Consider the following 57310-nt stretch of genomic DNA (forward strand, 5'->3'; position numbering starts at 1 on the left):
CAGCAAGGACCTGCGCGCCGTCGAGCATGTGCAGCGCCTGGTGGAGATCGGCGTCGATTCGCTCAAGATCGAGGGCCGCACCAAGAGCCTGTACTACGTCGCGCGCACCGCCCAGGTGTACCGCCGCGCCATCGACGACGCGGTGGCCGGCCGCCCGTTCAACCCGCATTTGATTACGGAGCTCGAGGGCCTGGCCAACCGGGGCTACACCGGCGGCCTCTTGGAGCGCCGCCCGGCCAACGATTACCAGAACTACGAAACCGGCAACAGCGTGCTGCAGCGCGCGCACTTCGTCGGCGAGGTGCGCAGCTGGGAGGGCGGCATGGCCGAGGTGGAAACCAAGAACCGCTTTGCCGTCGGCGACCTGCTGGAGATCATCCACCCCAGCGGCAACCGCCAGGTCAAGCTCGAACACATGTTCAACCTCGAAGGCGAGCCCGTGCAGGTTGCCCAGGGCAGCCCGGTGCGCGTGCGCATCCCGCTGGAAGGCCCAGCCGAGGGTGCCTTGATTTCCAGATTGCTATAAAAATAATAGCTGCTAGCGCTTACCAGATAAGCGCTAGCAGCTGTTTTTATCCTCAAATCAGCGCGCCAACGCCGGGTACACGGCCCCTGGGGCCAGGCGAGGCGTTACCGGGTGGCCATGCGCCACTGCCATCGACGACGCCACCGACGCCGTCGCCAGATTCCCCGCCACCTTGAAGCGCTGCACCAGGCTGCGCAGGTGCTCGGACTGCTGGTGCATACTTTGCGCCGCCGCCGCGCTTTGCTCCACCAGGGCGGCGTTTTGCAGCGTCATCTGGTCGAGCGCGCCCACCGCCTGGTTGATCTGCGCCACGCTGTCGCGCTGCTCGGCGACGCTGGCGTTGATCTCGCTCATCACGGCGCTGGCACCCTGGATGGACTGCACCACCTCGGTCATGGTGCTGCCCGCGCTTTGCACCAGGCGCGCACCGTCGGCCACGCGATCGACCGAATCCTGGATCAGCTGCTTGATTTCCTTGGCCGCCTGGGCGCTGCGCTGGGCCAGCTGGCGCACCTCGGCGGCAACCACGGCAAAGCCCCGGCCCTGCTCGCCCGCGCGCGCGGCTTCCACGGCGGCGTTGAGCGCCAGGATGTTGGTTTGGAAGGCGATGCTGTCGATGACGCCGGTGATGTCGGCAATCTTCTGGCTGCGCTGGTGGATGTCGCCCATGGTCGTCACCACCTGCTGCACCACCGCCCCACCCTGCTCGGCCACGCGCGAGGCCTGCTGCGCCAGACCCGCCGCCTGCTGCGCGCCGCCGGCGGTGGTCTGCAAGGTTTGCGTCAGCTGCTGCATGGCACCGGCGGCCTGCTGCAGGTGGCTGCTGGTTTGCTCGGTGCGCTGCGACAAATCCTGGTTGCCGCTGGCAATCTCGGCGCTCGCCAGGGCAATGGCGTCGCCGCTCTCGCGCACCTCGTGGATCATGCCGCCGAGCGAGCCGCTCATGCTGCGCATGGACTGCAGCAGGTGGCCGAATTCATCCATGCGCGCGATGGGCACCTGCACGTCCAGGTCGCCCGCCGCAATCTGCCCGGCCACGCCGTTGGCCTGCACCAGCGAGCGGCGAATGCTGTTGATGACGAAATACGCGCCCACGGTGATGCTCACGAGCAGCAACAGCATCTTGAGTGCCGCCGAACGCACCACGCCCTGGCGCGAGGCGCCCATCTCGGCACGCATGTCCGACAACGCCTGCGCCTCCTGTTGCACCAGCTGCTGCAAGCCCTGCAAATAGGCCGCCGTAGCCTGGCGCAACGGGCCGCGCAGCAGTGCGCGGCTGGCCTCTTGCGAGCCCGCCGTTTTAAGCCCCAGCGCCTCCTGGCGATGGCCCTGCATGGTCTGGCGCAACTGCAGCACCTGCGCCAGGCGCTGGCGCGCAGCATCATTGGGCGCGCTGGTTTCGAGCTGCTGCACCAAGGCGGCGATGGCGGTCGTCGTCTGGGTAATCTCGGCGTTGAACTCGGCATCGTCCTGCGCATCGTGCCCCAGCACCAGCGCCTGGGTGCGTGCGGCATTCACCTGCGCCAGCGCATTCCACTGGCCTGCATGTTCGAGCCGCTGCGACAGCACCCGATCGCGTTCGCTAAAAAGCTTTTGCTGGCTGGCAGAGTTGAGCCCCGCCAGAATCAAAATGGTGACAGCACCCACGATGATGGTGGCCACACCCAGCCACAGTTTTTGCGTCACACTCAAATTTTTCATGCCCAGCTCCGGCCAAAATTAAAAAAGCACGCTCGTGCTGGTAACAATTAGACACCCTCACCCCCCCTTTCCCACCTAGGGTAAGTACCGTTTATTTGCAGACTGCGTGCTCTATTGCCACAGGATTGGCGCCGGTTCTCGGGCTCGGAGACAATAGCAACCCCATTTTTCAAAGGCCCCAGCGGGCCTTTTGTTTTTGCTGCCATGACGATTGACATCACCGTCCTGCCCGAGCTGCAGGCCTACATCGACCCCCTGACCCCGGAAGAAGACGAGGCGCTCGAACGCAGCCTGCTGACCGAGGGCTGCCGCGACGCGCTGGTGCTGTGGGGCACCATCCTGGTCGATGGCCACAACCGCTACCGCCTGTGCCAAAAACATGGCCTGCCGTTTCGCACGGTGCAAAACGAGCGCTTTCAAAACATGGAAGACGTGCACCTGTGGATGATCGACCAGCACCTGGGGCGGCGCAGCATTTCTGACTTCCAGCGCGGCGTGCTGGCGCTGCGCAAGCGCGAGATCATCGCCAGCCGGCGCAGCACGGCTGCTGCTGCCGTGATGGCCGCCAAGGCTGAAGCTGCGCCAGAAGACACGCAAGCGCCCTGGGAGGGCGAAACCGACCCCGCCGTAGCCCAGGCCCTGGCGAACGTGCCCAAGGTGCCCGACGAGGCCCTGGACACGCGCGAGGCCCTGGCCCGCGCCGCGCGCCTGACGGCGGCGCAGGTGAAGATGATCGAGACCATCCACCAAAACGCTGCGCCCGAGGTGGTGGCAGCGGTGAAGTCGGGCGAGCTCTCGCTCGGCGCGGCCGCCGTCGTCGCCAGCTTGCCGGTGGCCGAGCAACAAACCGCCGCCGCTGCCGGCGCGCAAGAGCTCAAGCAGGCCGCACGCCGCGTACGCGAAGCGAAGAAAAAGCCCAAGGCCACTGCTGCCGAGAGCGACGCCACCGAGGCCGCACCAGCCGACAGTGCCGCGCTGCAGGCGCGCATTACCGAGCTCGAAGCCGAGAACGAGCGCCTGCGCCAGCAGGTCAAGGCGCTGCAGGAGCTGCTGGCCGAATAAGCCCAGGGCCGTTCAGCTGCCCAGCGGGCGCAGCAGCTCGGCCAGATCGTTTTCGGTGAAAAGCGGCTGCCCACGCCCAGTGGCGCCAGCGAGCAGGCCCGCCGCCAGGGCGGCCTTGCGCTCCTGCAGCGCCAGGATGCGCTCCTCAATCGTGCCGCTGGCCACGAGCTTGTAGACCATGACCTGGTTTTCCTGGCCGATACGGTGCGCGCGCCCGGTGGCCTGGGCCTCCACTGCCGGGTTCCACCAGGGGTCGTAGTGGATCACGGTGTCGGCCTGGGGCAGGTTCAGCCCGGTGCCGCCGGCCTTGAGGCTGATGAGGAACAGCGGCACCTCGCCACTGGTAAAGCGTGCGATCGCGGCCTCGCGTTTTTGCGTCTGGCCGGTGAGTTTGGTCCACGCCAGGCCAGCGGCCTGCAGGCGTTCCTCGATCAACGTCAACATGCTGGTGAACTGCGAGAACAGCAGCACGCGCCGGCCCTCGGCCAGCATCTCGGTGAGCAGCTCCATCAACAGTTCCAGCTTGGCCGAATGCCGCGCCTTGGCAGCGGCGCTGGTTTTTACCAAACGCGGGTCGCAGCAGACCTGGCGCAGCTTCAAAAGCGCATCGAGCACCTGGATCTGCGAGCGCGCCAGGCCCTTGTCGGCCAGGGCATCGCGCACGCTTTTTTCTGTCGCCAGGCGAATGGTTTCGTACAAATCGGCCTGCACGCCGTCGAGCTCCACGCTGGTCACGCTCTCGATGCAAGGCGGCAGCTCCGTCGCCACCAGCACCTTGGTGCGCCGCAGCATGAAGGGCGTGACGCGCTGGCGCAGGCGCAGCAGGGCTTCGCTGTCGCCCTGCTTTTCGATCGGCTGGCGAAACAGCTCGCCAAAGCGCCGCTGGCTGCCCAGGAATCCAGGCATGAGGAAATGGAACAAGCTCCAGAGCTCACCCAGGTGGTTTTCCAGCGGCGTGCCCGACAGGGCCAGGCGCTGGCGTGCGTCGATTTGCGCCACCACCTGCGCCGCCTGGGTGCTGGCGTTCTTGATGTGCTGCGCCTCGTCGAGCACCAGCACATGCCAACGCTGCGCGAGCCAGCGCTCGCGGTCGCGCTGCAGCAGGGAATACGGGGCGATCAGCAGGTCGCAGTCCTGTACGAAGTCGCCACTGTGGCGCTCCAGGCCATGCCAGATGCGGGTGCGCAGGCTGGGGGCAAAGCGCTCGGCCTCGCGCCGCCAGTTGCCCAGCAGGCTGACCGGCGCAATCACCAGGCAGGGCCGATCGAGCCGCCCGGCCTCTTGCTCGCACAACAGGTGCGCCAGGGTCTGCAGCGTCTTGCCCAGGCCCATGTCGTCGGCCAGCACGCCACCCAACTGGTGCTGGCGCAGAAACTGCAACCAGGCCATGCCCTGGCGCTGGTAGGGGCGCAGCTCGGCCTGCAGCCCGGTCGGCGGCGCCACCTCGGGCAGCTGGCCGGCAGCGGCGAGCTGCCCGACCAGGGCGCGCAGCTGCTCGGCGCCCTGCCACTGCGCGCCCTCGCCCAGAGCGGCGGCAGTGCGCAGCGCCTCCAGGCGCGACAGGCGCAGGTGGCCGGCCTGCAGCGCCTGCAGTTCGCGCTCGCCCACCAGCTCCAGCAAGGCACGCAACCAGGGCTTGAGCGGTGCCGAGGGCAGGCGCAGCCAGCGGCCATCGGCCTGCTCGCGCCATAGCCAGTCGGGCAGCTGCGGGCCGTCGGGCCCGGGCTCGACCTGCGCCAGCCAGTCGGGCAGCCAGGGCAGGATGTCCTGGCGCTCGCCGTTGAGGTAGATGCCCAGCGACAGATCGAACCAGGCTGGCTGCGCATCGGGCGTCAGCGCGGCCCATTCGCCGTCTTGCACCTGCATCTGCACTTCAATGTCGTCCACCTGCTGCACCCATTGCGCCAACAAAGGATCGAGCTCCAGCACAAAGCCGGCGGCGCGCAGCGGCTGCCAGTCCTGCAGCGCCCAATCGAGCCAGCAGCGGGTATCGGGCCGCCCAAACCCACCCTGCCCTTGTGCCTGCAGGCCCAGCAGCTGCAGCTGCGCGCAGGCAGCGGCCTCGGCCGACAGGTCGCGCGTGAGCAGCACGGGCGGGCCATCACCGCCAGGCCGGGGCATCACCACCTGCGCGCCGGGCTGGCTCCACCAGCCACGCAAGCCGGCATAGTCAAAGCGCAGCACCGCCACGACCAACCCATGCCGGCGCCGCTCTTCGGCTGGCGCCAGGGCCAGCTGCAGCACCGCCCGGGGCGGTACCTGGGGCCAGGGCTCGGGGGCCTGCACCTGCGGCGGCAGCGACAACGGCGCCATGCGCTGCAGCAGCCGTCCCTGGGAATCGTGGAAACTGTTGGCTGGCATGGGGGGGGCCGCCAGCAGCAGCGCCAGTTGCCCGGCGTTGAGCCCATCGGGCAAGGCCAGGGTGCCGCAGCAGCCCTGCACGCCATCGACGAACAATGCCGGCGGGCCGGCATGGATGAAAAACGGTTGCGCCCAACCCAATGCACCGGTGCGGGGCGCAGGAGCGGCATCGGCAGCGGAGTGCAAGCGCGGCTGCAAGCGCCACAGGGCCGGTGCCTTGCCCGCCACCGCTGGCTGCTCCTGCCACCGCCAGTCAAGGCTGCGCCCCTCCTCCCAGTACAGGGGGGCACCTACCATCTGACCGACGTCGTCGCACAGGAACAGGCGCCCCGTGCTGGCGGCGGTCTGCAGCAGCAGGCGCCCAATGGCGCCTTGCAACATGCAGTCGGCGCTGCTGCCGTGGCCGGCATGGCCCCCGGCGAGCGCCTCGATCGCTCGCACGCAATCGCGGTCCGGCCCCGCTTGGCGCAAGGATTCGAGCGTATACACCGTGCTGTAGCCCGGGCTGCGCGACTTGTTCCAGCCGCCGCGCTGCCCCCAGCGGGCAACACGCCAGTGCAGCGCCAGCTGCTCGGTACCACCGCGCACGCGCTGGTGGCGCAACAGGTAGAGGGGGTATTCCTCGCCGGCCTGCAGGCTGTGCACGGCGGCCTCGGCCGCCGGCGCCAATTCGTCGAGGCGATCGAGCCAGTGCGCCACCTCCTGCGCCGCGTGCAGTCCCGGGTCCGGGGCACGCTGCGGCACGGCCCCGCCCTGCAGCGCATTCACCCCCTGTTGCGCCGCTGCCTGCAACACCAGGGCAACGCCGTGCTTGCAATCGGCGCCGACGGGGCAGGTGCAGTCGCTGGCAAATTGGGCCACACCACCGCGCCCGTCGAGCTGCACCGTTAACTGCACCTCATAGGGCTCGAATTGCGTGCCCTGAACCTCACCCTCGATGCTCCAGCGCCGCTCCGACACCAGCTCCAGGCTGCAAGCGAGCACCTTGCGCCCGCGAAACAGGAGCAGGCCACGGTCGTAGGCGGCGGCAGGCACATGGCGGCGCAGGGAGTCGGGGATGAAAAAGAACATGGGATCGGCTGGCAGAGAAAACGCGCAAAACCGGCTATTGTGGCCTGCCCCAGGCCGGTGGCACGCGCCAGGGCCGGCCTGCCAACGATAAAAAAACCCGCCCGGGCCGAGGCCGGGGCGGGGTGGTGCAGAAGCCTGGGCGCGAACGCTTACACGGCCTTGGCCACTTCGGCGTATTCCTCGATCTGGTCGAAGTTCATGTAGCGGTACACGCTGGCCTTGTCAGCGTCGATCACGCCCATTTCCTGGAGGTACTCCTCCTTGGTGGGGAGCTTGCCCAGGCGCGAGGCGATGGCGGTGAGCTCGGCGCTGCCCAGGAACACGTTGGTGTTCTTGCCCAGGCGGTTGGGGAAGTTGCGGGTGGAGGTGGAAATCACCGTCGCACCTTCATGCACCTGCGCCTGGTTGCCCATGCACAGCGAGCAGCCGGGCATTTCGGTGCGTGCGCCAGCCGTGCCAAAAGCGGCGTAGTGGCCTTCCTTGAGCAGCTCGTTCTGGTCCATCTTGGTCGGCGGGGCAATCCACAGCTTGGTGGGGATGTCACGCTGGCCGCCCAGCAGCTTGGCAGCAGCACGGAAGTGGCCGATGTTGGTCATGCACGAGCCGATGAAGGCTTCGTCGATCTTGGTGCCGGCGACTTCGGACAGGAACTTGGCGTCGTCCGGGTCGTTGGGGCAGCAGACGATGGGTTCCTTGATGTCGGCCAGGTCGATCTCGATCACGGCGGCGTACTCGGCGTCCTTGTCGGCTTCGAGCAGGTCGGGCTTGGCCAGCCAGGCTTCGACCTTCTCGATGCGGCGCGCCAGGGTCTTGGCGTCCTGGTAGCCGTCGGCGATCATGTTCTTCATCAGCACGATGTTGGAGCGCAGGTATTCCTTGATCGGCTCGGGGTTGAGCTTGATGGTGCAACCTGCGGCGCTGCGCTCGGCGGAGGCGTCCGACAGTTCAAACGCCTGCTCCACTTTCAGGTCCGGCAGGCCTTCGATTTCCAGCACCTTGCCGGAGAAGACGTTGATCTTGCCGGCCTTGGCCACGGTCAGGAGCCCTTGCTTGATGGCGTACAGCGGAATGGCGTGCACCAGGTCGCGCAGCGTGACACCCGGCTGCAGCTCGCCCTTAAAGCGCACCAGCACGGATTCGGGCATATCGAGCGGCATCACGCCCGTGGCGGCGCCAAAGGCCACCAGGCCCGAGCCTGCGGGGAAGCTGATGCCGATGGGGAAGCGCGTGTGCGAGTCGCCGCCCGTGCCCACGGTGTCGGGCAGCAGCAGGCGGTTGAGCCAGGAGTGGATCACGCCGTCGCCCGGGCGCAGGGCCACGCCGCCCCGGTTGGCGATGAAGTTCGGCAGCTCGCGGTGCATCTTGGCATCCACCGGCTTGGGGTAGGCCGCCGTGTGGCAGAAGGACTGCATCACCATGTCGGCGGAGAAGCCCAGGCAGGCGAGGTCTTTGAGCTCGTCGCGGGTCATGGGGCCGGTGGTGTCCTGGCTGCCCACGGTGGTCATCTTGGGCTCGCAGTAGGTACCGGGGCGGATGCCCTGGCCTTCAGGTAGGCCGCAGGCACGGCCGACCATTTTTTGCGCCAGGGTAAAGCCCTTGCCGCTGTCCTTCGGCGCCACAGGCAGGCGGAAGGCGGTGGAGGCGGCCAGGCCCAGGGCCTCGCGCGCCTTGGCCGTCAGGCTGCGGCCGATGATGAGGTTGATACGGCCACCGGCGCGCACTTCGTCGAGCAGCACCTGGCTCTTGAGCGCAAACTCGGCCACGGTCTCGCCGTTCTTGACGATCTTGCCCTCGTAGGGCAGCACGTCGATGACGTCGCCCATTTCCAGCTTGGAGACGTCCACTTCGATCGGCAGCGAGCCCGAGTCTTCCTGCGTGTTGAAGAAGATGGGGGCAATCTTGCCGCCCAGGGTGACGCCGCCAAAGCGCTTGTTGGGCACGAAGGGAATGTCTTCGCCCGTGGCCCAGATGACGCTGTTGGTGGCCGACTTGCGGCTCGAACCCGTGCCCACCACGTCGCCCACGTAGGCAACGATGTGGCCTTTTTTCTTTAGGTCGTCGATGAACTGCATCGGGCCGCGCTTGCCGTCTTCCTCGGGCTTGAAGGCCGCGTCGGGGCGCGTGTTCTTGAGCATCGCCAGGTAGTGCATGGGGATGTCGGGGCGGCTCCAGGCGTCGGGCGCGGGCGAGAGGTCGTCGGTGTTGGTTTCGCCGGGCACCTTGAAGACGGTGACGGTGATTTTCTTCTCGACTTCGGGGCGGCTGGTGAACCACTCGGCGTCGGCCCAGCTTTGCACCACTTCCTTGGCCTTGGCATTGCCGGCCTTGGCCTTGTCGGCGACGTCGTTGAAGTAGTCGAACATGAGCAGGGTCTTCTTCAGCCCTGCAGCGGCCACGCCCGCCACTTCGGCGTCGTCGAGCAGCTCGATCAGCGGGTGCACGTTGTAGCCGCCCACCATGGTGCCCAGCAGCTCGGTGGCCTTGGCCTTGGAGATCAGGCCGACCGCGATGTCGCCATGCGCCACGGCAGCGAGGAAGCTGGCCTTGACCTTGGCCGCGTCGTCCACGCCCGGGGGCACGCGGTGGGTCAGCAGGTCGAGCAGGAATTCGGCTTCACCGGCGGGCGGGTTCTTGATCAGCTCGATCAGCTCGGCGACCTGCTTGGCGTCCAGCGCCAGCGGCGGAATGCCCAGGGCGGCGCGCTCGGCAACGTGGGCGCGGTAGGCTTTCAACATGTTTTCTCCAGTCGTTTTCAAAAGTGGGGCAAGCGAAACTTATTGCTCTGCCGGCGCGGGCGCCGGTTTGTCCAGCAGGCTGGGCGGGGGATTGATCTTCATGGCCTGGGCCACGGCGACCTGTGCCGGGCTCATGCATTCGTCGGCCAGGCGCTGGCCGAGTTTTTGGTTCATGAGCATGGATTTATTGGCAATCTGCAGCCAGACGGCGCCGCGCTGCGTGTCTTCGAGGCGGATGGCGCCGGTGGCGGACGACACCGGGGTCATGTGGTACGCAAAGCCCTTGCCGGTGACGTTGAAGCGCCCGGGCGCCTTGGGGTCGGCAGCGACGTTGACCGAAGCGCCAAGCTCACAGGCGATGGCGCCGGTGTGCACCTGCTCGGCAATCGCCATTTGCTCGGGCGCGAGCTCAGCGCTCTTGGCGTCGGCCTCGGTGGCGGCCATGGAGGCGGCCACCGCCGCTGCCGTGGCCGCAGCGCCGGCGCGCTGCGCGGTCTTGTGCTTGGAGGCAGCGGGGGCCTTGGCCTGATGGCTGCTGACGGCGGTTTTTTTCGCCGCTACGGGCGCTGCAGCCTTGGCATTTTTGGCCGCTTTAGCCGTTGGGGTGGCTTTAGCGCCAGCCTTGCTGTTTTTGGCAGGCTGATCGGGGGCGGCCAGGGTCAGCAAAGGGGTCAACAGGAGCGCACAGGCGAGAAGCTTCTTCATGACGGACTCGACGGAGAAAAACAAGGGCCCGCATCATAAAACCAGGGCTTTACCCCTGCGGGCAATGCTTGAGCGGTTTGCTGGGCACGCTCTAGCACCTGCCAGTAATAACGGTAGCTGGCGCGGTCGTGCAGCACGCCGGCGTGGTTGATGGGCGCCCAATCGGCAGCGGCTGCGGCCAGCAGGATGTACGCGGCTTCTTCGACGGCACTGGCCTCGGGCGCAAAGGCGGCGAGGATGGGGCGAATCTGCCCCGGGTGGATGCTCCACATGCGGGTGTAGCCCAGCTCCTGCGCAGCGCGGCGCGCGGCCGTTTCCAGCGCCTGGGGGTTGGAAAATTCCGTGACCACGCAGTGCGAGGGCACTTTGCCGTGGGCATGGCAGGCGCTGGCCACCTCCAGCTTGGCGCGCAGCACCAGGGGGTGGCTGAACTGGCCCTGCACGCCCATGGCGGCGGCGGGGATCGCCCCGCCGTGGGCCGAGACGAAATCCATCAGGCCAAAGCTCAGGCTTTGCACGCGCGGGTGCGCGGCAATGTCAAAGGCGCGGTGCACGGCGGCGGGCGATTCGATGAGCGCGTGCAGCGGCAGCTGCGGGGCACCGGCGGCGTCCACGGCCCGCACGGCGCGTTCGATATCGGCTGGCGACTCGACCTTGGGCAGCATGAGGTGGCACAGGCGCTGGCCGGCGCGGCCCACGATGGTGGCCACGTCCGCGCCAAAGGCGGGGTGGTCCACCGGGTGCACGCGCACCGCCACGCGGGCGCCGGGCGCGGCCTCGGCCAGCACCAGAGCGGCCACCAGGGCGGCGTGCGCGGCCTCGGCGCCGACGGGGGCGCCGTCTTCACAGTCCAGGGTGACGTCGAACACGCAGCGCCCCAACTCGGCCTGCATCTGCGCCTGCAGCTGCAGGCTTTTGCGCATACGCTCGGGCGCTCCGCTGTAGTGGTCGCACACCGGCAAAGAGACGGCGCCGGCCTGGGCGCCAAGCAGAATCTCTTTGGGGTGGGGGGCAGCGGTCATGGGTGCAGGGGCCAAAAAGCGAAGGGAGCAAAAGGGACGAAGGGGACAGCAGGCTCAAAAAAATCGTGTGGCGGCCCCGGGGGCGCAGGCGGCCACAGGATGTCTCTGATTAAAAAGAGAGCTGCTTGCGCAGGCCTGACAAGGGTTTGCGGCACATTTCATGCCGCAACCCTTATTCATCAAGCGCGAGCAGCTATCATTTTTACAGCAGGTGCTTCACGCCGTCCTGCTCGCCCTGCAGCTCGGCCAGGGTCTTGTTGATGCATTCCTGGCTGAAGGCGTCGATCGGCAGGTCCTTGACGATGGTGTACTTGCCGCCTTCGCAGGTGACGGGGTAGCCGAACATCACGTCCTTGGGGATGCCGTATTCGCCGTTGGACGGGATGCCCATGGTGACCCACTTGCCGTTGGTGCCCAGGGCCCAGTCGCGCATGTGGTCGATGGCGGCGTTGGCAGCCGAGGCCGCCGACGACAGGCCGCGTGCAGCGATGATGGCCGCGCCGCGCTTGCCCACGGTGGGCAAGAAGGTGTTGGCGTTCCAGTCGTGGTCGTTGATGGTGTCCTTGACGGACTTGCCGCCCACGGTGGCAAAGCGGTAGTCGGCGTACATGGTGGGCGAGTGGTTGCCCCACACGGCCAGCTTCTCGATGTCGCCCACGGCGCAGCCGATCTTGGTGGCGATTTGCGAAGCAGCGCGGTTGTGGTCCAGGCGCAGCATGGCGGTGAAGTTCTCGCGCGGCAGGTCGGGCGCGCTCTTCATGGCGATGTAGGCGTTGGTGTTGGCGGGGTTGCCCACCACCAGCACGCGCACATTGCGCGAGGCCACGGCGTTCAGGGCCTTGCCCTGGGCGGTGAAAATCTGGGCGTTGGCGGCCAGCAGGTCAGCGCGCTCCATGCCGGGGCCGCGCGGGCGGGCGCCGACGAGCAGGGCGTAATCGGTGTCCTTGAAGGCGGTCATGGGGTCGGCGTGGGCCTCGATGCCAGCCAGCAGCGGGAAGGCGCAGTCTTCGAGTTCCATGATCACGCCCTTGAGCGCGTTCTGGGCTTTTTCGTCCGGAATTTCGAGCAGTTGCAGGATGACGGGCTGGTCCTTGCCCAGCATTTCGCCGGAGGCGATGCGGAACAGGAGGGCATAACCGATTTGGCCAGCAGCGCCGGTAACGGCTACGCGGACGGGCTTTTTGCTCATGGTGAGACTCCGATCAGGGGTAAAAAAACGGTGTGGTGCAAGGCCCCGCACCCACGTCTGTCACCAGCAGCGCGCGCCCTGCAAAACAGGGGCCGAGTGTACTGCCGAATCAGTGCCTCAGTCAATTTGTCTTATGTCTTATATAAGATATGATTAGACATTCAGCGGACTGTCGTGCACCATGGCGCGCACCCCGCTTTTGCCACCATGACCCAGACCCCGCCCGCCCTCACGGAAGCCGCCGCTGCACCCAGCGGCGCGGGCCAAATCACCCCCGCGTTCAGCCCGCTGTACCAGCAAATCAAGGATCTGATCCTGCAAAGCCTGCAGGCCGGCGAATGGAAGCCGGGCGAGGCCATCCCGAGCGAGATGGAGCTGGCGGCGCGCTTTCGCGTCAGCCAGGGCACGGTGCGCAAGGCCATCGACGAGCTTGCCGCCGACAACCTGGTGGTGCGCCGCCAGGGCAAGGGCACGTTTGTGGCCACGCACGCCGAACAACAAGTGCAGTACCGCTTTTTGCGCCTGCAGCCCGACCAGGGCGACGTCAGCGAAGAAGGCCCAGCGCAGCGGCGCATCATCGACTGCAAGCGCGTGCGCGCCAGCGCCGAAGTGGCGCGCCTTTTGCAGCTGCGCACCGGCGACGCCGCCATGCAGGTGCGCCGCGTGCTCGACTTTGCCGGCACCCCCACCATCTTGGAAGACATCTGGCTGCCCGGCCACGCCTTCAAGGGCCTGAGCGCGCAGCACATGGCCGCCTACCCCGGCGCCACCTACGCCATGTTTGAGCTCGACTTTGGCGTGCGCATGGTGCGCGCCGAAGAAAAACTGCGCGCCGTGCTGCCCGATGCCGAGCAGGCGCAGCTGCTGGCCGTGGACTGCGCCACGCCGCTGCTCTCCGTCGAACGCCTGGCCTATACCTACAACGATGTTCCGATGGAGTTACGGCGCGGCCTGTACCGCACCGACACCCATCACTACCGCAATGCCCTCAACTGAATTCGCCGCATACCTTGATACAAGCTAGGTATGTTCCACATCCGGCATAAAAACGCGGTTTTTGTAAGCCCCCGTTTATTGCGTTGCAATAGAATTTTGCGCTGTTTGCCTAGGCGTGATTACAGCGCAGTTACCTCCACGAGAAAGCACTTGCCATGACAGAAATTGCCAAGAAGCGGCCCGAGTTCCGCAACATCAACATCTTCAAGGACGTGAGAACCTACCGTCTGCCGCTGGCCGGCTGGGTCTCTATCTTGCATCGCGCCAGCGGCATGATCATGTTCTTGCTGCTGCCCTTCGTGATCTGGCTGCTCGATACCTCGCTGTCGTCGGAGATCTCGTTTGCCAAGTTCAGTGCTGCCTTCAGCGTTGGCCTGGGCTTCATCCCAGGCTGGTTCGTCAAGCTCGTGGCACTGGCGCTGATCTGGTCGTACCTGCACCACCTGATCGCGGGTATGCGCCACGTCATGATGGACATCAACCACGACCTGGTTTCCAAAGACTTTGGCCGTCAGTCTGCCGTCGTCACCCTGGTCGTGAGCATTGCGCTGACCCTGGTGCTGGGCGCCAAGCTGTTTGGTCTGTACTGATTTTTGCTAGCAAAGGAAATACACCATGTCCGTGACCTACGGCTCCAAGCGCACCGTCTCCGGCGCCCACTATGGCGTGCGCGACTGGCTGGTGCAGCGCATCAGCGGCATCGTGATGGTGCTCTTCACCTTCGCGCTGCTGGCGCAAATCGTGTTCAGCAAGGGCCCCATCGGCTATGAACTGTGGGCTGGCATTTTTGCCGCACAGTGGATGAAGTTCATCACCTTCGCCACCATCATCGCCCTGGCCTGGCACGTCTGGGTCGGCGTGCGCAACGTGTGGATGGACTATGCCCGCCCCGATGGCCTGCGCCTGCTGCTGCAGTCCTTCACCATCGTCTGGCTGGTCGGCTGCACCGGCTGGGCCTTCCAGGTTCTGTGGCGCCTGTGATCCAGGCACACCGCATCCACGCATGAAAGCACAACAATGAGCTACTCCAAAGCCAATATCACCAAGCGCAAGTTCGACGTCGTCATCGTTGGCGCCGGCGGCTCCGGTATGCGCGCCTCGCTCGAACTCGCGCGCGCCGGCCTGAACGTGGCCTGCCTGTCCAAAGTGTTCCCCACGCGCTCGCATACCGTCGCCGCACAAGGCGGCGTCTCCGCCTCGCTGGGCAACATGAGCGAGGACAACTGGCACTACCACTTCTACGACACCATCAAGGGCGGCGACTGGCTGTCCGACCAGGATGCCGTGGAATTCATGTGCCGCGAAGCACCGAACGTGGTGATCGAGCTCGAACACTTCGGTATGCCGTTCGACCGCAACCCCGACGGCACCATCTACCAGCGCCCCTTCGGCGGCCACACCGCCAACTACGGCGAGAAGCCCGTGCAACGCGCCTGCGCCGCAGCCGACCGCACCGGCCACGCCATGCTGCACACGCTGTACCAGAAGAACGTCGAGTCCAAAACCAACTTCTTCGTCGAGTGGATGGCCCTGGACCTGATCCGCAACGAGGCTGGCGACGTGGTGGGCGTGACCGCCCTGGAACTGGAAACGGGCGACCTGTACGAGCTGCACGCCAAGGCTGTGCTGCTGGCCACGGGCGGCGCCGGCCGCATCTTCCAGGCTTCGACCAACGCCTTCATCAACACCGGCGACGGCCTGGGCATGGCGGCGCGCGCCGGCATTCCGCTGCAGGATCTGGAGTTCTGGCAGTTCCACCCCACCGGCGTCGCCGGCGCCGGCGTGCTGCTGACCGAAGGCTGCCGTGGCGAGGGCGCTATTCTTTTGAATAGCGACGGCGAACGCTTCATGGAGCGCTACGCGCCCACCTTGAAGGACCTGGCGCCGCGTGACTTCGTCTCGCGCTCCATGGACCAGGAGATCAAGGAAGGCCGTGGCTGCGGTCCGAACAAGGACTACATCCTGATGAAGCTCGACCACCTGGGCGCGGACACCATCCGCAAACGCCTGCCGTCGGTGGAAGAGATCGGCCACAACTTCGCCAACGTCGATATCACCAAGGAGCCGATCCCGGTCGTGCCCACCATCCACTACCAGATGGGCGGCATCCCGACCAACATCCACGGCCAGGTCGTGGTCTGGAACGGCGAAGGCAACGACGTCGTCAAGGGCCTGTACGCCGTGGGCGAATGTGCCGCCGTGTCGGTGCACGGCGCCAACCGCCTGGGCACCAACTCGCTGCTCGACCTGCTGGTGTTCGGCAAGTCCGCCGGCAAGCACATCGTCGAATTCGTCGGCGGCTACGGCGAGTTCCAGCCCATGCCGACCAACGGCGCTGACCGCACCCTGGCACGCCTGAACGCCCTCGAAGACTCCAAGGACGGCGTCTACGCCCAGGACCTGGCAAACGAAATCCGCGCCACCATGCAGCAGCACGCTGGCGTGTTCCGCACGCAAAAGGGTATGGACGAAGGCGTGGTCAAGATCAACGCCCTGCGCGGCAAGGTCGGCAGCGTCACGCTCAAGGACAAATCCAAGGTCTGGAACACCGCCCGCATGGAAGCGCTGGAGGTGGACAACCTGATGGAAGTCGCCCAGGCCACCATGACCAGCGCCGCCGCCCGCCACGAATGCCGGGGCGCGCACACCGTATACGACTACGAGCACCCGGCCGACCACGCCAACTTCCCGCTCGGTCGCAACGACAAGGAATGGCTCAAGCACACCCTGTGGCACAGCGCCAGCAACAGCCTGAGCTACAAGCCCGTGAACATGAAGCCCCTGACGGTGGAGAGCATTCCGCCCAAGGTGCGCACCTTCTAAGCATCCGGCAGTCCCACGAGAGAAACACACCATGAAGCGTACTTTTCAAATCTACCGCTACGACCCGGACAAAGACAGCAAGCCGTACATGCAGACCGTCGAAGTCGAACTCGACGGCCACGAGCGCATGTTGCTCGATGCCCTGCTCAAGCTCAAGGCCGTCGATCCCTCGCTGTCCTACCGCCGTTCCTGCCGTGAAGGCGTGTGCGGTTCGGACGCGATGAACATCAACGGCAAAAACGGCCTGGCCTGCCTGACGAACATGAACACCCTGCCGGGCACGATTGTTCTCAAGCCCCTGCCGGGCCTGCCGGTGATCCGCGACCTGATCGTGGACATGACGCAGTTCTTCAAGCAGTACCACTCCATCAAGCCCTACCTCATCAACGAAACGCCGGCCTCGCCCTTCAAGGAACGCCTGCAATCGCCCGAGGAACGCGAAGAGCTCAACGGCCTGTACGAGTGCATTTTGTGCGCCAGCTGCTCCACCAGCTGCCCGAGCTTCTGGTGGAACCCAGACAAGTTCGTCGGCCCGGCCGGCCTGCTGCAGGCCTACCGCTTCATCGCCGACAGCCGCGACGATGCCACCGGCGCACGCCTCGATAACCTCGAAGACCCCTACCGCCTGTTCCGCTGCCACTCGATCATGAACTGCGTGGACGTGTGCCCCAAGGGCCTGAACCCGACGCGCGCGATCGGCAAGATCAAGGAATTGATGGCGCGCCGCACCATCTGACGCCATGGCTGCTGACGATCAACTGCTCGACGAACGCGAACGCAGCGTCATCCGCTGGCGCTGCCGCCGGGGTCTGGTGGAAAACGACCTCTTCATCGAGCAGTTTTTCGCCCGCCACGGCCAGGCTCTGACGCACGGCCAGGCGCAAGCCCTGGCCCTGCTGATGGACCTCTCGGACAACGACCTGCTCGACCTGCTGCTGCGCCGCAAGGAGCCCAGCGGCGTGCAGGACACGGCCGCCGTGCGCCAACTGCTCGAACTCATTCGCCGCCCCGCCCCCTCGCCCCTGGGTTAACTTTAGTAAGGAAATTGGAAATGAAACTGGCTGACAACAAAGCAACGCTCTCGTTCAGCAACGGTAGCCCGAGCATCGATCTGCCCGTCTACCAAGGCAACATCGGTCCGGACGTCATCGACATCCGCAAGCTCTACGGCCAGACCGGCATGTTCACCTACGACCCGGGCTTTCTCTCGACCGCGTCCTGCCAGTCGGCCATCACCTACATCGACGGCGACAAGGGCGAGCTGCTCTACCGTGGCTACCCCATCGAGCAACTGGCGCAAAAGTGCGACTACCTCGACACCTGCTACCTGCTGCTCAACGGCGAGCTGCCCAACGAAGGCCAGCGCGGCGACTTCCACAAGCTGGTGCTCAAGCACACCATGGTGAACGAGCAGATGCAGTTCTTCCTGCGCGGTTTCCGCCGCGACGCCCACCCCATGGCCGTGCTGACCGGCCTGGTGGGCGCCATGTCGGCCTTCTACCACGACAGCACCGACATCAATAACCCGCAGCACCGCGAGATCGCCGCCATCCGCCTGATCTCGAAGATGCCAACGCTGGTCGCCATGGCCTACAAGTACGGCAAGGGTGAGCCCTTCATGTACCCGCGCAACGACCTGTCGTACGCCGGCAACTTCCTGCGCATGATGTTCGGCACGCCGTGCGAGGACTACAAGGTCAACCCGGTGCTGGAAAAGGCGATGGATCGCATCTTCATCCTGCACGCCGACCACGAGCAAAACGCCTCCACCTCCACCGTGCGCCTGTGCGGCTCCTCGGGCACCAACCCGTTCGCCGCCATTGCCGCCGGCGTGGCCTGCCTGTGGGGCCCGGCCCACGGCGGTGCCAACGAGGCTTGCCTGAACATGCTCGAAGAAATTCAGGCCATGGGCGGCGTCTCCAAGGTGGGCGAGTTCATGGAAAAGGTCAAGGACAAGAACAGCGGCGTCAAGCTCATGGGCTTTGGCCACCGCGTGTACAAGAACTACGACCCGCGCGCCAAGCTCATGCAAGAGACCTGCGACGAGGTGCTCAAGGAACTGGGCCTGGAGAACGATCCGCTGTTCGCGCTGGCCAAGCAGCTCGAAAAAATCGCCCTGGAAGACGACTACTTCGTGCAGCGCAAGCTCTACCCGAACGTGGACTTCTACTCCGGCATCGTGCAGCGCGCCATCGGCATCCCGACCAAGCTGTTCACCGGCATCTTCGCGCTGGCGCGCACCGTCGGCTGGATTGCCCAGCTCAACGAAATGATCGCTGACCCCGAGTACAAGATCGGTCGTCCGCGCCAGCTCTTCACCGGCTCGCCGCGCCGCGACGTCAAGTAAGCGCCAAAACCCTAGCGCGCACCAAACCGCAGGCCCGCCCTGCGGTTTTTTTTCGCCCCGGGGCCGATAATCCGCGCCCATGTTCGCCCTGTTCTCGCGCTCCCTGCGCTCCGCCCCTGCGGCTCCCACACGCCACCCCCATTTATTGATCGCAGCCACCAGCGTCTGGCTGGCCAGCCTGTGCAACCTGCCGCTGTGGCAGGCCGTGGCGGCCCTGCCTGCCGTGCAGGGCCTGCGTGGTTGGGGTTTTGGCCTGGCTTTTTTCGTGTTGATTGCAGCGGGTAACGCTGCCGTACTCGGCCTGCTCGCCTGGGGGCGACTGCTCAAGCCGGTGCTGGCGTTGGCATTGCTGACGGCGGCCAGCGGCGTGTACTTCATGGCCAGCTATGGCATCGTCATCGACACCACCATGCTGGTCAACGTACTACAGACCGACCCGCGCGAAGCGGGTGATCTGCTCAACTGGCGCATGGCCGCTGCCCTGCTGCTGCTGGCCGCGCCGCCGCTGCTGTGGCTCATGCGCCAGCGGCTGCGCCCCCTGGGCTGGTGGCGCCAACTATGGCAGCGCGCCCTGTTCATCACCGCTGCCGTACTGGTGGGGTTGGCCAGCTTGCTGCTGGTGTTCCAGGACTTTGCCGCCACCATGCGCAACCACACGCAGCTGCGCTATCTCATCAACCCCCTCAACAGCCTGTATGCCGTGTTCGATCTGGCGACCAAGCCGCTGCAAATGGATACCCGCACCCTGGCCCCCCTTGGGCGCGACGCCCAGCTGGGCACGAGCTATCAGAGCCAGGCGACGGCGCCCCTGCTGCTGCTGGTGGTGGGCGAGACGGCACGCGCGGCCAATTTTGGTCTTGACGGCTACGCCCGCGCCACCACACCGCAGCTGCAAGCGCGCAGCGACATCGCCAACGCCCCCAACGCCTGGGCTTGCGGCACCAGCACCGCTGCCTCGCTGCCGTGCATGTTCTCGCACCTGGGGCGCAGCGCATACGGGCAGCGCAAGAGCAATGCCGAGGGCCTGCTCGACGTGCTGCAGCACGCCGGCCTGGCGGTGCTGTGGGTGGACAACCAATCGGGCTGCAAAGGTGTGTGCGACCGCGTCACCGAAATCAGCACCAGCGCCCTGCACGACCCCCAGTGGTGTCCCGGCGGCGAATGCCAGGACCCCATCATGCTGCGCGACCTGCAAGCGCATATCGACGCCCTGCCGGCCGAGCAGCGCGCGCGCGGCACTGTGGTGGTGTTGCACCAGATGGGCAGCCACGGCCCGGCCTACGCCAAACGCTCGCTGCCAGCGCAGAAAAAATTCCTGCCCGAATGCCAGACCAATGCCCTGCAGCAATGCACGCGCGAAGAAGTCGTCAACGCCTACGACAACTCCATTTTGGCGACCGACGCTTTCCTCAACGCCAGCATCGAATGGCTGGGCCAGCGCAGCGGCGCAAGCGCCCTGCTCTACGTGTCTGACCACGGCGAATCGCTGGGCGAGAACAACCTCTACCTGCACGGCCTGCCCTACGCCATTGCGCCCGACACACAAAAGCACGTGCCCTGGCTGGCCTGGCTCTCGCCCGCCATGCAAGAGCGCACGCGCACGGCCACCGGCTGCCTGCAGCAGGACTGGCGCACGCGCGAAATCTCGCACGATGACTACTTTCATTCCGTGCTCGGGCTGCTCGACGTGCACACCAGCGCCTACGACGGCACGCGCGACGTCTTTGCGCCTTGCCGCCAGCCTTGATACAGTCTGGCCTTTTCGCCTTCAAAAAACCCCGACGGAGAGAACGCCATGGCGCGCCAAAAACCCCAGATCATCCTGTCCTCGCTCGACCTCGACCGCATCGAAGCACTGCTCGCCGCCATTCCCGCCAGCGCCTTTCCTGGCAAGGCCGAACTGCAAGCCGAACTCGACCGCGCCGACGTGCTCGCCCCCGAAGACATCCCGCCGCACCTGGTCACCATGAATTCGACGGTGAAGTTCACCATTGCCGAAACCGGCAAGGAGTTTTGCCTGACCCTGGTGTATCCACGCGACATGGACGGCAGCGCTGACCGCGTCTCCATCTTCGCCCCCGTGGGCAGCGCCCTGCTGGGCCTGTCGGTGGGCGACGAGCTCGCCTGGCCCGGCCCCGGCGGCAAGGCCATGACGGTGCGCGTCAAGGAAGTGGTGTACCAGCCCGAGAGCGCGGGCGAGCTGCACCGCTGATTAGAGCGTAAACACGCTCCTACAACTGGTTGCTGGCCAGGGCCACCAGCATCCCAGTGCCCACCAGGCTGGCCTGCCAGCGCAGCGCCAGACGCCAGCTGGGCACATGGCTCTCCACCCGCCGGTACAGTTCGCGCCCGGCGGCCAGCGACAGGCCAAAAGCCAGCACCATGCCCAGCAGATTCAGCCAGGGCGCCTCGGGCCAAAGCTGGTGAAAGACGGCGTTGACCAGCAGGCAAATCGGAAAGTGCACCAAAAACACCGAGTACGATATCTGCCCCAGGCGCTGCAGCCCCCCGCCCTGCGGCAAGCGCCACCCCCAGCGCTGAACCCACAAAAGCAAAAGAGAAAACCCCAGCGCCAAGGCCACGCGGTCGCGCCACTGCAGCCACAAGGCCAGCCCCCCCATCAAAGCCAGGCCCAAGGTCCACCACAGGGCACGGCGCCCCCGGCTGGCCCAGTAGGCGCACATACCCAGGCCGTAAGCACCCCAGAAATACCAGGCCCACATATCCAGCTCTGGCTGGCGGTTGAACCACCACAGCGACAGGGCCGCCGCCAGCGCCACCCACAGCGGCGCGCTGCGCTGGGCCCAGGCGGGCGCACGCTGCAGCAGCGCCAGCAGCAGCACGGCGCAGGCAAAGAGCTGAAAATCAATCGCCACATACCACACGCCGGCCGATAGCGCCTCCTCGCCCACAATGTCTTGCAGCAGCAAGGCATTGGCCAGCAGCTGCTGCAAACTGGGCTCACCCGGTACCGAATGGTGCGCAAAAAAGGGCCGCACCAAGGCCGCCACCAACACCGCCACCAGCAGCGCCACGGCGTAGGGCACGACCAAGCGCACAAAACGGCGCAGCAACAAAGGCGCTACAGCGCCACCGCGCCACCGCCCGGCAGGGGCCAGGCTGGCCGCCGCCAAAAAACCACCCAACACCAAAAACAACTGCACTGCCATGCGGCCATATTCGGCCAGCCAGTCGATCAAATGCGGCGCCAGGCCATAGGCGCTGTCGGACATGGGACCGTAAAAAGCCAGGTGGTGGGCGACGATGGTGGCGCAGGCCAAGCCCTTGATCGTGTCGATCAAGGTATTGCGAGAGGGGGCTGACATGGGGCTCAAGAACGGCAGCGGGAGCTGTGCCCGGGGCCTATACACGCGAAAGCGAAAGAAAAATCAATAGCCCTCGATTGTGCGCGGATTTCAACCCCACGTCAGCGATGTTGCCAATAGCGCCGCGCCTGCTCACGCTCGCACACCAGCGCCTGCGGCTGCGCCGACGACCACTGCGCCGCACCACAGTCGGGCTGGGCCACCAGCGGTACCCCCGCCGCCGCGTAGCGCGCCTGCACCGATGGCGCCGGATGGCCAAAACGGTTGCGATACCCCGCCTGCACCAAGGCCCAGCGCGGCGCCACGGCGGCAATGAACTCAGCCGACGACGATGTCTGGCTACCGTGGTGCGGCACCAGCAGCCACTGCGCGGCCAGGGGGGCGCCGCGCGCGAGCAGCGCCTGCTCCTCGCGCCGTTCAATGTCGCCCACCAACAGCGCCACGCGCCCCTGCGCGCTGCGGATGCGCAGCACGCAACTGCGCGCGTTGGGCCGCACGGCTTGCACCCCGCTGGGCAGAGGGTGCAGCACCTCCAACTCCACCCCATCCCATTGCCACCGCTGGCCAGCGGTGCAGGGCTGATCGGCCGCGCGCCCAGGGGCATCGGCGCCGTGCAGCAGCGCTTGCGGCTGGGCCTGCAGCAGCGCCTGTGCGCCGCCGGTATGGTCACTGTCGCTGTGGCTGAGCATCAGCCAATCGAGGCGCACCCCCTGGGCCTGCAACAACGGCACCAGCACCCGCGCACCGGCATCGCTGTGCATACCGTAGCGCGGCCCGCTGTCGTAGAGCAGGCTGTGCTGCGCGGTGCGCACCAGCACCGCATTGCCCTGGCCCACATCGGCGGCCAACAAAGAAAATTCGCCCCAGGCCGGGGCTGCTGGCTGCCAGCACAGCGCCGGCCACATCAGCGGCAGCCCCAGCACGCGCAGCGGCCCGCGCAGCGCCAGCCACAGCCCGCCCAGCACCGCCAGCAGCCCCGCCCACAGGGGCGCAGCCGGCAAGGCCAGCACAGCCCCCGGCCAACGCGCAAACCATTGCAGCACGTGCAGCAAAGGCTCCATGCACCAGGCTGCCACCTGCCACAGCGGCGGCACCAGCAACCCCAGCAGCGCCAGCGGTGTGATGACAAACGTGACCCACGGAATGGCCAGCAGATTCGCCACGGCGCCCACCAACGACACCTGGCCAAACAGCAACAGCGTCAGCGGCATCAATGCCAGCGTCATCAACCCCTGCTCGCGCAAAAACCCTCTTATCACGCCAAAAACGCCTCTAGCCCTTTCTGAATCAGCGTGAGCAGCTATCGTATTGCTAGCAAACAAAACACCCACAGCGATAAAGCTGAGCCAAAATCCGGCCTGCAGCAAGGCCCAAGGATCGGCCAGCAGCACCAGCGCACAGACCAACAGCCAAGTCAGCGGCCAAGGCCAGCGCAGCCCCGCCAGGCGCAGCGCCGCAACGCCCGCGAGCATCAGCACCGTGCGCTGCGCCGGCACGCCCCAGCCCGAAAACAGCGCATAGCCCGCGGCCAGCAAACCACCACCGAGCAATGCCACATGCGGCGCCGGCCAGCGCAGGCACAGGCGCGGACTGCGCCGCCAAAGCCAACCCACCAGCGCCTGCGCCAGCCAGGCAAACAACGTAATGTGCAGGCCCGAAATACTCATCAAGTGGGCGACTCCGGTGGCCCGAAAGAGATCCCAATCGGCCCGTTCAATGGCGCGCTGGTCGCCCGTGACCAGCGCTGCCACCACCCCGGCGCTGCGCAGCGCCTGCTGCTGCGCCTGCACGCTCGCGTGTGGCGCGGGCGCCAGCCGCTGCACGATGGCATCGCGCACGCTCTGGCGCAGGCGCTCCACCGGGTAGCGCCAGCTGCTGCTGCGCAGCTGCGGCGGCTGCGCGTGGGCGCCCGTGCGCACCGTGCCCACGGCCTGCACCCCCTGCTCCCACTGCCAGAGTTCGTAGTCAAAACCGTGCGGATTGCGCGCGCCGTGTGGCGCTTTCAAGCGCACGCTCAAATCCCACTGCTGGCCCGCCTGGAGAAAGGGCAAGTCGGCAGCACCCGCACCCGGTTCGGCGTACCAGCCCAGCTCCAGCAGCGGCGGCACGCGCTGGATTTCCCCGTCCAGCCAGGCCCCTTCGGGTACGAAGCGAAAGCGCAGCCCCCAGGCATTCACCTGGGGCATGGCGGCAATCGTGCCGCGCAGGCGCAGCTCCTGGCCCTCCAGCGCGGGGTTCAGGGCCTCGGCCAAATAAGCCCCGGCGCGCAGTCCAGTGGCCCCAGCCATGGCGAGGGCGGCGGCCAGCAGGCAAGCCCAGGGCCGATGCGCGCGCCAGGCGGGCACGCCCAGCAGCAGCCCCATGCCCAACAGGCCGGCATAGCCCGGCGCGGGCCACAGCTGCGGCTGCTGCAGCTGCAGCGCCACCCCGGCGAGCAGGCCGCACAGAAGCCAGGGCAGGCGCTGTGGCCTCATGCTGGCACCGGCCTGCAGCTATGTAACACTTGCCGTTTTCTTTGTTCGCCCATTGGAGACCTGACCATGAACGTCTATGAACAACTCAAAGCCCAGGACATCAGCCTGCCGCCCGTGGCCGTGCCCGCCGCAGCTTATGTGCCCTACGTGCAAAGCGGCAATCTGGTTTTCCTCAGTGGCCACATCGCCCGCAAAGACGGCAAGCCCTGGGTGGGCCAGCTCGGGCGCGACATGACGACCGAGCAAGGCCAGGCGGCTGCCCGCGCCATCGCCATCGAGCTGATGGGCACGCTGCAAGCAGCCTGCGGCGGTGACCTCAACCGCGTCAAGCGCATCGTCAAGCTCATGAGCCTGGTCAACTCCACCGGCGACTACACCGAGCAGCACCTGGTGACCAACGGCGCCAGCGAGCTGCTCGGCCAGGTGTTTGGCGACAAGGGCAAGCACGCACGCAGCGCCTTTGGCGTGGCGCAAATTCCGCTGGGCGCCTGCGTTGAAATCGAGTTGATTGCCGAGCTGTAAACCGCGCCCCCCAAAAAAACAAAGGCCGCCCAAGCACCATGCTTGAGCGGCCTTTTTTCGATCTTTACCTTGGCCGGTTAAAAGCTCTCCCAATCACCGTCGTCAGTCGCCTTGGCCGCAATTTTGGGCGCCGCCAAAGGTGCCGCCGATGGTGCCGTCGATGGAGTAGCCGCCAGGCTTGGGTTTTTGGATTTTTTGGGCGCCGAAGAAGCCACGGCTGGGCGCGCAGCCGTGGGCCGGGCCATGGGCGCAGGGCGGGGGACAGCAGCCGCGCGGGGGGCAGCAAAAGCCATCTGCGCACCAGCGGCGACCTTGAACACGGCCACGGCCTGCGCCAGCTGCTCGGCCTGCTCGCGCAGGCTTTGCGCGGCGGCGGCGCTTTGCTCGACCAGGGCGGCGTTTTGCTGCGTCATCTGATCGAGCTGGCCCACGGCCTGGTTGACCTGGGCCACGCCGGTGCTCTGCTCGGTCGAGGCGGCGGTGATCTCGCCAATCATGTCGGTCACGCGCTGCACGGCCTGCACCACTTCCTGCATGGTGCTGCCAGCCGATTCGACCAGGCGCGAGCCGCTATCGACGCGCTCGACGCTGGCGCTGATGAGCTGCTTGATTTCTTTGGCCGCCTCGGCGCTGCGCCCGGCGAGGCTGCGCACCTCGCCCGCCACCACGGCAAAGCCTCTGCCTTGCTCGCCTGCGCGCGCGGCCTCGACGGCGGCGTTGAGCGCCAGGATGTTGGTTTGGAAGGCAATGCCGTCGATCACGCCGATGATGTCGGCAATCTTCTGGCTGCTGTGGTGAATGTCTTGCATGGTCGTCACCACCTGGCCCACCACCTCGCCGCCCCGGCGCGCCACGTCGCTGGCACTCGCGGCCAGGCTGCTGGCCTGGCGCGCGCTGCTGGCGCTGTGCTGCAAGGTGCTGGAGAACTGCTCCATGGCCGCCGCCGTCTCCTGCAGATTGCTCGATGTGTGCTCGGTACGCGCCGACAGGTCGTGGTTACCAGTGGCGATCTCGGCGCTGGCGGTGGCGATGCTGTCGGTGCTCTGGCGCACCTGCCCAACCATGCGCGCCAGCGATGCGCTCATGGTGTAGAGCGCACGCAGCAAGGCGCCAAACTCATCGCCACGCATGACGTTCTGCTGCTCGCTCAGGTCACCACCGGCAATGCGCTCGGCCAGGGCCTGGGCCTGGGCCAAGGGGCGCTCGATGCTGCCAATGAGAAAAAACGCCCCGCCCACGATCAGCAAGATCAAAAGGCCGACGACGGCGGCAGCGATTTTCACCGTCAGCAGGCGGTTGGCGGCAATTTCCTGGGCGCGCTCGTCGGCCTGCTTTTTTTGCAAATCGACAAAATCACGCAAGGTCTGCACATAGGCTGCCACGGCCGGTTGGTACGACTGCCGCACCAGGGCGCCAGCCTCTGTGGCCTGGCCGGCATCTTTGAGGCGTGTGGCCTCGGTGCGCAGCTCCAGCATGGCTTTGCGCGCCGCTGCAATCTTGTCCAGCTGGGCTTTGTCGGCCTCGCTCGGCTGCATGGCCTCAATATTTTTCTGGATCTCGCTGATCTGCGCCGACGTGGCCGGAATGGCCTCCTTGAACTGCACCGCCAGCTGGGCTTCGCTACTGACCACCAGCGACAAAGTGCGCGCGGCGTTGGTTTCCGTCAGCCCCACCCAGCGCAGCGCAGCTTCAATCTTGGCATTCATGGCCCGCGCCGAAGCCTCGGCATGGGCCTGGGATTTGGCTGTGCGGTAACCCGAAAAGCCCACCACCGCCACCAGGGCGATGACGATGGCGATCACAGCGACCCACAGTTTGTGAGCCATACGAAGTTGCGGCATGGGGATCCTCCTTTTTAATGCGATGCGGTACTCACGTGCCTTGAACCATGGCAGAGCCGAATCTAGCCGGCCTTGCGCTGCATCAACTAGAAGACCAACCCTACTGCACCCGCACCACCGCCTGCGGCTTGAAGCCCAGGTCTGCCGCCTTGCCCTTGCGAGCACGCGGGGCGCGGGCATTGTTCAGGCTGCGGATTTCGAGCTGCTCCTCGCGCTCCTTGCCGCCGCGCCCCAGGCCCGTGATGCGCACGCTGCGCGTGTAGGCCGCCGCGCCGGCGAGGCGGTCGCCCTCCTCCAGCGCCAGCAGCATCAGGCCGCGCCCGCCCTTGTCCATGCGCTTGAGTTCGGTGATCTCAAAGGTGAGGATGCGCCCGCCCACCGAAGCGCAGGCCACATGCGTTGCTGCTACAAAATTAATAGCTGCTAGCGCTTGCTCTGTCTGCGCTGGAGGCGTTTTTTGATTCAAATCATCGCCCCAGGACACCAGCGAGGGCGCGCACAGGGTTTCGCCCTCATTCAGGCTCACAAAGGCCTTGCCCGCCTTGTTGCGCGAGACCATGCCCTCCACGCTGGCGATAAAGCCATAGCCGCCCGAGCCCGAGAGCAGCAGCTGCGCCGCCAGCGGCCCGGCAAAGTAATGCGCGATCTGCGTGCCGGCTTCGAGCTCGATCAGCGTCGTCACCGGCTGGCCGTCGCCCCGGCCACCGGGCAGTTGCGCCACGGGCACGGAGTACAGCCGGCCATTGCTGCCCAAGACGATGAGCTGATCGACCGTGCGGCATTCAAACGTGCCGTAAAGCCCGTCGCCCGCCTTGAAGGCGAAACTGTCCGCCGCGTGCCCATGGCCCTGGCGCGTGCGCACCCAGCCCTTTTGCGACACCACCACGGTGGTCGGCTCGTCCACCACCTTCACTTCGGCGACGACTTTTTTCTCCGCCTGGATCAGCGTGCGGCGTGCGTCGGCAAACTGCTTGGCGTCTGCCTCGATCTCCTTGACCATCAGCCGCCGCAGCGAGGCCGGGTTGGCGAGGATGTCTTCGAGCTGGCCCTGCTCCTTGCGCAGCTCGGAGAGTTCCTGCTCGATCTTGATGGCTTCGAGCCGTGCCAACTGGCGCAGGCGGATTTCGAGGATGTCCTCGGCCTGGCGCTCGCTCAAGTTAAAGCGGGCGATGAGCGCCGCCTTGGGCTCGTCGGCCGCGCGGATGATGGCGATCACCTCGTCGATATTGAGCAAGACAAGCTGGCGCCCCTCCAGGATGTGGATGCGGTCGAGCACCTTGGAGAGGCGATGCTGCGAGCGCCGCGTAATCGTCTGCTGGCGGAAAGCTACCCACTCCAGCAGCATCTGGCGCAGGCTTTTTTGCACCGGCCTGCCGTCGATGCCCACCAGGGTCAGGTTGATGGGCGCGGAAGTCTCCAGGCTGGTGTGCGCCAGCAGCGCGGTAATGAGTTCTTGCTGCGGCACCTTGCCGGTCTTGGGCTCGAAGACGATGCGCACGGGCGCGTCCTTGCTCGACTCGTCGCGCACGCCGTCGAGCACGGCCAGCAGGGCGGCCTTGAGCTGGGTTTGCTCCTGCGTCAGCGCCTTCTTGCCGGTCTTGACCTTGGGGTTGGTGATGTCCTCGATCTCTTCGAGCACACGCTGCGCCGACACGCCCGGCGGCAGCTCCGTCACCACCAGCTGCCACTGGCCGCGTGCCAGCTCCTCGATCTTCCAGCGCGCGCGCACCTTCAGGCTGCCGCGCCCGCTGCGGTAGGCGTCCTGGATGTCGGAGTTGCTGCTGATGATCTGCCCGCCACCGGGGTAGTCGGGGCCGGGAATCAGCGTGAACAGCTCATCGTCGGGGAGCTGCGGGTTCTTGACCAGCGCCACGCAGGCGTCGGCCACCTCGCGCAGGTTGTGGCTGGGGATCTCGGTGGCCAGGCCCACGGCGATGCCGCTGGCGCCGTTCAAGAGCGCAAACGGCAGGCGTGCGGGCAGCTGGCGCGGCTCCTCGGTCGAGCCGTCGTAGTTGGGCTGGAAGTCCACCGTGCCCATGCCGATCTCATCGAGCAACAGGCCGCTGATTTTGGCCAGCCGCGCCTCGGTGTAGCGCATGGCCGCCGCGCCATCGCCATCGCGGCTGCCGAAGTTGCCCTGGCCGTCGATCAGCGGGTAACGCTGGTTGAAGTCCTGCGCCAGCCGCACCAGCGCGTCGTAGGCCGACTGGTCGCCGTGCGGGTGGAAACGCCCCAGCACATCGCCCACCACGCGCGCGCTTTTCACCGGCTTGGCGGGGGTGTTGTTGTTGGGCCCGCTGTAGGACAGGCCCATTTGCTGCATGGCGTAGAGGATGCGCCGCTGCACGGGCTTCATGCCGTCGCACACATCGGGCAGCGCCCGGCCCTTGACGACGGAGAGGGCGTATTCCAGGTAGGCGCGCTGGGCGTAGTGGCCCAGGCTGTCGTCGGGGGCGGCATCGGCGGCCGGAAGGTCAAGGGTGGATTGGTCGTTCATGCTTCAAAATTGATAGCTGTTTGCGCTTGCTACACAAGGGCCAGAGGCCAAAAAGACTGTTATTTTTCAGGACAGGGGCTGGGTGGAAGGCTTTGGAGCAGCCGGTCAAAGTCGCTCTGGAACAGGCGGTCTTGCACGGTGCGGTATTTCTCGAATTCGCTTTCCGCATGGGCGCGGGCGATTTCGGCGGTGACTTTGCCGGCGTCCTGCAGCACCTCGCGGTCGGTCGCGGCGATGAATCGGTTCAGGCGCGACTCCCAGTCCTGCATGGTCATGGGCATTTTGCGCAGCGCCATGTCCTCGGCCACGTCCAGGTAGGCATTCACCAGCCGCGAAAGCTGCCCCATTTCGTCTTCGCTCAGGTAGTTTTTGGCAACCACCACGTCGAATTTCTGAATCTTGCCGTGCGGGCCGTCCTTCCAGGTAGCAAGGCCCATGTGCTGCTGGCCGGCATCGGCGCGGTGGTAAATGACCTCTGCCGCCGTCTGGCCATGAATGGCCCAGTGCAGCTTGTTCTGCACCGTGGCGAAAAAGCGTTGCGTGGCCTTGGCGCTCACGTCGTAGTCAATGGCCGTGGCGTAGATGTCGGTGATTTTTTGATAGAACTTGCGCTCCGAGAGCCGAATCTCGCGCACGCGCTGCAACTGCTCTTCAAAATACTGCTCGGTCAGGATGGAGCCGCCGCTTTTGATGCGCTCATCGTCCATGACATAGGCCTTGATCGTGTATTCCTCGATCACCTGCGTGGCCCATTTGCGAAACTGCACAGCCCGTTCGGAATTGACCTTGTAGCCCACGGCAATGGTGGCAGGGAGGCGGTAGTGCAGGGTGTCGTAGCCCTTGCCGTCGGCGGCAGTTATCCGAAATTTTTGGATAACTGCCGATTCCTGCAGCTCGCTATCGGCAAATATCTTTTTCAGGTGGTAGTTGACGGTACGAACATCCACGTCATAAAGCGCCGCCATCATCTTCTGCGTCAGCCAGATGCTCTCATCGGCATACACCGCCTCCACGCCGCCACTGCCCGTGGCGGCGATGAAGGTCAGGTACTCGGCAGCGGACGAGCGGGTGATGGACACATCGCGCCTTGCGGGTTTTTTCATCGCGCATGCTCCAGGAATGCCAGCGCAGCGGCTTCGGAGTCTTCGATGGCGATTTCCACGGCGCGGCGGGCGGCATCCAGCAAGTGCGCTGCACGGCGGCGGGCGTCGATGGATTGGCGGACGGCCTGCGTCAGGCGCAGAGCAAAGTTGCTCGCGGCGCGACCCCAGCGATGGTGCGCCGCCGATTCGATTTGCATCACCAGAATGTTGCGGCTCCAGCCATTTTCCAGAGCCGCCTGCATATACCACCGGCGCGTGGGCAGGTCTTTGAGCTTGGCCATCAGGATGGCGTGGTGGCTCCAGGGCAAGGCCAGCACCAGTTCGGCGGGAAATAGTGCAACCGGCGGTTGCACTTTTGCAGAGGTCTGAATTTGTGCCGCAGGCTGTGGCACCAACTGCAGGTGTGCATATTCACGGTAAAACGCCAGCATCTGCTTGATGTTGCGCTCTGAAAATCCCTTCTCTTCGGGCAACTCATTGTGCAAGTCGCGCGCCAGCCGGGGTATGACGGCACTACCCCAACCTTCCTGCTGCTGGCGCAGGTCAATCACCTGGCCAATCTCCCAGTACAGGCGGATCAGCTCGGCATTCACCGCCAGCATGGCGCGCACTTGCGCGCGCTGCACGCGCTGCTTGACGTCCGCCAGCAGCGTGGCGTAGCCCAGGGGGGCAGGGTCGAAATGGGAGGGGCGGGTCATGTCGGTGCCTGTGTGCTGTGCGTCAATGTGCGGCCCGCAAGGCGCTCACACATCCACCTCCACCGCATCCCCATGCAGCTCCATCAGCTCGCGGCGCGAAGCGGCTTCGCCTTTGCCCATGAGTTTGGTGATGAGCCCCTCGGTGGCGGCAAAATCGAGCGCGCCCAGCTGCACGGGCAGGAGGCGGCGCGTGTCGGGGTTGAGCGTGGTGTCCCACAGCTGCTCGGCGTTCATCTCGCCCAGGCCCTTGAAGCGGCTGATCTGGCATTTCTCGCGCGCCACGCCGTCCTTGGCGGCCTTGTCGAGGATGGCCTCCAACTCGCCTTCATCGAGCGCATAGAGCTTGGCGGCAGGCTTTTTGCCGCGCGCCGGGATGTCCACGCGGTAGAGCGGCGGGCGGGCCACGTAGATGTGCCCGGTCTCGATCAGCTTGGGGAAGTGGCGGAAGAACAGCGTGAGCAGCAGCACCTGGATGTGCGCGCCGTCCACGTCGGCATCACTCAAGATGCAAATCTTGCCGTAGCGCAGGCCGCTCAAATCGGGCTGGTCTTGCGGCCCGTGCGGATCGACGCCGATGGCCACCGAAATATCGTGCACCTCGTTGTTCTTGAACAGCAGGTCGCGCTCCACCTCCCAGGTGTTGAGCACCTTGCCGCGCAGCGGCAGCACGGCCTGCGTCTCCTTGTCGCGGCCCATCTTGGCGCTGCCGCCGGCGCTGTCGCCTTCCACCAGAAACACCTCGTTGTAGGCGATGTCGCGGCTTTCGCAGTCGGTGAGTTTGCCGGGCAACACGGCCACGCCGGAGCCTTTTTTCTTCTCCACCTTCTGCCCGGCCCTCTGGCGCGTTTGCGCGGCCTTGATGGCCAGCTCCGCCAGCTTCTTGCCGTAGTCCACATGCTGGTTCAGCCACAGCTCCAGCGCCGGTTTGACGAAGCTGCTCACCAGCCGCACGGCGTCGCGCGAGTTCAGGCGCTCCTTGATCTGGCCCTGGAATTGCGGGTCGAGCACCTTGGCCGAGAGCACGTAGCTGGCGCGTGCAAACACGTCCTCGGGCATCAGTTTCACGCCCTTCGGTAAAAGCGAATGCAGCTCGATAAAGCCCTTGACGGCCTGAAACAGGCCGTCGCGCAGGCCGCTGTCGTGCGTTCCGCCGGCGCTGGTGGGGATGAGGTTGACGTAGCTCTCGCGCACCACGGCGCCCTCTTCGGTAAAGGCCACGGCCCAGGTGGCACCTTCGCCTTCGGCAAAGCTGTCGTCGCTGCTGCCGGCAAAGCCCTCGCCCGCAAACAGGGGGATGACCGGGTCGGCGCTCAAGGTCTGCGCCAGGTAGTCGCTCAGGCCGCCCTTGTACTGCCAGCTCTGCTGCTCGCGGGTTTTTTCGTTCACCAGGGTCACGGCCACGCCGGGCATGAGCACGGCCTTGCTGCGCAGCAGGTGCGTCAATTCACCCAGGGGCAGTTGGGCGGATTCAAAGTATTTCGCATCGGGCCAGGCGCGCACGGTGGTGCCCTGCTTGCGCTCGCCCGGCTCCAGGGGGCGCGCTGCCAGGGGCTCGACCACGTCGCCAGCGGCAAAGGCCAGGCGCGCTACCTGGCCCTCGCGGTGCGTGGCCACCTCCAGGCGGGTGGAGAGGGCATTGGTCACGCTCACCCCCACGCCGTGCAGGCCGCCCGAGAAGCTGTAGGCGCCGCCCTGGCCTTTGTCGAACTTGCCGCCCGCGTGCAGGCGGGTGAAGACCAGCTCGACCACCGGCGCGCCCTCCTCGGGGTGCAGGCCGAAGGGGATGCCGCGGCCATCGTCCTCCACGCTGACCGAGCCGTCCTGGTGCAGCGTGACCTTGATCTTCTTGCCGAAACCGGCCAGCGCCTCGTCGGCGGCGTTGTCCAGCACCTCCTGGATGATGTGCAAGGGGTTGTCGGTGCGGGTGTACATGCCCGGGCGCTGCTTGACGGGCTCCAGGCCCTTGAGGACGCGGATCGAGCCTTCGGAATATGCGGGTGCGGTGGTGGGTTTGACTGCCATGGGCGCGCATTCTAAGGCTGTACGTTTAACCAGTTTCGTATCACCAAGTGACAGCAAGGCAGGCTGGTTTTCGTTACATTCGTGCGTATGCATAGCAACGCCAAAAAACTCTCCATGCTGCAGGTACTGGCCTGCGGTGCCGGTGTCGTCACCCTGTCCATGGGCATTCGCCACGGCTTTGGCCTGTGGCTGCAGCCCATCACGCAGGACATGGGCTGGCCGCGCCAGACCTTTGCCCTGGCGATGGCGGTGCAAAACCTCTCCTGGGGCCTGTTTGGCATTCTGGGCGGCATGGCGGCGGACCGCTTTGGCGCTTTTCGCGTGCTGCTGGTGGGGGCGCTGCTGTACGCGCTGGGGCTGGTGGGCATGGCATTCGCGCCCACGCCGCTGCTGTTTGCGCTGACCACGGGCGTGCTCATCGGCGCCGCCCAGTCCTGCACCACCTACGCCGTGATCTACGGCGTTCTCGGGCGCCAGATTGCGCCCGAGCGCCGCTCCTGGGCCATGGGCGTAGCAGCAGCGGCGGGCTCGTTCGGGCAGTTTCTGATGGTGCCGCTCGAAGGCCAGTTCATCGCCCAGCTGGGGTGGCAAAACGCGCTGCTGGCGCTGGCGGCGATGGCGCTATTGATCGCCCCCCTGGCCTGGGGACTGCGCGAGCCCGGCTTTCACGCCAGCGCCCAGGGTAGCAGCGCACCGCGCAGCCAAAGCGCCGGCCAGGCTTTTGCGCAGGCGCTGCGCCACCCCAGCTTCATGCTGCTGACGGCGAGCTACTTCGTCTGCGGCTTTCAGGTGGTGTTCATTGGCGTGCACATGCCCAGTTTCCTCAAAGACCAGGGCCTGGCGCCGCAGGTGGCCAGCATGGCCCTGGCGCTGATCGGCCTGTTCAACGTTTTTGGCACGTATTTCTCCGGCGCCCTGGGCCAACGCATGGGCAAGCGCCACATCCTGGCCTTCATCTATCTGGCGCGGGCGGTGTGCATCTCGGTGTTTTTGCTGCTGCCGATCACGCCGCTGTCGGTCTATGTGTTCTCGGCGGTCATGGGCGTGCTGTGGCTATCGACCGTGCCGCCCACCAACGCCACGGTGGCGCAGATGTTTGGCGTGCAGCACCTGTCCATGCTCAGCGGCTTTGCCTTCTTCAGCCACCAGATCGGCAGCTTTTTGGGCGTCTGGCTCGGCGGCTACCTGTATGACACCACGGGCAGCTACCACATCGTCTGGTACCTGGCGATTGCCCTGGGCCTGCTCGCCGGACTGCTGTGCCTGCCGATTCGCGAGCACGCCGTAGCACGCCCGGCCCTGGCCGCCGCAGCGCAAGGAGCCTGAGATGCGCCGCGCCCTGCTCTGGTTGGCCGTGCTGCTGGTGCTGCTGGCGGTGTTTGCCCTGTACCTGCAGCCCGCGTTCATGCTGACGCTGGCCGATCAACTTTGGTCATGCTTTTGATGTCCACCCTGCCACCCCCTTCACCCTGGATCACGCACTGGGGCGCGCTGCTGCCCGCAGGCGCGAGCGTGCTCGACGTGGCCTGCGGCAGCGGCCGCCATTTGCGCTGGTTTTATGAACGAAATCACACCGTAACGGGCGTAGATAAAGCGCAAGCAGCTATCAATTCAATAGCACAATGGGCTGAAGCCATCGAGGCCGATCTGGAAGCCGGCCCCTGGCCCCTGGCCGGGCGGCAGTTCGACTGCGTGCTCGTGACCAACTACCTCTGGCGCCCACTGCTGCCCACGCTCATCGCCAGCCTGGCCCCCGGGGGCCTGCTGCTGTACGAAACCTTTGCCCAGGGCAACGAAGCTTTTGGCCGCCCGGCGCGGCCCGAATTTCTGCTGCGCCCAGGCGAGCTGCTGCAAGCCTGCGCCGGCCTGCGCGTGCACGGCTACGAGGAGGGTTTTCTCGCCGCTCCGGCGCGCTGCGTGCAGCGCATTGCCGCCCGGCGTGAAACTACGGCCCCAGAAGGGACAGCGCCGGCCCCGGCCTGCTACCGGCTCTAGTTAGAATGCTTTTTTTCCGTTTTCACCCTCGGACATGACCTCTTCCAGCGTCTCCCTCAAAGGCAGCATCGTCGCCCTCGTCACCCCCATGCACGAAGACGGCAGCGTGGACTACCCCACCTTGCGCAAACTCATTGACTGGCATGTCCAGGAAGGCACGGACTGCATCGGCGTCGTCGGCACCACGGGCGAGTCGCCCACCGTGGACGTCGAGGAGCATTGCGAAATCATCCGCGTCGCCGTCGAGCAAGCTGCCGGGCGCGCGCCCATCATGGCCGGCTGCGGCGCCAATTCGACGCGCGAAGCGATTGAGCTGGCGCGCTACGCACAAAAAGTGGGCGCCAGCAGCCAGCTGCAGGTCGTGCCCTACTACAACAAGCCCACGCAAGAGGGCCAGTACCAGCACTTCAAGGCCATTGCCGAGGCCACGGGCGAGCTGCCCATCATCCTGTACAACGTGCCCGGGCGCTCGGTAGCCGACATGGCGCACGACACCGTGCTGCGCCTGGCGCAGGTGCCGGGCGTGGTCGGCATCAAGGAAGCCACCGGCAACATCGAACGCGCGCAGTGGCTCATCCGCGACGTGCCCCAGGGCTTTGGCGTGTACTCGGGCGACGACCCGACCGCCGTCGCCCTCATGCTCTGCGGCGGCCACGGCAACATCAGCGTCACCGCCAACGTCGCCCCGCGCCTGATGCACGAACTGTGCATGGCCGCCCTGGCCGGCAACATCGAACGCGCCATGCAAATCCAGTTCCAGCTCATGCCGGTGCACAAAAACCTGTTCGTCGAGGCCAACCCCATCCCCGTCAAATGGGCCCTGGCGCGCATGGGCCTGTGCGGCCCCACCATGCGCCTGCCGATGACACCGCTGTCGAGTGCCAACCACGCCGTGGTCGAAGGTGCTCTGCGCGCGGCCAACCTGCTCTGAACCCCCTCTTTCTTTTTCCGACTTCCCCCAAAGGATTGCCGTCGTGAACACAAGCTCCCGCCTGGGCCTGCTGGGCCTGGCCCTGGCCCTCACCGCCTGCTCCAGCACCTCGCTCGAAGGCGACAAAATCGACTACAAAAGCGCCGCCAAGGGCTCGACCCTGGACGTGCCCCCCGACCTGACCCAGCTCACACGCGACACGCGCTACCTGCAGCCCGATGGCTCGGCCTCGGCTGCCGCCTTCCAGGCCGGCCAGGCCGCCAAACCCGCCAGCGCCAGCACCGCCCCCAGCACCCTGGGCGACGTGCGCATGGAGCGCGACGGCAACCAGCGCTGGCTGGTCGTCAAGCGCCCGAGCGACGCCCTGTGGGAGCCGGTGCGCGAGTTCTGGACCGACAACGGCTTTGTGCTGACGAGCGAAAACCAGCAGCTCGGCACCATGGAAACCGATTGGGCCGAAAACCGCGCGAAGCTGCCGCAGGACGTGATCCGCCAGACCATCGGCAAGGTGTTCGATTCGCTCTACTCCACCGGCGAGCGCGACAAATTCCGCACCCGCCTGGAGCGCAATGCCGACGGCAGCACCGACATCTACATCAGCCACCGGGGCATGGAGGAGGTGTACAACTCAGCGCACAAGGATTCCACCGTCTGGCAGCCGCGCGCCGTCGATCCCGAGCTTGAAGCCACCTTTTTGCGCCGCTTGATGGTCAAACTCGGCGTCGGCAAGGAAGAAGCCAAAGCCCTGGCGGCCGCGCCGGTGCAGCGCCCGAGCCTGGCGCGCGCCACCACCGTCGATGGCGCTCCGGCCATCGAAATCAACGAGAACTTCGAGCGCGCCTGGCGCCGTGTGGGCCTGTCGCTCGACCGCACCGGCTTTACCGTCGAAGACCGCGACCGCAGCCAGGGCGTGTACTTCGTGCGCTACGTCGATCCGGGCGAGGGCAAGAAAGACCCCGGCTTCTTTGGCAAGCTCTTTAGCTCCGACAAGGCCACGCCGCCCCTCAAGTACCGCGTTCTGGTGCGCAGCCAGGATGGCAAGAGCCTGGTGACGGTGCAAAACGCCGCCGGCGGCGCCGACCACTCGGCCAACGCGGCCCGCATCGTCAAGGTGCTGACCGACGACTTGAAATAATCCCGGCCCTGCCCCTACTGGGGCAGGCATGAAAAAACCCCCGAATCGCTGGTGCGACCGGGGGTTTTTTCATGCCCACCCTGCCAGGACGCCCACCGCAGGCGGGCGGCTGGCAGCGCAGCAATTACTTCTTCTCTTCAGCAGCAGGAGCGGCAGCCGGGGCAGCGGCAGCGGCTTCTTCAGCAGCGCCCTTGGCAGCTTCAGCAGCAGCCGGAGCGGCTTCGGCAGCAGCCGGAGCGGCAGCCGGGGCTTCAGCAGCGGGAGCGGCAGCCGGAGCAGCAGCAGGCGCTTCAGCGGCAGGAGCAGCAGCCGGGGCCGGTGCGGGTTCTTCCTTCTTGCCGCAGGCGGCCAGGGCTGCAGCGGCGATCACGGCGGCGAGAACCAGAGACTTGTTCATTGCAAATTTCCTTAGAGGAGATAAAAAGCTTTATGAAATGCCAGAACGGCCCGCCTCATCAGCCGCAGTCGCCGTGGCAGAGTCGCAAAATGCGAATTTGACTCAACTTTGTATTATAGGGACTTTGTCAATCCTGGGTTTCACTCAAAGAAGGAGTCCCCCCCCCAAAACGCAAACTTTCGCCAATTCGCAACAATCACAAACCCAAAGTCGTGCTAGGAAAACCTGGGGTGCTACGGCGCAGCAACCATTCGTCGATTTTTTCCTTGAGCAGCACGCGGCGCTCGGGCTCATCGCCACTGACGCCCACGCAGCGCTCGGCATCGAGGCGCTGCAGCGCCCATTGCGGCGACCACAGCAGGCTGGGTACGTCGCTGGGGGCGCTGCCCGCACAGCGGCGGCAAACGATTTTGTGATCCCAAGTGCTGCGCCAGCGCACAAAACGCGGATGCCGGCGCACGACTTCATCGTAGGAACGCGCCAGCAGCGTGATCCGTTGACCTTGGCGCACCCAGGCCGTCAGCGCCTCGATCACAGCAGCCTCGCCCAGAGGCCAATCCCAAAAATCGGCATCGCTCAAGACCAGCTCGCGCCAGCCCTGCGCGCCAGCGCACTCCAGCGCCGCCCTCACCAGGGCCTGAAAATCCTCGCGGCCACTGAAGCGGCCACTGGGCAACGGGGTACTGCTGGGGGTCATGCGCTGCCTCAAGCCTCGGAATGCGCCCAGCCGGCATCGCACCAGGAGGCCAGCAGCTCCAGCGCTTCGTCGCTGGCACGCGCCAGTTCCTTGGCGCTCAGACGGCGCGCATCGGCGAGGCGGCGCATCAGCGTGGCGTCGCGGCCGCTGGCGCGGTAGCTCTCGCCGTTGATGAAAATGTGCTTGTCGTCATAGAGCATTCGCGTGCGTTTATCAAGGCGCAGGTTTTCCAGCATCTGGCCCTCGGGGCCGGGCTCGAACCAGACGTTGGCCTTGGGCTCCGAGAGGTACTCGCCCAAGGCACGTTCGAGCGCCAGCGGCTGGTTCAGCGCGCGCTGCAGCGCCTGGCGCGCAAAGTCGAGCAGCCCCGCCGGAATGGCGCCCGGGTGCGTCACCGCCTCCTGCTGCGGGTCGCGGTACACCACAGGATGCTGGTTCAGGTCGCACTCTTCTTCGTCCGTCAGGCGCAAGAGCAGCTCGCGCGCCATTTCGTCGCGCTCGGGCGAGCGAAAGCCGATGGAGTAGGTCATGCACTCACCCTCGGCAATGCCGTCGTGCGCCCAGCCCGGGGGCAGGTAGAGCATGTCGCCAGGTTCGAGGACATATTCCTCCTCGGGCTCGAATTCGGCCAGGATTCTGAGCGGCACGTCCTCTTGCAAACGCAGGTTTTTCTGCCGTCCGATGCGCCAGCGGCGCCGGCCGTGCGCTTGCAGCAGGAACACGTCGTAGCTGTCAAAGTGCGGGCCGACGCCACCGCCGTCGGTGGCGTAGCTGATCATCAAATCGTCCAGACGCGCCTCGGGCACGAAGCGAAACTGCTGCATCAGCGCGTGCACCGCCTCGTGGTGCAAGTCCACGCCCTGCACCAGCACCGTCCAGCGCGGGGTTTGCAGCGTTGGCAGGCTGCGGCGCGCAAACGGGCCGTGGCGCAGCGTCCAGCCGCCGCCGTCTTGCAGCTGAATCAGGCGTGACTCCACGCCCTCCTGCCCGGCCAGGGCCAGCAGCTCGGTGCGCAGCACGGGCGGCGCAAAGCCGGCAATGGCCTGGCGCACCAGCAGCGGTTTTTTGTGCCAGTGGCGCTGCATGAATTGGCTCGGCGAGAGGCCGCCGAGCAAGGCCAGGGGTTGGTCGATGGACATAAGAATTCAAAGCCCCGGGCAGGGGCATGGGTCAAGCTGCGACAATTCTCCTATGGAAATCAAACAGCAATGCGTGGTCGCCCTGACCTGGACCTTGAAAGACACCTTGGGCGAGGTGCTCGACGTGCTCGACACCCCGGTGGAATTTCTCGTTGGCGGCGACGATTTGCTCGTGCGCATCGAGGAGGCCCTACAAGGCCACGGCAGTGGCGCCAGCGTCAACCTGCACCTCGAGCCCGAGGACGCTTTCGGCGACTACCAGGAACAGCTGATTTTTCTGGAGCCGCGCAACCTGTTCCCGGCCGAGCTCGAAGAAGGTTTTACCTTTGAAGGCAGCGCCCTGCCCGCTGGCTGCAGCCCGGCAGCGCCGCGCGAAGCGCTCTACACCGTGACCGACATCTACCCCGAGCATGTGGTGCTCGACGGCAACCACCCGCTCGCCGGCATTGCGCTGCGCCTGGCGCTACAGGTGCATGGCGTGCGCGAAGCCACTGAAGAAGAAATTGGCCGGGGCACGGCGGGCGCGGGCTTTTTCCGCATCCAGCCCAGCGCCCCGGGCGGTACGCTGCTGCACTGAGCAGCGGCCACTGCACTCACCACTCAATAGCGGGAAATCTGCCCGCCCACCAGGCGCACGCGGTCGCCCGTGCGCAAATCGCCAGGCGAGCTGACGTCGTAGGCACGCGAGCCGCCTTGGTCGAGCTGCACCGTGATGCGGTAGCTCTGCGTCGTGCCGTGGTTCATGCGGCCTTCAATGGCGTTGCCAGCCACTGCCCCGCCGACGGCGCCGAGCACCGTGGCCGCCGTGCGACCGCTGCCACCACCAATCTGGTTACCGAGCAGGCCACCGACCACGCCGCCGAGCACGGCGCCGCCACCCGAGGTGTTGCCGCTGCTTTGCGGCACCTGCACGGTCTGAATGTTGGAGATGCGGCCATATTCGGCACGCGGCCCCTGCTGCTGCGGATAGCTCTGATACCCCCCTTGCTGCTGCGGATAGCTCTGATACCCCCCTTGCTGGGGATAAGGCTCGTAATGCTGCTGGGGCTGGGCGGCGCAGGCCGTCAAGGCGGTGGCCAGCAACAGGCCGGACATGGCAGTAAGGCTGCGGGAAATACGGGGCATGGTTCTCTCCTGAAAGACAGTTGGATAACGATCGTACGGGGGCAGCGTTGACAACAATAACCAAGACACCGTGCGCAACCGTAAGGTTCTCCCATTTTTTGTTTCAAGATCATGGCGCTGCGGCACCACTGGGTAACTCTGCCGGATTGCTGGCCTGCGGCCACTGGCCGCCGAGGTTTTTCAGCAGCGTGCCCACCGCCACCAGGCGCTGGTTGCGCACATCGAGCAGGCTGCGCTCGGTCGTCAGCACCTGGGTTTGCGCGCTCAACACGTTCAGGTAGGCGACGGTGCCGGCGCGGTACTGGTTCTGCGCCACCTGCAGCGCCTGCTGCGCCGCCACCAGCGCCTGCTGCTGGCGCTGCTGTTGCTGCGCCAGGGCGCTGGCGGCGCTCAGGTTGTCTTCCACCTCCTGCAGGGCGGTCAGCACCACCTGGCGGTAGCTGGCCTCGGCCTGGGCCTGGCTGGCGCGCGCCGAGGCCACGCTGGCCGCGCGCGCGCCGCCGTCGAACAGGGTCAACGCCAGCGCCGGGCCCAGCGACCAGAAACGGCTGGGCGCATCGAACACCTGGGCCCAGGTACTGCTGCGCTGCCCCAGCTGGCCCGAGAGCGTGAGCGCCGGGAAAAACGCCGCCTGGGCGACGCCGATTTGCGCATTCGCCGCCGCCACGCGCTGCTGCGCGGCCGCAATGTCCGGGCGCGCCTGCAACAGCCCTGCAGGCAACAGCGGCGGCACAGCGGGCGGCGCGGGCAGCTCGGCGCTGGGCGCCAGGCTGAAGGCCGCCGGCGCCTGGCCGACGAGCGCCGCCAGCGCATGTTCCCACTGGGCGCGGCTGGCCTGGGTGCTCAGCAGCTGCGCCTGGGCGCTGCGGTATTGGGCCTCGGCCTGGGCGACGTCGGCGCTGCTGACCAGGCCGGCACGCTGGCGGTTGCGCGTGAGCTGCCAGCTGCGCTCGTAGCTGTCGATGGTTTGCGCCAGCAGCTGCGCCTGGGCCTCGCTGTTGCGCAGGGAGAAATAGCTTTGCACCAGCTGCGCCTGCAGCGACAGCTGGGCCGCCGCCAGATCGGCGCGGCTGGCCTCGGCGCTGGCCTGGGCTGCCGCCGCGCTGGCCGAGAGGCGGCCCCACAGATCAAGCTCCCAGCTCGCATTCAGGCCCAGGCTGTAGCTGTTGCTGGTGGCGGCCTGCGGGCTGGCGCTGCTCCCGCTGCTGCCGCTGCTGGCGCTGTGTGCACGCTGGCCGCTGGCGCTGGCGCCCAGGGTGGGCAGGCGCGCGGCCTCGGCCGTGCCCAGGGCCGCCTGCGCCGCCTGCCAGCGCGCCAGGCTTTGCGCCAGCGAGGGGCTGTCTTGCTGCGCCTGCGCCTGCAGCTGGTCGAGCACCGGGTCGGCAAACAGCTGCCACCACTGCGCCGGCACGGCGGTGGGCGCTGGCGCCTGCTGCCACAGGCTGGCGTAGGCCGCCGCCTCTTTGTAGGCCGCTGGCAGGGCCAAGGTGCTGGGCCCGGGCGGTGGCGCGCTGGCGCAGCCGCAAAGCAGCGCCAAAGGGAGAAAAAAGCCGGTTTTTTTAAGCAAAAAATGGCTCCAGCGCTTATGCAGCAAGCGCGAGTAGCTATAAAAATGATAGTAAAACGACAGCATCAAATACGTCCTTTGCGGCGCAGGCGATCCAGGGCCACATAGACCACCGGCGTGGTGTAGAGCGTGAGCACCTGGCTCACCAGCAGGCCGCCCACGATGGCAATGCCCAGCGGCTGGCGCAGCTCGGCGCCATCGCCCCGGCCCAGGGCCAGGGGCAGCGCGCCCACCAGGGCGGCGAGCGTGGTCATGAGGATGGGGCGCAGGCGCAGGTTGCAGGCGCGGTAGATGGCCTGCGCCGCGCTGCTGTGGCCCCGGCGCTGCTGCACCAGGGCGACGTCGATCATCATGATGGCGTTCTTCTTGACGATGCCGATCAGCAAGATGACGCCGATGAGCGCAATCAGCGAAAACTCCGTCTTGAACAGCATCAGCCCGAGCAGCGCGCCGACACCCGCCGAAGGCAGGGTCGAGAGGATGGTCAGCGGATGCACCAGGCTTTCATAGAGCATCCCCAGCACCAGGTAGATGCACACCATGGCCGCCAGGATCAGCAGCGGCTGGCCCGCCAGGGCCTGCTCGAAGGCGCCGGCCGTGCCGCTGAAGCTGCCGCGCACCGCCACCGGCACGCCCAGCTGCGCCACCGCCTGGTTGACGGCATCGCGCGCCTGCGACATCGACACCCCCGGCGCCAGGCTGAAACTGATGGTGCTCGCCGGCGTGCCACGCTCGTGGTTCACCGCCAGCGGCGTGTTGCTTTGCGTGATGCGCGCAAAGGCCGTGAGCGGCACCTGCTGGCCCCGGCTGTTGACGAAGAAGAAGCCGCGCAGGGCCTCAGGGCTTTGCAGGTAGCGCGGCAGCGCCTCCATGACGACGCGGTACTGGTTGAGCGGGTTGTAGATCACGCCCACCTGGCGCTGGCTGAAAGCGTCGCCCAGGGTGGCATCGACCTGCGCCATGGTCAGGCCCAGGCGCGCGAGGGCGTCGCGGTCGATCACCAGCAGGGTTTCCTGGCCCAGGTCCTGCACGTCGCTGTTGACGTCTTCGAGCTCGGGCAGCTGCGACAGCGCCTGGCGGATGCGCGGCTCCCAGGTGCGCAGCTGCTGCACCTCGTCGGCCTGCAGGGTGTAGTCGAGCGAACCACTGCTTTGCCGCCCGCCGATGCGGATGTCGCGCTGCGGCACCAGAAACAGGTTGGCGCCGGGCTCGCCCTTGAGCTGGCCGCGCAGGCGCTCGATGACCTGCGACGAGGACACGCCGCGCTGCAGCGTCATGAACATGGCTCCGGCGTTGGTGCGCCCGCCGCCGCCGGTAAAGCCGGTCACGTGCTCGACCGCCGGATCAGCCCGCACGATGGCGATGAAGCGCTGGATGCGCTGCTCCATCGCCTGGTAGGAGCTGGCCTGGTCGGTGCGGATGAAGCCCATGATGCGGCCCGTGTCCTGCTCGGGCATGAAGCCCTTGTCGATGGCGACGTACAGATGCACGTTCAGCGCCACCACCGCCGCCAGCGCCAGCAGCGGCCACAGCGGGTGGCGCAGGCACCAGGCCAGGCTGCGGCGGTAGGCGCGCAGCCACTGCGCGCCCTGCGCATCGAGCCAGCGCGACAGGCGCGAGGGCGTGCGCGTGCGCAGCGGCTGGCGCAGCAGGTGCGCGCACATCATGGGCGTGGTGGTGAGCGAGACCAGCATCGACACCAAAATGGCTGCCGACATGACGATGGCAAATTCACGGAAAAACCGCCCGACGATGCCGCCCATGAACCAGATCGGCACGAACACCGCAATCAGCGACAGGCTCATGGACACCACCGTAAAGCCGATCTCGCGCGCGCCCAAGAGCGCCGCCGGCAGCGCCGCCATGCCGCGCTCCATGTGGCGCATGGTGTTCTCCAGCACGACGATGGCGTCATCGACGACAAAGCCGGTGACCACCGTCAGCGCCATCAGCGAGAGGTTGTCCAGGGTGTAGCCCGCCAGGTACATGAGGCCGAAGGTGCCCGCCAGCGAGGCCGGCACGGCCACGCTCGGAATCAGCGTCGCACGGCCATTGCGCAGGAACAAAAACACCACCAGGATGACCAGCCCCACGGCCAGCGCCAGGGCGCGCTGCACCTCGACCAGCGAGGCGCGCAGCGTCGGCGTGCGGTCGGAGACGACGGTGATGTCGATCGCACTCGGAATGGATGCCTGCAGCTGCGGCATGAGGGCGCGCACGCGCTCGACGGTCTGCAAGATGTTGGCGCCGGGCTGCTTGTTGATCTGGATGAGGATGGCCGGCTTGCCATCGGCGCTGCCGTAGTTGCGCAGGTCCTGCACCGAATCGAGCACCTCGGCCACGTCGCCCAGGCGCACGGCGCGGCCCTCGCGCCAGCGCAGCACCAGCGGCGCGTATTCGGCGGCGCTGCGCGCCTGGTCGTTGGCGCCGAGCTGCCAGTAATGGTCTTCGCGCTCGACCGCGCCCAGCGGGCGGTTGGCGTTGGTGCCGGCAATGGCCTGGCGCACCTGCTCGAGCGACACACCCTGCGCCGCCAGCCGCTGCGGATCGAGCTGCACGCGCACCGCCGGCAGCGCGCCGCCGCTGACGTTGGCCTGGCCCACGCCCTCGATCTGCGCCAGCTTTTGCGCCAGCACGGTGGAGGCGACGTCGTACATCTGGCCGCGCGTCAGGGTGTCGCTGGTCAGCGCCAGGATGAGGACGGGCGCATCGGCCGGATTGACCTTGCGGTAGGTCGGGTTGCTCGGCATCCCGCTGGGCAGCAGGGTGCGCGCAGCGTTGATGGCGGCCTGGACATCGTTGGCGGCGCTGTCCACATTGCGGTCGAGGTCGAACTGCAGCGTGATGCGCGTATTGCCCTGCGAGGAACTGGAGGTGATCTCGGTCACGCCGGCAATCGCCCCCAGGCTGCGTTCGAGCGGCGTTGCCACCGTCGCCGCCATGGTGTCGGGGCTGGCACCGGGCAGGCTGGCGGAGACGGAGATGGTCGGGTACTCCACCTGCGGCAGCGGCGCCACCGGCAGCAAAAAATACGACATCGCACCGGCCAGCACCAGGCCGATGGTCAGCAGCATGGTGGCGATCGGGCGGTGGATGAACAGCGCCGACAGGTTCATGCCCGCTGCTTCCAGCGCTGCGCCCAGCGCTCAAACGTGAGGTAGATCACCGGCGTGGTGAACAGCGTGAGCAACTGGCTCAGGATCAGGCCACCGACCATGGTCACGCCCAGCGGGTGGCGCAGCTCGCTGCCCACGCCCTGGCCCAGCATCAGCGGCAGCGCGCCCAGCAGCGCTGCCAGCGTCGTCATGAGGATGGGGCGAAAGCGCAGCAGGCAGGCCTGGTGGATGGCCGCACGCGGCGCCAGGCCCTCGCTGCGCTGCGCCTCCAGGGCAAAGTCGATCATCATGATGGCGTTCTTCTTCACGATGCCGATCAAGAGCACGATGCCGATGACGGCAATGATGTCGATCGACAGTCCGGCCAGCGCCAGCGCCAGCAGCGCACCCACGCCCGCCGAGGGCAGGGTCGAGAGAATCGTCACCGGGTGGATGGTGCTCTCGTAGAGCACGCCCAGGACGATGTACATCGTCACCACCGCCGCCAAAATCAGCAGCAAGGTGTTGGACAGCGACGCCTGGAAGGCCAGCGCCGCACCCTGGAAATGCATCTCCACCGCCAGCGGCCACGCGCCCTGCGCCTGCAGCTGCTGCTGCGCCTGCTCGATGGCCTGCACCGCAGCGCCCAGCGCCACACCAGGCGCGGTGTTGAACGAAATGCTGCTGCCCGGCAGCTGATCGACGTGGTTCACCGCCAGCGCCGTGCTGCGTTCTTGCACCTGCGCCAGCGCCGTCAGCGGCACGGGCGCGCCGAGACTGGAGGGCACGTAAATCTGCGCCAGCGCCTCGGGCCCGAGCTGGTACTGCGGCGCCACCTCCAGCACCACGCGGTACTGGTTGGACTGGGTGAAGATGGTCGAGATCAGGCGCTGGCCGAAGGCGTCGTAGAGCGCAGCGTCGATGCCCGCCACCGTCACCCCCAGGCGGCTGGCCTGGGCACGGTCGATCTGCACGTAAGCCTGGCGCCCGCGCTGCTGCAAGTCACTACTGACGTCGCGCAGCGCGGGCAGGGCCTGCAGGCGCGCCAGCAGGGCCTCGGTGGCGTGCGTGAGCTGCGCCATGTCGGCCGAGGACAGCAGCAGCTGGTACTGGGTGCGCGCCACGCGCTCGTCCACGCTCAGGTCCTGCACCGGCTGCAGGTACAGGCGCATTCCGGGGATGTCGGCGGTGGCCGCATTCAGGCGGCGCAGCACCTCGGCCAGGGCCGGGCGCTGGCCGTGGGGCTTGAGGTCGATCTGCAGGCGCCCGCTGTTGAGCGTGGTGTTGCTGCCATCGACGCCGATGAAGGAGGAGACGCTCTGCACCGCCGGATCGGCCAGGATGCGCTCGGCCATCTGCTGCTGGCGCTCGGCCATGGCGGCAAACGAGATCGACTGCGCGGCCTCGGTCGTCGCCTGCAGCGTGCCGGTGTCCTGCAGCGGGAAAAAGCCCTTGGGCACCCACAGGTACAGCAGCGCCGTCAGCCCCAGGGTGGCGAGGAACACGCCCCAGGTCAGGCGGCTGTGCGCCAGCACCCAGTCGAGCCAGCGGCCATAACCGGCGATGGTGCGGTCAAAAAAACGCCCGGTGGCCGCGTGCAGGCGGCTGTATGCCTGCGCGCTCTCGCTGCGCAGCAGGCGCGCGCACAGCATCGGCGTGAGGGTGAGCGAGACGACGGCGGAGATCAAAATCGCCACCGCCATGGTGATGGCAAATTCGTGGAACAGCCGCCCCACCACGTCGCCCATGAACAGGAGCGGGATCAGCACCGCGATCAGCGAGATGGTGAGCGAGATGATGGTGAAGCCGATCTGCTTGGCCCCCTGCAGCGCGGCCGCCAGCGGCGGCTCGCCGGCCTCGACGTAGCGCGCCACGTTCTCGATCATGACGATGGCGTCATCGACGACGAAGCCGGTAGCGATGGTCAGCGCCATCAGCGTCAGGTTGTTGATGGAAAAGCCCGCCAGGTACATCACGCCCAGGGTGCCGATGAGCGACAGCGGCACCGCCAGGCTGGGAATGATGGTGGCCGTGCCGCTGCGCAAAAAGACAAAAATCACCGCCACCACCAGCACCACCGCCAGCAACAGCTCCCACTGCATGTCGCGCAGGCCGGCACGGATGGTGAGGGTGCGGTCGGTGAGGATGTGCACGTCGAGCGACGCCGGCAACGTCTCCTGCAGCTGCGGCAGCAGGGCCTTGATACGGTCCACGGTGTCGATCACGTTCGCCCCCGGCTGGCGCCGGATGTTGAGGATGACGCCGGCGCGCAGCGCCGTATCGCCCTGCCCGGCCTGCCCGGCCCAGGCCGCCAGGCGCGTGTTTTCGGCCTCGTCCACGGTCTGCGCCACGTCCGACAGGCGCACCGGGGCGCCGTTCTTGAAGGCGATGATGAGGTCGCGGTACTCCTGCGCCGACTGCAGCTGGTCGTTGGCATCGATGGTCGAGGCGCGCAGCGGGCCGTCAAAACCGCCCTTGGCCTGCTTGACGTTGGCCGCCGCAATGGTGCTGCGCACGTCTTCGAGCGTCAGCCCCAGGCCGGCGAGCGCCGCCGGGTTGGCCTGGATGCGCACTGCCGGCCGGCGCGCACCGGCAATGGCCACCAGGCCCACGCCCTTGACCTGCGAGAGCTTGGGCGCAAGGCGGTTTTCCACCAGGTCGTTGACGCGGATCACCGGCAGGCTCGGCGAGGTAATCGCCAGCGTCAGGATGGGCGCGTCCGCCGGGTTGACCTTGCTGTACAGCGGCGGCATCGGCAGGTCGTTGGGCAGCAAATTGCCGGCGGCGTTGATGGCCGCCTGCACCTGCTGCTCGGCCACGTCCATGGCCATGTCCAGACCAAAGCGCAAGGTGATGACCGAGGCCCCGCCCGAGCTGGTGGAGGACATCTGCCCCAGCCCCGGCATCTGGCCCAACTGGCGCTCCAGCGGCGCGGTGACGTTGGAGGTCATCACCTCCGGGCTGGCGCCAGGGTAGAGCGTGGTCACCTGGATGGTGGGGTAGTCCACCTCCGGCAGGGCCGAGATCGGCAGCCAGCGGTACGCCAGCAGGCCCGCAATCAGCACCGCCACCATCAACAGCGAGGTGGCCACGGGGCGCAGGATGAAGATGCGCGAAAGATTCATGGGCCGGCCTCAGTGCGCGGCGGCCGGGGCGGCAGCAGGGGCGCTGCGCAGGCTGCGCATGAATGCCTTGCGCTCCTCGGGCCCCATCTTGGCGAGTTTTTCGCGCTGCTCGGGCGTGAGGTTTTTCATCACTTCGGCGCGGCGCGCGCTCGCCTGCTGCGCCGCCTGCGCGGCCTTGTCGGCGGCGGCCTGGGCGTCGATCACCTGCACCTTGGCCCCCTCGCGCAGGCGGTCAAGGCCATCGGTCACCACCTGCGCGCCCTCGGGCAGGTCGCCCTGCACGGCCACCCGCTCGCCGTCCACGGCGAGCGTGCGCAGGCGCCGCTGGGTCACCGTGCCGTCGTCCTGCACCACATACACGGCGTTGTTTTGCAGCGCCGCCGCCGGCACCGTCAGGGCCTGCGCCAGCAGATCGAGCTGCAGGCGCACGTTGACGAATTGGTTGGCGTACAACTGCCCATCTTCGTTGGCAAAAGCGGCCTTGATCTTGACCGTGCCGGTGGCCACGTCCACCGCGTTGTCGATGGCGCTGACCTCGCCCTGCGCCAGCAGCGTTTTATTGTCTTTGTCCCACAGCTGCACGGGCACGGCAGCGCCCTGCGCCCGGCGTGCACGCAGCGCTGGCAAATGGGCTTCGGGCACGGCGAACAAGGCGTCGATCGGGCGCACCTGGGCGATGCTGACCAGGCCAGCGGCGTCGCTGGGGTTGAGCACGTTGCCCAAATCCGCATTACGCAGGCCCAGACGGCCCGCAATCGGCGCCGTGATGCGGGTATAGCTCAGCTGCAACCGGGCATTGGCCAGCTGCGCCTGGTCTGCCGCCACCTGGCCCTGGTACTGGCGCACCAGCGCCGCCTGGGTATCGACCTGCTGCCCGGCAATCGAGTCCTGCGCCTGCAGCTGCTGGTAGCGCTGCAAATCGAGCTCGGCGTTTTTCAAAAGCGCCTGGTCGCGCTGCAGGCTGCCCTGCAGCTGATCGACGCTGGCCTGGTAGCTGCGCGGATCAATTTGCGCCAGCAGCTGCCCGGCCTTGACCTCCTGGCCTTCGCGCAGGTGCAGCGCCGTCAATTCCCCGGCCACCTTGGTGCGCACCACCGCCGTGGCGCGGGCATTCATGGTGCCGATGGCGGACACCAGCACAGGCATGTCGCGCCGCTGCACCAGGCCCACCGACACCGGCTGCGCCTGCCCACCTCCGGCCCCCGGCGGCCCGCCAAATGGCCCCCCAGGCCCGCCAAAGCCCCCCGGGCCACGCGCCGCCGTGGTACTGGGCGTGCTGCGCTGCTGCCACCACACCGCGCCCCCCAAGGCCAGGGCCGCCGCAATCAACACCAGGGGCAACGCCTTGCGCCCGCGCTGGCGCGCAGCAGAAAAGGGACGAAACGGACGCGAAAAAGAACAGGCAGCAGGCATGACGGCGGCAGTGCGAACACGAAAGCGCCAATGGTAGCCAGCACCACAGCCCGCCCGGGGCAGAGGGCGGGTCTTTTACCGCCGCTTTACATCAACCCGGCACCGCCAGCACCAGGGCCGACTCGTCCACCTGCAGCCACAGGCGCACGCCCTCGGTCAGGCCACTACCCGCTGGCGCAAAGCCCACCATTTGCACACCGGCGTCCAGCTCGGCTGCCACCTCGTCGCCCGCCGGGCCCTGCGCCAGGCGCCGCACCCGCCCAGGCCAGCAGTTGCTGCTGCCCGGGGCCGGCGCCTGCAGCAGCGCCTGCACCGCCGTCGCCTTGCACAGCGCCAGCAGCGCCAGGCCGGGCGCCAGGCCGAGCAGCTCGGCGCTCTCGTGCGTGATGCGCGCCACCAGCTGCAGCGCCGGCGCCTGCGCGCCCTGCAGGTGCACGCGCACCAGCGGGCCGTCGGCCTGCAGGGCCTGCACCAGCACCGGCCATTGGTTGCGCATACTGCTGCGCCAGCCCAGGCGGGCAGCAGCACTGCCCTGGCCACCAGCGCCTTGCAGCCGCGCCAGCACCTCGGCGCGCGCCTGCGCCATGGCGGCGTGCGCGACCAGCAGGGCGTGGCCGGCGTCGGTCAACAAGGCGCCGCCACCGCCAGCGCCGCCCACGGCACGCTCGACCAGCGGCACGCCGGCGAGGTTGGTCAGGGTATCGAGCGCCTGCCAGGCCGCCTTGTAGCTGATGCCGACGGCGCGCGCTGCTTGCGAGATGGAGCCGCCCGCGCCAATTTGGCGCAGGATGTCGATGCGCTTGTCCGCGCTCTCGTGGCCCAGGGCCTGGGCGTAGGCCAGGCCAGAAGACGGTGATGACTGCATGGCCGCCATCATGCCCAAAATTACAGAAATTCCGGGAGAACCCTGGCTATACTCGCTCGCTATTCAAACTCGGAATAACGAAAGGATGCCTCCCATGCCCGCTTTCCCGCCTGCCTTTCTACCCGCTGCTCTGCGCCCCCTCTCCCGCGCCGCTCTGCTGTGCTGCGCACTGTGCACCCTGGGCGCCCAGGCGGGCGAAGTGGCGGTGGCGGTGGCCGCCAACTTCACCGCGCCGATGCAAAAAATCGCCGCCGATTTTGAAAAAGACACCGGCCACAAAGCACAGCTGTCATTTGGCGCCACGGGCAAGTTCTACGCCCAGATCGCCAACGGCGCGCCCTTTGCCGTGCTGCTGGCGGCCGACGATGCCACCCCGGCAAAAATCGCCAAGGAGGGCCTGGGCGAGGCCAGCAGCCGCTTTACCTACGCCATCGGCCAGCTGGTGCTGTGGAGCAAGCAGCCGGGCTACGTCGATGCCGATGGCAAGGTGCTGCACAAAACCGACTGGCAGCACATCGCCATTGCCAACCCCAAGCTCGCGCCCTACGGCGGCGCCGCCATGCAGACCCTGGACAAGCTCGGCCTGGCGCAGCAGGTGCAGGCGCGCATCGTGCAGGGCGAGAACATCGGCCAGACCTACCAGTTCGCCGCCTCGGGCAACGCCGAGCTGGGCTTTGTCGCCCTGTCGCAGGTGATGGAAGACGGCAAGCTGCGCGCCGGCTCGGCCTGGGTGGTGCCCGAGAGCCTGCACGACACCATCCGCCAGGACGCCATCTTGCTCAAGCCCGGCCACGACAACCCGGCGGCCAAGGCGCTGCTGGAGTACCTGCAGGGCGCCAAGGCGCACGCCGTCATCCAGGCTTACGGCTATCGATTTTGATAGCACCTCACGCTTTATGGGTGCGGTTTACCGGTACATTTTGCCCATAAACCCGCATCCATCAAGCGCTACCAGCTAGCAAAACAAGAGCAATGCCCACGCTTGCGGCCGACGACTGGGCCGCCATCCTCCTCACCCTGCGCCTGGCGGGCACGACCACGCTGCTGCTGTTGGTGCTGTGCACGCCGCTGGCCTGGTGGCTGGCGCACACGCGCTCGCGCTGGCGCGGGCCGATCGGCGCCGTGGTGGCGCTGCCGCTGGTGCTGCCGCCGACGGTGATCGGCTTTTACCTGCTGGTGCTGATGGGCCCGAGCGGCCCCATCGGCGAGCTGACGCAGGCGCTGGGCTGGGGGCGGCTGCCGTTCACCTTTGCCGGGCTGGTGGTGGGCTCGGTGGTGTATTCGCTGCCCTTTGCCGTGCAGCCGCTGCAGCGCGCCTTCGAGGCCATGGGGCCGCGCCCGCTGGAGGTCGCGGCCAGCCTGGGCGCGGGGCCGCTCGACCGCTTCTTCACCGTCGCCCTGCCGCTGGCGCGCCCGGGCTTCATCACGGCAGCGGTGCTGACGTTTGCGCACACGGTGGGCGAGTTTGGCGTCATCCTCATGCTCGGGGGCAACATTCCGGGCGTGACGCGCGTGGTCTCGGTACAAATTTACGACCACGTCGAGGCCATGGAGTACGCCCAGGCGCACCACCTGGCGGGCGGCATGGTGGCGTTTGCCTTCATCGTCCTCATGCTGCTGCAGTGGCTGCAGCCCAAGGCAGCGCGATGAGCAGCGGCGGCGCCATCCTGGCACGGCTGCAGCTGGCGCGCGCCGATTTTTCCCTCGACGTCGATCTGCAGCTGCCGGGCCAGGGCGTGACGGCGCTGTTCGGCCCCTCGGGCTGCGGCAAGACGACGCTGCTGCGCGCCCTCGCCGGGCTCGAACGCGGCCAGGGGCGGGTGCAGGTCAACGGCGCCCTCTGGCAGGACAGCGCCAGCGGCCACTGGCTGCCCACGCACCGGCGCCAGCTGGGCTATGTGTTCCAGGAGGCGAGCCTTTTTCCGCACCTGAGCGTGCAGCGCAACATGGAATACGGCCTGCGCCGCCTGCCCGCCGCGCGCCGGCGCGTGTCGCTGGAGCAGGCGGTGGAGCTGCTGGGGCTGCAGGCGCTGCTGGCGCGTGCGCCGCACACGCTCTCGGGCGGCGAGCGCCAGCGGGTGGCGATTGCGCGCGCCCTGGCCGCCAGCCCCGCCATGCTGCTCATGGACGAGCCGCTGGCCGCCCTGGACGCGGCGCGCAAGGCCGAGCTGCTGCCCTACCTGGAGCGGCTGCAGCGCGGGCTCGACATTCCACTGCTCTACGTCAGCCACGCCAGCGACGAGGTCGCGCGCCTGTCGCAGCACCTGGTGCTGCTCGAACGCGGGCGCGTGCGCGCCCAGGGCGCCACGGCCGATCTGCTGGCACGCCCGGACCTGCCGCTGGCGCACGAGGGCGGCGCCGCCACCCTGGTACAGGCGCGGGTGTGCGCACACGACAGCCGCGACCAGCTGCTGAGCGCCGCCTTTGCCGGCGGGCTGCTGCACCTGGTGCACACCCAGCCGCCGCCGCTGGGCAGCGAGGTGCGCCTGCGCGTGCTGGCGCGCGACGTCAGCCTGGCGCGCAGCCGCCCGCAGGACAGCTCCATCCTCAACCTGCTGCCGGTGCGCATCACCGCCCTGGCCCCCGACAGCCCGGGCCAGCTGCTGGTGGCGCTCGACGCCAGCGGCACGGCGCTGCTCGCGCGCATCACCGAACGCTCGGCCCGCGTGCTGCAGCTGGCCGTGGGCGAGACGGTGTTCGCCCAGGTCAAGGCGGTGGCGCTGGTCGATTAGTCCGCCCCCGTAATAACCCTCGGTGCTACGCTTTTACAAGCGCCTCGCGCTTGATGGACAAGCCTTTGAGGCGGTTTTGCTCTGTCAGCCAGACGTTATTTTGCTGCGTACAATGGCCCGCTTCCCGCGCCGGCGGCTGGCTGCGCCCTCCTTCTCCTGCGGGCCAGCGCTGCGTTCTGGCCGGGCTTTTTTGGAGACACCATGCAGGCGCTTTTATCCCTGTCCCGGGCCATCGACAGGCTCAACGCGTTCGTCGGCAAATACAGCATCTGGCTGATTTTTGCCGCCACCTTCGTCAGCGCCGCCAACGCCATCGTACGCAAGGTGTTCGACACCAGCTCCAACGCCTTCCTGGAAGTGCAGTGGTACCTGTTCGCCTGGTCGTTCCTGATTGCTGCCGGCTACACCCTCTTGCAGCGCGAGCATGTGCGCATCGACGTACTCAACAGCCGCCTATCCAAGAAAACCCAGGTCTGGATCGACATCCTGGGCTTTGCCTTCTTCCTCACGCCGCTGTGCCTTGCCATTTTGTGGCTGAGCGTGCCCGAGGTGCTGCAAAAAATCCAATCGGGCGAGATGTCGGGCAACCCCGGCGGCCTGATCCGCTGGCCGGTGTGGGTGGCCATTCCGGTGGGCATCACGCTGTTGATGCTGCAAGGCTGGTCGGAGCTCATCAAGCGCATCGCCTTCCTCGCTGGGCAAGGGCCTGACCCCATGGGCCGCCTGGGCGAGAAAACCGCCGAGGAAGAACTGCTCGAAGCCCTGCGCGCACAAGAAGCCCAAAAATCCACCCCGGCCCCCAAGGCCCAGCACTGAGCGCGGCCGGAGAGCGACACCATGGAATTCATCACCACCAACTACGCCCCCCTCATGTTTGCGGGGCTGATCTGCTTTTTGCTGCTGGGCTTTCCGGTGGCCTTCAGTCTCGGTGCCTGCGGCCTGGCCTTTGGCTTTTTGGGCATTGAGCTGGGCATTTTCCCGGCCTCCGTCATGGCCTGGCTGCCCCAGCGCCTCATTGGCATCATGGCCAACGACACGCTGCTGGCCGTGCCCTTCTTCACCTTCATGGGCTTGATTCTGGAACGCTCGGGCATGGCAGAGGACTTGCTCGACACCGTCGGCCAGGTCTTTGGCCCGGTGCGCGGCGGCCTGGCGCTGGCGGTGATTTTTGTCGGCGCGCTGCTCGCTGCCACCACCGGCGTGGTGGCGGCATCGGTCATCTCCATGGGCCTGATCTCGCTACCCATCATGCTGCGCTACGGCTACGACCGCAGCCTCTCCAGCGGCGTGATTGCGGCCTCGGGCACGCTGGCGCAGATCATTCCGCCCTCGCTGGTGCTCATCCTCATGGCCGACCAGCTCGGCAAGAGCGTGGGCGAGATGTACAAGGGCGCCTTCATCCCCGGCTTCATGCTCATGGGGCTGTACGTGCTGTGGGTGGTGATTGTGGCCATCGTCAAGCCCGCCGCCGTGCCCGCGCTGCCGCCCCAGGCGCGCATCTACCGCGAGGCCGACGGCAGCGGCGGCTACCTGTCGCTGACGGTGGTCATGGGCATTTCCACCGCCGTGGCGCTGTTCTTGGCGGCGCACATGGCCGACGTGCACACCTGGTGGCAGGGCCACGAGGTGCTGGAGGTGCCGACCGACGAGAAGGTCGTCACCGCCATGTGCGGCGGCACGGCGATTGCCTTCGTGCTCGCCAGCATCAACCGCGTGTTCAAGCTCGGCCTGCTCTCGCGCCTGGCCGAGCGCGTGACCTTTGTCCTCATCCCGCCGCTGCTGCTGATTTTCCTGGTGCTGGGCACCATCTTTTTGGGCATTGCCACCCCCACCGAGGGCGGTGCCATGGGCGCGATGGCGGCACTCATCATCGGTTTTGCACGCGGGCGCCTGAACATGAAGCTGCTGCAACAAGCCCTGGGCTCGACCACGCGGCTGGCGAGCTTTGTCATGTTCATCATGATTGGCGCCACCACCTTCAGCATGATCTTTCAGGCCGCCGATGGCCCAAAGTGGGTCGAGCACCTCATGGCCAGCCTGCCCGGCGGCCAGGTGGGCTTTCTGATCGTCGTCAACCTGATGATCTTCTTCCTCGCCTTCTTCCTCGATTATTTCGAGCTCTCGTTCATCGTCGTGCCGCTGCTCGGCCCCGTGGCCGACAAGATGGGCATTGACCTGATCTGGTTTGGTGTGCTGCTGGCGATGAATATGCAAACCTCGTTCATGCACCCGCCGTTTGGCTTTGCGCTGTTTTTCCTGCGCAGCGTCGCGCCCGAAAAGCCCTATGTGGACCGCGTCACGGGCCAGACCATCGCCCCGGTGACGACGATGCAAATCTACAAGGGCGCCATCCCCTTCGTGCTGATTCAGCTCGTCATGGTCAGCACCTTGATTGCCTTCCCCGGCATCGTCACCGGCAGCCTGGATAAAAAGGTCGAGGTCAATATGGAGGCGGTGGGCAACCAGCTCCTCGATGAGCTGCAGAACGACCAGGGTTACGGCGAAACCCCCATCGAAGCCAGCCCGCAGGCCGCGCCAGAAGTCGCCCCTGAGGCCACTCCCGAAGCCGCCCCCGCCGAAGACGATCCACTCAAGGCGCTGCAAGACGCCGTGCAGCAGCAGCCCAAGCCCTGATCGACCGCGCGCTGCGCGCTACGCCGGCGCTGCCAGGCTGCCAAACCAGCCCAGCGCCTCCTGCCAGCAAGCCTGGGCCTGGGGCCGGAAGTAGCCCATGTGGCCCACCTGCGTGCCCAGCAGGCGCGGGTCGATCTCCTTGCGCTGCAGCGGCGCGCCGCTGTAGCCCCGCACAAAGGCATCGCGCGAGGCAGGCAACGCCCAGAGGTCATCGAGGGCATTGGCAGCCACGATGGGCGTGCGCACCTGGGCATAGCGCTGCGCCAGGTCGGGCAGCTGCGGGTCGTCAAAGAAAAAATGCGGAAACTGGCACCAGCGGCGCCACTGGTGAAACACGTCCCTCGGCAAATCTTCGCCCAGGCCCAGCATCCGCCAGGGGCAGTAGCCCTTGCTCCAGGTCAGCAGCGGCAGCACCACGCGCCACATGGTGAGCACGCGCAGGCGCTCGCCCCGGGGCATGTAGCCGTGCCAGCCGGCGCCCAAGCCAAACAGATAGCAGCCCGCGAGCTTGTGGTGGTTGGGCAGCAGCCCCAGGGCATGGCCACCAAATGAATGGCCCACCAGGTACAGCGGCACATCATCGACCGCCAGCGCATCAACCACGGCCGCCAAGTCCTGGCGCCCCCAGTCGAGCATGTCCATGCGAAAACCGCGCAGCCGGGGCGGGCGCGATTGGCCCATGCCCCGGTAGTCAAACGTCACCGTCTCAAAACCCTGGGCGCTGGCAAACTCGGCAAAGCGCCGGTAAAAGCCTTGCGGCACGGCGGTTGCGCCAGCCACCACCAGGCGCCCGCGCAGGGGCGCCTGCGCTGCAAAGCGCTGGCCCGCCAGGCGGTAGCCATCGGCCGCCACAAAGTTCAAAGCAAGGGAGGAAGCGTGCACAACGGCCTTTCTACTTGGGATAGCACCACGCGCGGCACAAACAACAACGCCCGCAACCCCAGGGGCTGCGGGCGTTGGCCCGGCAGCGTTGCCTAAATTTAAATCTTGACGCTGTTCATGTACTGGTTGAACGGGTACTCCGAGAAGCGATTCCACAGAATCTGGTCACGCTGAAAGGCACGCATGTCCTGGTGGATTTTCTTGAACTCGGGCGACTTGGCTTCGTGCTCGGCAAAAACTTCCATCGAAGCCTTGAAACCCGCATCCATCAAGCTCTTGGGGAAGGCTTTGAGCTGGGTCTTGTTGGCCACCAGGCGTTTGAGCGCCAGGGGGTTGAGCGCCTGGTACTTGCTCGTCATGTCGGCCGAAGCAACACGCGTGGCGGCGTCCAAGATCGCCTTGTTCTGCGCCGACAGGGCGTTGTATTTCTTGAGGTTGATGAAGAACTCCAAATCGGCACCACCCTCCCACCAACCAGGGTAGTAGTAGAAGGGGGCCACTTTGTTGAAGCCCAGCTTTTCATCGTCGTAGGGACCGACGAACTCGGCCGCGTCGAG

At 66.6% G+C, this 57310-nt stretch carries 47 protein-coding genes (2 of these 47 cut by a window edge); 22 read left to right on the forward strand and 25 right to left on the reverse strand.

What is annotated here, in order from left to right; all coding sequences use genetic code 11:
- A protein-coding gene (gene yegQ / locus G7045_RS09035; RefSeq protein ID WP_166159321.1) for a tRNA 5-hydroxyuridine modification protein YegQ crosses the window boundary here: on the forward strand, nt 1-526 show its final stretch. 842 nt of this gene lie to the left of the window's left edge; only the last 526 of its 1368 coding nucleotides appear in the window; the start codon falls outside the window, past its left edge; its stop codon occupies nt 524-526.
- A gap of 57 nt (nt 527-583) precedes the next feature.
- On the opposite strand, the gene G7045_RS09040 is transcribed toward yegQ, so the two are convergent.
- Nucleotides 584-2227: a methyl-accepting chemotaxis protein gene (locus G7045_RS09040; protein ID WP_166159322.1), complete on the reverse strand. Its 1644-nt coding sequence runs from the start codon at nt 2225-2227 to the stop codon at nt 584-586.
- 204 nt (nt 2228-2431) lie between these two features.
- Between G7045_RS09040 and G7045_RS09045 the strand changes: the two genes are divergently transcribed.
- Nucleotides 2432-3289, forward strand: a complete 858-nt coding sequence (locus G7045_RS09045) for a plasmid replication/partition related protein (protein ID WP_370521603.1) — start codon at nt 2432-2434, stop codon at nt 3287-3289.
- A gap of 12 nt (nt 3290-3301) precedes the next feature.
- Here the strand turns inward: G7045_RS09045 and G7045_RS09050 are convergent, their stop codons facing one another.
- From G7045_RS09050 to G7045_RS09070, 5 genes are all read right to left on the reverse strand, one after another.
- Nucleotides 3302-6721, reverse strand: coding sequence for a DEAD/DEAH box helicase (locus tag G7045_RS09050; RefSeq protein ID WP_166159323.1), 3420 nt, complete (start codon nt 6719-6721; stop codon nt 3302-3304).
- Nucleotides 6722-6870: 149 nt separating this feature from the next.
- Complete coding sequence (gene acnB, locus G7045_RS09055) at nt 6871-9456, reverse strand: bifunctional aconitate hydratase 2/2-methylisocitrate dehydratase (protein ID WP_166159324.1); 2586 nt, start codon at nt 9454-9456, stop codon at nt 6871-6873.
- 39 nt (nt 9457-9495) lie between these two features.
- Nucleotides 9496-10161, reverse strand: a complete 666-nt coding sequence (locus G7045_RS09060; RefSeq protein WP_166159325.1) for a hypothetical protein — start codon at nt 10159-10161, stop codon at nt 9496-9498.
- Nucleotides 10158-11183 carry a CoA ester lyase gene (locus tag G7045_RS09065; RefSeq protein WP_166159326.1) on the reverse strand — a complete coding sequence of 342 codons (1026 nt, stop codon included), beginning with the start codon at nt 11181-11183 and terminating at the stop codon, nt 10158-10160. Before G7045_RS09065 ends, G7045_RS09060 begins: the two co-directional genes overlap by 4 nt.
- A gap of 202 nt (nt 11184-11385) precedes the next feature.
- On the reverse strand, nt 11386-12372 hold the full coding sequence (locus G7045_RS09070) for a malate dehydrogenase (protein WP_166159327.1): 987 nt from the start codon (nt 12370-12372) through the stop codon (nt 11386-11388).
- 207 nt (nt 12373-12579) lie between these two features.
- On the opposite strand from G7045_RS09070, the gene G7045_RS09075 reads away from it, so the two are divergent.
- The 9 genes from G7045_RS09075 (at nt 12580) to rnk (ending at nt 20750) form a co-directional block, all read left to right on the forward strand.
- Entirely contained in the window at nt 12580-13368 is a 789-nt protein-coding gene (locus G7045_RS09075; protein ID WP_166159328.1) for a GntR family transcriptional regulator, read from the forward strand.
- 155 nt (nt 13369-13523) lie between these two features.
- Entirely contained in the window at nt 13524-13958 is a 435-nt protein-coding gene (sdhC, locus tag G7045_RS09080) for a succinate dehydrogenase, cytochrome b556 subunit (protein WP_166159329.1), read from the forward strand.
- Between the two features lie 25 nt (nt 13959-13983).
- A complete protein-coding gene (sdhD, locus tag G7045_RS09085) occupies nt 13984-14349 on the forward strand; it encodes a succinate dehydrogenase, hydrophobic membrane anchor protein (protein WP_166159330.1) in 366 nt (121 codons plus the stop codon).
- A gap of 36 nt (nt 14350-14385) precedes the next feature.
- Nucleotides 14386-16191 carry a succinate dehydrogenase flavoprotein subunit gene (gene sdhA, locus G7045_RS09090; protein WP_166159331.1) on the forward strand — a complete coding sequence of 602 codons (1806 nt, stop codon included), beginning with the start codon at nt 14386-14388 and terminating at the stop codon, nt 16189-16191.
- A gap of 31 nt (nt 16192-16222) precedes the next feature.
- Nucleotides 16223-16927: a succinate dehydrogenase iron-sulfur subunit gene (locus G7045_RS09095; RefSeq protein ID WP_166159332.1), complete on the forward strand. Its 705-nt coding sequence runs from the start codon at nt 16223-16225 to the stop codon at nt 16925-16927.
- 4 nt (nt 16928-16931) lie between these two features.
- Nucleotides 16932-17222 carry a succinate dehydrogenase assembly factor 2 gene (locus G7045_RS09100; protein ID WP_166159333.1) on the forward strand — a complete coding sequence of 97 codons (291 nt, stop codon included), beginning with the start codon at nt 16932-16934 and terminating at the stop codon, nt 17220-17222.
- Between the two features lie 20 nt (nt 17223-17242).
- Nucleotides 17243-18538 carry a citrate synthase gene (gene gltA, locus G7045_RS09105; protein ID WP_166159334.1) on the forward strand — a complete coding sequence of 432 codons (1296 nt, stop codon included), beginning with the start codon at nt 17243-17245 and terminating at the stop codon, nt 18536-18538.
- Between the two features lie 79 nt (nt 18539-18617).
- On the forward strand, nt 18618-20285 hold the full coding sequence (locus tag G7045_RS09110; protein ID WP_166159335.1) for a phosphoethanolamine transferase: 1668 nt from the start codon (nt 18618-18620) through the stop codon (nt 20283-20285).
- Nucleotides 20286-20333: 48 nt separating this feature from the next.
- Entirely contained in the window at nt 20334-20750 is a 417-nt protein-coding gene (gene rnk / locus G7045_RS09115) for a nucleoside diphosphate kinase regulator (RefSeq protein WP_166159336.1), read from the forward strand.
- A 19-nt stretch (nt 20751-20769) separates the two neighbouring features.
- Here rnk and G7045_RS09120 read toward each other — a convergent pair whose 3' ends face one another.
- Nucleotides 20770-21864, reverse strand: a complete 1095-nt coding sequence (locus tag G7045_RS09120) for an acyltransferase (protein ID WP_166159337.1) — start codon at nt 21862-21864, stop codon at nt 20770-20772.
- A 101-nt stretch (nt 21865-21965) separates the two neighbouring features.
- On the reverse strand, nt 21966-24338 hold the full coding sequence (locus G7045_RS09125) for a DNA internalization-related competence protein ComEC/Rec2 (RefSeq protein WP_166159338.1): 2373 nt from the start codon (nt 24336-24338) through the stop codon (nt 21966-21968).
- Between the two features lie 66 nt (nt 24339-24404).
- Here G7045_RS09125 and G7045_RS09130 point away from each other — a divergent pair, with 66 nt between their 5' ends.
- The gene (locus tag G7045_RS09130) at nt 24405-24860 is read left to right on the forward strand and encodes a RidA family protein (protein ID WP_166159339.1); all 456 of its coding nucleotides are present in this window, start codon (nt 24405-24407) and stop codon (nt 24858-24860) included.
- 77 nt (nt 24861-24937) lie between these two features.
- Here the strand turns inward: G7045_RS09130 and G7045_RS09135 are convergent, their stop codons facing one another.
- The 6 genes from G7045_RS09135 to G7045_RS09155 all read right to left on the reverse strand — a co-directional run bounded on the left by G7045_RS09135 (nt 24938) and on the right by G7045_RS09155 (nt 33021).
- Nucleotides 24938-26701, reverse strand: a complete 1764-nt coding sequence (locus G7045_RS09135; RefSeq protein ID WP_166159340.1) for a methyl-accepting chemotaxis protein — start codon at nt 26699-26701, stop codon at nt 24938-24940.
- 100 nt (nt 26702-26801) lie between these two features.
- Complete coding sequence (parC, locus tag G7045_RS09140) at nt 26802-29198, reverse strand: DNA topoisomerase IV subunit A (protein WP_166159341.1); 2397 nt, start codon at nt 29196-29198, stop codon at nt 26802-26804.
- Between the two features lie 3 nt (nt 29199-29201).
- Complete coding sequence (locus G7045_RS14945) at nt 29202-29261, reverse strand: DUF1010 domain-containing protein (protein WP_370521765.1); 60 nt, start codon at nt 29259-29261, stop codon at nt 29202-29204.
- Nucleotides 29258-30301 carry a virulence RhuM family protein gene (locus G7045_RS09145; RefSeq protein ID WP_166159342.1) on the reverse strand — a complete coding sequence of 348 codons (1044 nt, stop codon included), beginning with the start codon at nt 30299-30301 and terminating at the stop codon, nt 29258-29260. The genes G7045_RS14945 and G7045_RS09145 overlap by 4 nt, the downstream gene beginning before the upstream one ends.
- Complete coding sequence (locus G7045_RS09150; protein WP_166159343.1) at nt 30298-30999, reverse strand: DUF1016 N-terminal domain-containing protein; 702 nt, start codon at nt 30997-30999, stop codon at nt 30298-30300. The genes G7045_RS09145 and G7045_RS09150 overlap by 4 nt, the downstream gene beginning before the upstream one ends.
- A gap of 45 nt (nt 31000-31044) precedes the next feature.
- Entirely contained in the window at nt 31045-33021 is a 1977-nt protein-coding gene (locus G7045_RS09155) for a DNA topoisomerase IV subunit B (protein ID WP_166159344.1), read from the reverse strand.
- A gap of 87 nt (nt 33022-33108) precedes the next feature.
- On the opposite strand from G7045_RS09155, the gene G7045_RS09160 reads away from it, so the two are divergent.
- The 4 genes from G7045_RS09160 (at nt 33109) to bamC (ending at nt 37082) form a co-directional block, all read left to right on the forward strand.
- Entirely contained in the window at nt 33109-34347 is a 1239-nt protein-coding gene (locus tag G7045_RS09160) for an MFS transporter (protein ID WP_166159345.1), read from the forward strand.
- 117 nt (nt 34348-34464) lie between these two features.
- On the forward strand, nt 34465-35016 hold the full coding sequence (locus G7045_RS09165) for a bifunctional 2-polyprenyl-6-hydroxyphenol methylase/3-demethylubiquinol 3-O-methyltransferase UbiG (RefSeq protein ID WP_166160415.1): 552 nt from the start codon (nt 34465-34467) through the stop codon (nt 35014-35016).
- A gap of 34 nt (nt 35017-35050) precedes the next feature.
- The gene (dapA, locus tag G7045_RS09170; protein WP_166159346.1) at nt 35051-35947 is read left to right on the forward strand and encodes a 4-hydroxy-tetrahydrodipicolinate synthase; all 897 of its coding nucleotides are present in this window, start codon (nt 35051-35053) and stop codon (nt 35945-35947) included.
- A 43-nt stretch (nt 35948-35990) separates the two neighbouring features.
- Nucleotides 35991-37082: an outer membrane protein assembly factor BamC gene (gene bamC / locus G7045_RS09175; protein WP_166159347.1), complete on the forward strand. Its 1092-nt coding sequence runs from the start codon at nt 35991-35993 to the stop codon at nt 37080-37082.
- 124 nt (nt 37083-37206) lie between these two features.
- On the opposite strand, the gene G7045_RS09180 is transcribed toward bamC, so the two are convergent.
- The 3 genes from G7045_RS09180 to G7045_RS09190 all read right to left on the reverse strand — a co-directional run bounded on the left by G7045_RS09180 (nt 37207) and on the right by G7045_RS09190 (nt 39315).
- A complete protein-coding gene (locus tag G7045_RS09180; protein ID WP_166159348.1) occupies nt 37207-37479 on the reverse strand; it encodes a hypothetical protein in 273 nt (90 codons plus the stop codon).
- 196 nt (nt 37480-37675) lie between these two features.
- Entirely contained in the window at nt 37676-38176 is a 501-nt protein-coding gene (locus G7045_RS09185; RefSeq protein ID WP_166159349.1) for a hypothetical protein, read from the reverse strand.
- Between the two features lie 8 nt (nt 38177-38184).
- Nucleotides 38185-39315, reverse strand: coding sequence for a cupin domain-containing protein (locus G7045_RS09190; protein ID WP_166159350.1), 1131 nt, complete (start codon nt 39313-39315; stop codon nt 38185-38187).
- Between the two features lie 52 nt (nt 39316-39367).
- On the opposite strand from G7045_RS09190, the gene G7045_RS09195 reads away from it, so the two are divergent.
- Nucleotides 39368-39892: a peptidylprolyl isomerase gene (locus G7045_RS09195; RefSeq protein WP_166159351.1), complete on the forward strand. Its 525-nt coding sequence runs from the start codon at nt 39368-39370 to the stop codon at nt 39890-39892.
- 23 nt (nt 39893-39915) lie between these two features.
- Here the strand turns inward: G7045_RS09195 and G7045_RS09200 are convergent, their stop codons facing one another.
- The 6 genes from G7045_RS09200 to G7045_RS09225 form a co-directional block, all read right to left on the reverse strand.
- Nucleotides 39916-40440, reverse strand: coding sequence for a glycine zipper 2TM domain-containing protein (locus G7045_RS09200; RefSeq protein ID WP_166159352.1), 525 nt, complete (start codon nt 40438-40440; stop codon nt 39916-39918).
- 109 nt (nt 40441-40549) lie between these two features.
- On the reverse strand, nt 40550-42007 hold the full coding sequence (locus tag G7045_RS09205; RefSeq protein WP_370521607.1) for an efflux transporter outer membrane subunit: 1458 nt from the start codon (nt 42005-42007) through the stop codon (nt 40550-40552).
- Nucleotides 42008-42072: 65 nt separating this feature from the next.
- Nucleotides 42073-45123 (reverse strand): efflux RND transporter permease subunit, encoded by a 3051-nt coding sequence (locus G7045_RS09210; RefSeq protein ID WP_166159354.1) that lies wholly within the window; start codon nt 45121-45123, stop codon nt 42073-42075.
- Complete coding sequence (locus G7045_RS09215; protein WP_166159355.1) at nt 45120-48227, reverse strand: MdtB/MuxB family multidrug efflux RND transporter permease subunit; 3108 nt, start codon at nt 48225-48227, stop codon at nt 45120-45122. Before G7045_RS09215 ends, G7045_RS09210 begins: the two co-directional genes overlap by 4 nt.
- A gap of 9 nt (nt 48228-48236) precedes the next feature.
- Nucleotides 48237-49640, reverse strand: a complete 1404-nt coding sequence (locus tag G7045_RS09220) for an efflux RND transporter periplasmic adaptor subunit (RefSeq protein ID WP_166159356.1) — start codon at nt 49638-49640, stop codon at nt 48237-48239.
- A 91-nt stretch (nt 49641-49731) separates the two neighbouring features.
- Entirely contained in the window at nt 49732-50505 is a 774-nt protein-coding gene (locus tag G7045_RS09225) for a TOBE domain-containing protein (protein WP_240919196.1), read from the reverse strand.
- Between the two features lie 94 nt (nt 50506-50599).
- On the opposite strand from G7045_RS09225, the gene modA reads away from it, so the two are divergent.
- The 5 genes from modA (at nt 50600) to G7045_RS09250 (ending at nt 55871) form a co-directional block, all read left to right on the forward strand.
- Nucleotides 50600-51385, forward strand: coding sequence for a molybdate ABC transporter substrate-binding protein (gene modA / locus G7045_RS09230; protein WP_166159358.1), 786 nt, complete (start codon nt 50600-50602; stop codon nt 51383-51385).
- Between the two features lie 92 nt (nt 51386-51477).
- The gene (gene modB / locus G7045_RS09235) at nt 51478-52155 is read left to right on the forward strand and encodes a molybdate ABC transporter permease subunit (RefSeq protein WP_166159359.1); all 678 of its coding nucleotides are present in this window, start codon (nt 51478-51480) and stop codon (nt 52153-52155) included.
- Nucleotides 52152-53237 (forward strand): molybdenum ABC transporter ATP-binding protein, encoded by a 1086-nt coding sequence (modC, locus tag G7045_RS09240; RefSeq protein WP_166160416.1) that lies wholly within the window; start codon nt 52152-52154, stop codon nt 53235-53237. Before modB ends, modC begins: the two co-directional genes overlap by 4 nt.
- A gap of 201 nt (nt 53238-53438) precedes the next feature.
- Nucleotides 53439-54053, forward strand: coding sequence for a TRAP transporter small permease subunit (locus G7045_RS09245; RefSeq protein ID WP_166159360.1), 615 nt, complete (start codon nt 53439-53441; stop codon nt 54051-54053).
- Nucleotides 54054-54074: 21 nt separating this feature from the next.
- Nucleotides 54075-55871, forward strand: coding sequence for a TRAP transporter large permease subunit (locus G7045_RS09250; RefSeq protein WP_166159361.1), 1797 nt, complete (start codon nt 54075-54077; stop codon nt 55869-55871).
- A gap of 18 nt (nt 55872-55889) precedes the next feature.
- Here the strand turns inward: G7045_RS09250 and G7045_RS09255 are convergent, their stop codons facing one another.
- Nucleotides 55890-56753 (reverse strand): alpha/beta fold hydrolase, encoded by an 864-nt coding sequence (locus tag G7045_RS09255; RefSeq protein WP_166159362.1) that lies wholly within the window; start codon nt 56751-56753, stop codon nt 55890-55892.
- A 98-nt stretch (nt 56754-56851) separates the two neighbouring features.
- Nucleotides 56852-57310: the 3' portion of a TRAP transporter substrate-binding protein gene (locus G7045_RS09260; RefSeq protein ID WP_166159363.1), read on the reverse strand. Its footprint extends 624 nt past the window's final position; only the last 459 of its 1083 coding nucleotides appear in the window; its start codon lies off the right edge, out of view; its stop codon occupies nt 56852-56854.

Source organism: Acidovorax sp. HDW3 (assembly GCF_011303755.1).
Classification (GTDB): domain Bacteria; phylum Pseudomonadota; class Gammaproteobacteria; order Burkholderiales; family Burkholderiaceae_C; genus Paenacidovorax.

What these genes read in the sequence shown, in the direction of transcription:
- G7045_RS09040 (WP_166159322.1), bottom strand. Translation starts at nt 2,227, where the DNA reads ATGAAAAATTTGAGTGTGACGCAAAAACTGTGGCTGGGTGTGGCCACC.
- G7045_RS09045 (WP_370521603.1), top strand. Translation starts at nt 2,432, where the DNA reads ATGACGATTGACATCACCGTCCTGCCCGAGCTGCAGGCCTACATCGAC.
- G7045_RS09050 (WP_166159323.1), bottom strand. Translation starts at nt 6,721, where the DNA reads ATGTTCTTTTTCATCCCCGACTCCCTGCGCCGCCATGTGCCTGCCGCC.
- acnB (WP_166159324.1), bottom strand. Translation starts at nt 9,456, where the DNA reads ATGTTGAAAGCCTACCGCGCCCACGTTGCCGAGCGCGCCGCCCTGGGC.
- G7045_RS09060 (WP_166159325.1), bottom strand. Translation starts at nt 10,161, where the DNA reads ATGAAGAAGCTTCTCGCCTGTGCGCTCCTGTTGACCCCTTTGCTGACC.
- G7045_RS09065 (WP_166159326.1), bottom strand. Translation starts at nt 11,183, where the DNA reads ATGACCGCTGCCCCCCACCCCAAAGAGATTCTGCTTGGCGCCCAGGCC.
- G7045_RS09070 (WP_166159327.1), bottom strand. Translation starts at nt 12,372, where the DNA reads ATGAGCAAAAAGCCCGTCCGCGTAGCCGTTACCGGCGCTGCTGGCCAA.
- G7045_RS09075 (WP_166159328.1), top strand. Translation starts at nt 12,580, where the DNA reads ATGACCCAGACCCCGCCCGCCCTCACGGAAGCCGCCGCTGCACCCAGC.
- sdhC (WP_166159329.1), top strand. Translation starts at nt 13,524, where the DNA reads ATGACAGAAATTGCCAAGAAGCGGCCCGAGTTCCGCAACATCAACATC.
- sdhD (WP_166159330.1), top strand. Translation starts at nt 13,984, where the DNA reads ATGTCCGTGACCTACGGCTCCAAGCGCACCGTCTCCGGCGCCCACTAT.
- sdhA (WP_166159331.1), top strand. Translation starts at nt 14,386, where the DNA reads ATGAGCTACTCCAAAGCCAATATCACCAAGCGCAAGTTCGACGTCGTC.
- G7045_RS09095 (WP_166159332.1), top strand. Translation starts at nt 16,223, where the DNA reads ATGAAGCGTACTTTTCAAATCTACCGCTACGACCCGGACAAAGACAGC.
- G7045_RS09100 (WP_166159333.1), top strand. Translation starts at nt 16,932, where the DNA reads ATGGCTGCTGACGATCAACTGCTCGACGAACGCGAACGCAGCGTCATC.
- gltA (WP_166159334.1), top strand. Translation starts at nt 17,243, where the DNA reads ATGAAACTGGCTGACAACAAAGCAACGCTCTCGTTCAGCAACGGTAGC.
- G7045_RS09110 (WP_166159335.1), top strand. Translation starts at nt 18,618, where the DNA reads ATGTTCGCCCTGTTCTCGCGCTCCCTGCGCTCCGCCCCTGCGGCTCCC.
- rnk (WP_166159336.1), top strand. Translation starts at nt 20,334, where the DNA reads ATGGCGCGCCAAAAACCCCAGATCATCCTGTCCTCGCTCGACCTCGAC.
- G7045_RS09120 (WP_166159337.1), bottom strand. Translation starts at nt 21,864, where the DNA reads ATGTCAGCCCCCTCTCGCAATACCTTGATCGACACGATCAAGGGCTTG.
- G7045_RS09125 (WP_166159338.1), bottom strand. Translation starts at nt 24,338, where the DNA reads ATGAGGCCACAGCGCCTGCCCTGGCTTCTGTGCGGCCTGCTCGCCGGG.
- G7045_RS09130 (WP_166159339.1), top strand. Translation starts at nt 24,405, where the DNA reads ATGAACGTCTATGAACAACTCAAAGCCCAGGACATCAGCCTGCCGCCC.
- G7045_RS09135 (WP_166159340.1), bottom strand. Translation starts at nt 26,701, where the DNA reads ATGCCGCAACTTCGTATGGCTCACAAACTGTGGGTCGCTGTGATCGCC.
- parC (WP_166159341.1), bottom strand. Translation starts at nt 29,198, where the DNA reads ATGAACGACCAATCCACCCTTGACCTTCCGGCCGCCGATGCCGCCCCC.
- G7045_RS09145 (WP_166159342.1), bottom strand. Translation starts at nt 30,301, where the DNA reads ATGAAAAAACCCGCAAGGCGCGATGTGTCCATCACCCGCTCGTCCGCT.
- G7045_RS09150 (WP_166159343.1), bottom strand. Translation starts at nt 30,999, where the DNA reads ATGACCCGCCCCTCCCATTTCGACCCTGCCCCCCTGGGCTACGCCACG.
- G7045_RS09155 (WP_166159344.1), bottom strand. Translation starts at nt 33,021, where the DNA reads ATGGCAGTCAAACCCACCACCGCACCCGCATATTCCGAAGGCTCGATC.
- G7045_RS09160 (WP_166159345.1), top strand. Translation starts at nt 33,109, where the DNA reads ATGCATAGCAACGCCAAAAAACTCTCCATGCTGCAGGTACTGGCCTGC.
- G7045_RS09165 (WP_166160415.1), top strand. Translation starts at nt 34,465, where the DNA reads ATGTCCACCCTGCCACCCCCTTCACCCTGGATCACGCACTGGGGCGCG.
- dapA (WP_166159346.1), top strand. Translation starts at nt 35,051, where the DNA reads ATGACCTCTTCCAGCGTCTCCCTCAAAGGCAGCATCGTCGCCCTCGTC.
- G7045_RS09180 (WP_166159348.1), bottom strand. Translation starts at nt 37,479, where the DNA reads ATGAACAAGTCTCTGGTTCTCGCCGCCGTGATCGCCGCTGCAGCCCTG.
- G7045_RS09185 (WP_166159349.1), bottom strand. Translation starts at nt 38,176, where the DNA reads ATGACCCCCAGCAGTACCCCGTTGCCCAGTGGCCGCTTCAGTGGCCGC.
- G7045_RS09190 (WP_166159350.1), bottom strand. Translation starts at nt 39,315, where the DNA reads ATGTCCATCGACCAACCCCTGGCCTTGCTCGGCGGCCTCTCGCCGAGC.
- G7045_RS09195 (WP_166159351.1), top strand. Translation starts at nt 39,368, where the DNA reads ATGGAAATCAAACAGCAATGCGTGGTCGCCCTGACCTGGACCTTGAAA.
- G7045_RS09200 (WP_166159352.1), bottom strand. Translation starts at nt 40,440, where the DNA reads ATGCCCCGTATTTCCCGCAGCCTTACTGCCATGTCCGGCCTGTTGCTG.
- G7045_RS09210 (WP_166159354.1), bottom strand. Translation starts at nt 45,123, where the DNA reads ATGAACCTGTCGGCGCTGTTCATCCACCGCCCGATCGCCACCATGCTG.
- G7045_RS09215 (WP_166159355.1), bottom strand. Translation starts at nt 48,227, where the DNA reads ATGAATCTTTCGCGCATCTTCATCCTGCGCCCCGTGGCCACCTCGCTG.
- G7045_RS09220 (WP_166159356.1), bottom strand. Translation starts at nt 49,640, where the DNA reads ATGCCTGCTGCCTGTTCTTTTTCGCGTCCGTTTCGTCCCTTTTCTGCT.
- G7045_RS09225 (WP_240919196.1), bottom strand. Translation starts at nt 50,505, where the DNA reads ATGCAGTCATCACCGTCTTCTGGCCTGGCCTACGCCCAGGCCCTGGGC.
- modA (WP_166159358.1), top strand. Translation starts at nt 50,600, where the DNA reads ATGCCCGCTTTCCCGCCTGCCTTTCTACCCGCTGCTCTGCGCCCCCTC.
- modB (WP_166159359.1), top strand. Translation starts at nt 51,478, where the DNA reads ATGCCCACGCTTGCGGCCGACGACTGGGCCGCCATCCTCCTCACCCTG.
- modC (WP_166160416.1), top strand. Translation starts at nt 52,152, where the DNA reads ATGAGCAGCGGCGGCGCCATCCTGGCACGGCTGCAGCTGGCGCGCGCC.
- G7045_RS09245 (WP_166159360.1), top strand. Translation starts at nt 53,439, where the DNA reads ATGCAGGCGCTTTTATCCCTGTCCCGGGCCATCGACAGGCTCAACGCG.
- G7045_RS09250 (WP_166159361.1), top strand. Translation starts at nt 54,075, where the DNA reads ATGGAATTCATCACCACCAACTACGCCCCCCTCATGTTTGCGGGGCTG.